At 58.8% G+C, this 55925-nt stretch carries 62 protein-coding genes and 1 tRNA gene (1 of these 63 running past the window's edge); 34 read left to right on the top strand and 29 right to left on the bottom strand.

Going from position 1 to position 55925, the window contains the following annotated elements; translation table 11 throughout:
- Positions 1–1454 carry the 3' end of an SdrD B-like domain-containing protein gene (locus tag ABD815_RS08085; RefSeq protein WP_344846142.1) on the top strand. The gene continues 2650 nt to the left of window position 1, outside the view, so only the last 1454 of its 4104 coding nucleotides appear in the window; its start codon lies off the left edge, out of view; the stop codon is at positions 1452–1454.
- Positions 1455–1563: 109 nt separating this feature from the next.
- On the top strand, positions 1564–1743 hold the full coding sequence (locus ABD815_RS08080; RefSeq protein ID WP_344846139.1) for a VPEID-CTERM sorting domain-containing protein: 180 nt from the start codon (positions 1564–1566) through the stop codon (positions 1741–1743).
- Positions 1744–1816: 73 nt separating this feature from the next.
- On the opposite strand, the gene ABD815_RS08075 is transcribed toward ABD815_RS08080, so the two are convergent.
- From ABD815_RS08075 to ABD815_RS08060, 4 genes are read right to left on the bottom strand one after another with little or no spacing between them, the layout of a single operon-like run.
- On the bottom strand, positions 1817–3886 hold the full coding sequence (locus ABD815_RS08075) for a hypothetical protein (RefSeq protein WP_344846136.1): 2070 nt from the start codon (positions 3884–3886) through the stop codon (positions 1817–1819).
- Positions 3883–6645: a DUF4159 domain-containing protein gene (locus ABD815_RS08070; RefSeq protein WP_344846132.1), complete on the bottom strand. Its 2763-nt coding sequence runs from the start codon at positions 6643–6645 to the stop codon at positions 3883–3885. The genes ABD815_RS08075 and ABD815_RS08070 overlap by 4 nt, the downstream gene beginning before the upstream one ends.
- Positions 6645–7544, bottom strand: coding sequence for a DUF58 domain-containing protein (locus ABD815_RS08065; protein WP_344846130.1), 900 nt, complete (start codon positions 7542–7544; stop codon positions 6645–6647). The genes ABD815_RS08070 and ABD815_RS08065 overlap by 1 nt, the downstream gene beginning before the upstream one ends.
- On the bottom strand, positions 7541–8569 hold the full coding sequence (locus ABD815_RS08060; RefSeq protein WP_344846126.1) for an AAA family ATPase: 1029 nt from the start codon (positions 8567–8569) through the stop codon (positions 7541–7543). Before ABD815_RS08060 ends, ABD815_RS08065 begins: the two co-directional genes overlap by 4 nt.
- 92 nt (positions 8570–8661) lie before the next feature.
- Between ABD815_RS08060 and ABD815_RS08055 the strand changes: the two genes are divergently transcribed.
- Positions 8662–9225, top strand: coding sequence for a DUF1285 domain-containing protein (locus tag ABD815_RS08055; protein ID WP_344846123.1), 564 nt, complete (start codon positions 8662–8664; stop codon positions 9223–9225).
- The gene (locus ABD815_RS08050; RefSeq protein ID WP_344846121.1) at positions 9225–9986 is read left to right on the top strand and encodes a hydroxypyruvate isomerase family protein; all 762 of its coding nucleotides are present in this window, start codon (positions 9225–9227) and stop codon (positions 9984–9986) included. The genes ABD815_RS08055 and ABD815_RS08050 overlap by 1 nt, the downstream gene beginning before the upstream one ends.
- Before the next feature lie 3 nt (positions 9987–9989).
- On the opposite strand, the gene ABD815_RS08045 is transcribed toward ABD815_RS08050, so the two are convergent.
- The gene (locus tag ABD815_RS08045; protein WP_344846119.1) at positions 9990–10928 is read right to left on the bottom strand and encodes a cation diffusion facilitator family transporter; all 939 of its coding nucleotides are present in this window, start codon (positions 10926–10928) and stop codon (positions 9990–9992) included.
- A 35-nt stretch (positions 10929–10963) separates the two neighbouring features.
- Entirely contained in the window at positions 10964–11722 is a 759-nt protein-coding gene (locus ABD815_RS08040; RefSeq protein ID WP_344846117.1) for an SDR family oxidoreductase, read from the bottom strand.
- Between the two features lie 66 nt (positions 11723–11788).
- Between ABD815_RS08040 and ABD815_RS08035 the strand changes: the two genes are divergently transcribed.
- Entirely contained in the window at positions 11789–12412 is a 624-nt protein-coding gene (locus ABD815_RS08035; protein WP_344846115.1) for a TetR/AcrR family transcriptional regulator, read from the top strand.
- Here the strand turns inward: ABD815_RS08035 and ABD815_RS08030 are convergent.
- Complete coding sequence (locus tag ABD815_RS08030; protein ID WP_344846112.1) at positions 12401–13219, bottom strand: sulfotransferase family protein; 819 nt, start codon at positions 13217–13219, stop codon at positions 12401–12403. The genes ABD815_RS08035 and ABD815_RS08030 overlap by 12 nt on opposite strands.
- Before the next feature lie 142 nt (positions 13220–13361).
- Here ABD815_RS08030 and ABD815_RS08025 point away from each other — a divergent pair, with 142 nt between their 5' ends.
- Together ABD815_RS08025 and ABD815_RS08020 are read left to right on the top strand one after the other, a co-directional pair.
- Positions 13362–14939 (top strand): DUF5928 domain-containing protein, encoded by a 1578-nt coding sequence (locus ABD815_RS08025; RefSeq protein WP_344846109.1) that lies wholly within the window; start codon positions 13362–13364, stop codon positions 14937–14939.
- A 12-nt stretch (positions 14940–14951) separates the two neighbouring features.
- The gene (locus ABD815_RS08020) at positions 14952–15329 is read left to right on the top strand and encodes an HIT domain-containing protein (RefSeq protein WP_344846107.1); all 378 of its coding nucleotides are present in this window, start codon (positions 14952–14954) and stop codon (positions 15327–15329) included.
- Between the two features lie 31 nt (positions 15330–15360).
- Here the strand turns inward: ABD815_RS08020 and ABD815_RS08015 are convergent, their stop codons facing one another.
- The gene (locus tag ABD815_RS08015) at positions 15361–16296 is read right to left on the bottom strand and encodes an ABC transporter ATP-binding protein (protein WP_344846104.1); all 936 of its coding nucleotides are present in this window, start codon (positions 16294–16296) and stop codon (positions 15361–15363) included.
- 180 nt (positions 16297–16476) lie between these two features.
- On the opposite strand from ABD815_RS08015, the gene ABD815_RS08010 reads away from it, so the two are divergent.
- The 3 genes from ABD815_RS08010 to polA all read left to right on the top strand — a co-directional run bounded on the left by ABD815_RS08010 (position 16477) and on the right by polA (position 20065).
- Positions 16477–16662 (top strand): zinc-finger domain-containing protein, encoded by a 186-nt coding sequence (locus ABD815_RS08010; RefSeq protein WP_344846101.1) that lies wholly within the window; start codon positions 16477–16479, stop codon positions 16660–16662.
- Positions 16663–16731: 69 nt separating this feature from the next.
- On the top strand, positions 16732–17175 hold the full coding sequence (locus tag ABD815_RS08005; protein WP_344846098.1) for a globin domain-containing protein: 444 nt from the start codon (positions 16732–16734) through the stop codon (positions 17173–17175).
- Positions 17176–17266: 91 nt separating this feature from the next.
- Entirely contained in the window at positions 17267–20065 is a 2799-nt protein-coding gene (gene polA, locus ABD815_RS08000; RefSeq protein WP_344846095.1) for a DNA polymerase I, read from the top strand.
- 34 nt (positions 20066–20099) lie between these two features.
- On the opposite strand, the gene ABD815_RS07995 is transcribed toward polA, so the two are convergent.
- From ABD815_RS07995 to nth, 3 genes are read right to left on the bottom strand one after another with little or no spacing between them, the layout of a single operon-like run.
- Complete coding sequence (locus ABD815_RS07995) at positions 20100–20612, bottom strand: acyloxyacyl hydrolase (RefSeq protein ID WP_344846092.1); 513 nt, start codon at positions 20610–20612, stop codon at positions 20100–20102.
- Between the two features lie 9 nt (positions 20613–20621).
- Positions 20622–21608 carry an adenosine kinase gene (locus ABD815_RS07990; RefSeq protein WP_344846090.1) on the bottom strand — a complete coding sequence of 329 codons (987 nt, stop codon included), beginning with the start codon at positions 21606–21608 and terminating at the stop codon, positions 20622–20624.
- Entirely contained in the window at positions 21601–22248 is a 648-nt protein-coding gene (gene nth / locus ABD815_RS07985; protein ID WP_344846088.1) for an endonuclease III, read from the bottom strand. Before nth ends, ABD815_RS07990 begins: the two co-directional genes overlap by 8 nt.
- 139 nt (positions 22249–22387) lie before the next feature.
- Here nth and ABD815_RS07980 point away from each other — a divergent pair, with 139 nt between their 5' ends.
- From ABD815_RS07980 to ABD815_RS07965, 4 genes are all read left to right on the top strand, one after another.
- Positions 22388–23065 (top strand): Hint domain-containing protein, encoded by a 678-nt coding sequence (locus tag ABD815_RS07980; RefSeq protein ID WP_344846086.1) that lies wholly within the window; start codon positions 22388–22390, stop codon positions 23063–23065.
- Between the two features lie 72 nt (positions 23066–23137).
- On the top strand, positions 23138–23998 hold the full coding sequence (locus ABD815_RS07975; RefSeq protein WP_344846084.1) for a methylated-DNA--[protein]-cysteine S-methyltransferase: 861 nt from the start codon (positions 23138–23140) through the stop codon (positions 23996–23998).
- A gap of 112 nt (positions 23999–24110) precedes the next feature.
- Entirely contained in the window at positions 24111–24746 is a 636-nt protein-coding gene (locus ABD815_RS07970) for a YiaD family glycine zipper/OmpA-like lipoprotein (protein ID WP_344846082.1), read from the top strand.
- Positions 24747–24851: 105 nt separating this feature from the next.
- Positions 24852–25622 carry a FadR/GntR family transcriptional regulator gene (locus ABD815_RS07965; protein ID WP_344846079.1) on the top strand — a complete coding sequence of 257 codons (771 nt, stop codon included), beginning with the start codon at positions 24852–24854 and terminating at the stop codon, positions 25620–25622.
- Between the two features lie 125 nt (positions 25623–25747).
- Here ABD815_RS07965 and ABD815_RS07960 read toward each other — a convergent pair whose 3' ends face one another.
- The 5 genes from ABD815_RS07960 to ABD815_RS07940 all read right to left on the bottom strand — a co-directional run bounded on the left by ABD815_RS07960 (position 25748) and on the right by ABD815_RS07940 (position 28399).
- Entirely contained in the window at positions 25748–26320 is a 573-nt protein-coding gene (locus tag ABD815_RS07960) for a F0F1 ATP synthase subunit B (RefSeq protein ID WP_344846076.1), read from the bottom strand.
- A 4-nt stretch (positions 26321–26324) separates the two neighbouring features.
- Positions 26325–26879, bottom strand: a complete 555-nt coding sequence (locus ABD815_RS07955; RefSeq protein ID WP_344846073.1) for a F0F1 ATP synthase subunit B' — start codon at positions 26877–26879, stop codon at positions 26325–26327.
- Positions 26880–26992: 113 nt separating this feature from the next.
- On the bottom strand, positions 26993–27229 hold the full coding sequence (locus ABD815_RS07950; RefSeq protein ID WP_344846070.1) for a F0F1 ATP synthase subunit C: 237 nt from the start codon (positions 27227–27229) through the stop codon (positions 26993–26995).
- A gap of 56 nt (positions 27230–27285) precedes the next feature.
- Complete coding sequence (locus ABD815_RS07945) at positions 27286–28041, bottom strand: F0F1 ATP synthase subunit A (protein WP_344846068.1); 756 nt, start codon at positions 28039–28041, stop codon at positions 27286–27288.
- Positions 28034–28399, bottom strand: coding sequence for an AtpZ/AtpI family protein (locus ABD815_RS07940; protein WP_344846065.1), 366 nt, complete (start codon positions 28397–28399; stop codon positions 28034–28036). The genes ABD815_RS07945 and ABD815_RS07940 overlap by 8 nt, the downstream gene beginning before the upstream one ends.
- 210 nt (positions 28400–28609) lie before the next feature.
- Between ABD815_RS07940 and ABD815_RS07935 the strand changes: the two genes are divergently transcribed.
- Positions 28610–28939, top strand: a complete 330-nt coding sequence (locus ABD815_RS07935) for an ArsR/SmtB family transcription factor (protein WP_344846062.1) — start codon at positions 28610–28612, stop codon at positions 28937–28939.
- A gap of 179 nt (positions 28940–29118) precedes the next feature.
- On the opposite strand, the gene ABD815_RS07930 is transcribed toward ABD815_RS07935, so the two are convergent.
- The gene (locus ABD815_RS07930; protein ID WP_486303639.1) at positions 29119–29970 is read right to left on the bottom strand and encodes a DMT family transporter; all 852 of its coding nucleotides are present in this window, start codon (positions 29968–29970) and stop codon (positions 29119–29121) included.
- Positions 29971–30007: 37 nt separating this feature from the next.
- A complete protein-coding gene (locus ABD815_RS07925) occupies positions 30008–30898 on the bottom strand; it encodes a LysR family transcriptional regulator (RefSeq protein ID WP_344846057.1) in 891 nt (296 codons plus the stop codon).
- Between the two features lie 341 nt (positions 30899–31239).
- Here ABD815_RS07925 and ffh point away from each other — a divergent pair, with 341 nt between their 5' ends.
- From ffh to rpmE, 11 genes are all read left to right on the top strand, one after another.
- Positions 31240–32748 (top strand): signal recognition particle protein, encoded by a 1509-nt coding sequence (ffh, locus tag ABD815_RS07920; RefSeq protein WP_344846053.1) that lies wholly within the window; start codon positions 31240–31242, stop codon positions 32746–32748.
- Positions 32745–33080: an NIPSNAP family protein gene (locus tag ABD815_RS07915; protein WP_344846050.1), complete on the top strand. Its 336-nt coding sequence runs from the start codon at positions 32745–32747 to the stop codon at positions 33078–33080. The genes ffh and ABD815_RS07915 overlap by 4 nt, the downstream gene beginning before the upstream one ends.
- A gap of 2 nt (positions 33081–33082) precedes the next feature.
- The gene (locus tag ABD815_RS07910; RefSeq protein ID WP_344846047.1) at positions 33083–33628 is read left to right on the top strand and encodes a GNAT family N-acetyltransferase; all 546 of its coding nucleotides are present in this window, start codon (positions 33083–33085) and stop codon (positions 33626–33628) included.
- Between the two features lie 73 nt (positions 33629–33701).
- Positions 33702–34001 carry a chorismate mutase gene (locus ABD815_RS07905; protein ID WP_344846044.1) on the top strand — a complete coding sequence of 100 codons (300 nt, stop codon included), beginning with the start codon at positions 33702–33704 and terminating at the stop codon, positions 33999–34001.
- 53 nt (positions 34002–34054) lie between these two features.
- Positions 34055–34471: a 30S ribosomal protein S16 gene (gene rpsP, locus ABD815_RS07900; protein WP_344846041.1), complete on the top strand. Its 417-nt coding sequence runs from the start codon at positions 34055–34057 to the stop codon at positions 34469–34471.
- 195 nt (positions 34472–34666) lie between these two features.
- Positions 34667–35176: a ribosome maturation factor RimM gene (gene rimM, locus ABD815_RS07895; RefSeq protein ID WP_344846038.1), complete on the top strand. Its 510-nt coding sequence runs from the start codon at positions 34667–34669 to the stop codon at positions 35174–35176.
- 5 nt (positions 35177–35181) lie between these two features.
- Positions 35182–35976: a hypothetical protein gene (locus tag ABD815_RS07890; protein ID WP_344846035.1), complete on the top strand. Its 795-nt coding sequence runs from the start codon at positions 35182–35184 to the stop codon at positions 35974–35976.
- 44 nt (positions 35977–36020) lie between these two features.
- A complete protein-coding gene (gene trmD, locus ABD815_RS07885) occupies positions 36021–36833 on the top strand; it encodes a tRNA (guanosine(37)-N1)-methyltransferase TrmD (protein WP_344846032.1) in 813 nt (270 codons plus the stop codon).
- 121 nt (positions 36834–36954) lie between these two features.
- Positions 36955–38145, top strand: coding sequence for a DUF2254 domain-containing protein (locus ABD815_RS07880; RefSeq protein WP_344846029.1), 1191 nt, complete (start codon positions 36955–36957; stop codon positions 38143–38145).
- Between the two features lie 253 nt (positions 38146–38398).
- Positions 38399–38782, top strand: coding sequence for a 50S ribosomal protein L19 (rplS, locus tag ABD815_RS07875; RefSeq protein WP_344846027.1), 384 nt, complete (start codon positions 38399–38401; stop codon positions 38780–38782).
- Positions 38783–38793: 11 nt separating this feature from the next.
- Positions 38794–39015, top strand: a complete 222-nt coding sequence (gene rpmE, locus ABD815_RS07870) for a 50S ribosomal protein L31 (RefSeq protein ID WP_344846025.1) — start codon at positions 38794–38796, stop codon at positions 39013–39015.
- A 72-nt stretch (positions 39016–39087) separates the two neighbouring features.
- On the opposite strand, the gene ABD815_RS07865 is transcribed toward rpmE, so the two are convergent.
- On the bottom strand, positions 39088–40893 hold the full coding sequence (locus ABD815_RS07865; RefSeq protein ID WP_344846022.1) for an OmpA family protein: 1806 nt from the start codon (positions 40891–40893) through the stop codon (positions 39088–39090).
- 226 nt (positions 40894–41119) lie between these two features.
- On the opposite strand from ABD815_RS07865, the gene ABD815_RS07860 reads away from it, so the two are divergent.
- A complete protein-coding gene (locus ABD815_RS07860; RefSeq protein ID WP_344846019.1) occupies positions 41120–41932 on the top strand; it encodes a division plane positioning ATPase MipZ in 813 nt (270 codons plus the stop codon).
- Between the two features lie 7 nt (positions 41933–41939).
- Here the strand turns inward: ABD815_RS07860 and ABD815_RS07855 are convergent, their stop codons facing one another.
- The 3 genes from ABD815_RS07855 to ABD815_RS07845 all read right to left on the bottom strand — a co-directional run bounded on the left by ABD815_RS07855 (position 41940) and on the right by ABD815_RS07845 (position 43224).
- Positions 41940–42332: a hypothetical protein gene (locus tag ABD815_RS07855; protein ID WP_344846016.1), complete on the bottom strand. Its 393-nt coding sequence runs from the start codon at positions 42330–42332 to the stop codon at positions 41940–41942.
- A 23-nt stretch (positions 42333–42355) separates the two neighbouring features.
- Positions 42356–42610, bottom strand: coding sequence for a hypothetical protein (locus tag ABD815_RS07850; protein WP_344846014.1), 255 nt, complete (start codon positions 42608–42610; stop codon positions 42356–42358).
- Positions 42611–42720: 110 nt separating this feature from the next.
- A complete protein-coding gene (locus ABD815_RS07845) occupies positions 42721–43224 on the bottom strand; it encodes a DUF2478 domain-containing protein (RefSeq protein WP_344846012.1) in 504 nt (167 codons plus the stop codon).
- A gap of 77 nt (positions 43225–43301) precedes the next feature.
- On the opposite strand from ABD815_RS07845, the gene mobA reads away from it, so the two are divergent.
- Positions 43302–43919: a molybdenum cofactor guanylyltransferase MobA gene (gene mobA / locus ABD815_RS07840; RefSeq protein ID WP_344846009.1), complete on the top strand. Its 618-nt coding sequence runs from the start codon at positions 43302–43304 to the stop codon at positions 43917–43919.
- Here mobA and ABD815_RS07835 read toward each other — a convergent pair.
- The 7 genes from ABD815_RS07835 to ABD815_RS07805 all read right to left on the bottom strand — a co-directional run bounded on the left by ABD815_RS07835 (position 43903) and on the right by ABD815_RS07805 (position 50396).
- Positions 43903–44088, bottom strand: a complete 186-nt coding sequence (locus tag ABD815_RS07835; protein ID WP_344846007.1) for a sulfurtransferase TusA family protein — start codon at positions 44086–44088, stop codon at positions 43903–43905. The genes mobA and ABD815_RS07835 overlap by 17 nt on opposite strands.
- A gap of 89 nt (positions 44089–44177) precedes the next feature.
- Positions 44178–45080, bottom strand: a complete 903-nt coding sequence (locus ABD815_RS07830; RefSeq protein ID WP_344846004.1) for a 2-oxoglutarate and iron-dependent oxygenase domain-containing protein — start codon at positions 45078–45080, stop codon at positions 44178–44180.
- A 203-nt stretch (positions 45081–45283) separates the two neighbouring features.
- Positions 45284–46537, bottom strand: coding sequence for an AGE family epimerase/isomerase (locus ABD815_RS07825; protein WP_344846002.1), 1254 nt, complete (start codon positions 46535–46537; stop codon positions 45284–45286).
- A 151-nt stretch (positions 46538–46688) separates the two neighbouring features.
- Positions 46689–46765 (bottom strand) — tRNA-Arg (locus ABD815_RS07820).
- Positions 46766–46854: 89 nt separating this feature from the next.
- Positions 46855–48249 (bottom strand): sensor histidine kinase, encoded by a 1395-nt coding sequence (locus ABD815_RS07815; RefSeq protein WP_344845999.1) that lies wholly within the window; start codon positions 48247–48249, stop codon positions 46855–46857.
- 53 nt (positions 48250–48302) lie between these two features.
- The gene (locus tag ABD815_RS07810; RefSeq protein ID WP_344845997.1) at positions 48303–49673 is read right to left on the bottom strand and encodes a dihydrolipoyl dehydrogenase family protein; all 1371 of its coding nucleotides are present in this window, start codon (positions 49671–49673) and stop codon (positions 48303–48305) included.
- Positions 49674–49676: 3 nt separating this feature from the next.
- On the bottom strand, positions 49677–50396 hold the full coding sequence (locus ABD815_RS07805) for a TVP38/TMEM64 family protein (protein WP_344845994.1): 720 nt from the start codon (positions 50394–50396) through the stop codon (positions 49677–49679).
- 271 nt (positions 50397–50667) lie between these two features.
- On the opposite strand from ABD815_RS07805, the gene rpmH reads away from it, so the two are divergent.
- The 6 genes from rpmH to yidC all read left to right on the top strand — a co-directional run bounded on the left by rpmH (position 50668) and on the right by yidC (position 55904).
- Positions 50668–50802 carry a 50S ribosomal protein L34 gene (gene rpmH, locus ABD815_RS07800; protein WP_012177012.1) on the top strand — a complete coding sequence of 45 codons (135 nt, stop codon included), beginning with the start codon at positions 50668–50670 and terminating at the stop codon, positions 50800–50802.
- 28 nt (positions 50803–50830) lie between these two features.
- The gene (gene rnpA, locus ABD815_RS07795) at positions 50831–51262 is read left to right on the top strand and encodes a ribonuclease P protein component (RefSeq protein ID WP_344845990.1); all 432 of its coding nucleotides are present in this window, start codon (positions 50831–50833) and stop codon (positions 51260–51262) included.
- The gene (gene yidD / locus ABD815_RS07790) at positions 51259–51492 is read left to right on the top strand and encodes a membrane protein insertion efficiency factor YidD (RefSeq protein WP_344845988.1); all 234 of its coding nucleotides are present in this window, start codon (positions 51259–51261) and stop codon (positions 51490–51492) included. The genes rnpA and yidD overlap by 4 nt, the downstream gene beginning before the upstream one ends.
- Entirely contained in the window at positions 51492–52373 is an 882-nt protein-coding gene (gene ttcA, locus ABD815_RS07785; RefSeq protein WP_344845985.1) for a tRNA 2-thiocytidine(32) synthetase TtcA, read from the top strand. Before yidD ends, ttcA begins: the two co-directional genes overlap by 1 nt.
- Before the next feature lie 63 nt (positions 52374–52436).
- Positions 52437–53969 (top strand): putative bifunctional diguanylate cyclase/phosphodiesterase, encoded by a 1533-nt coding sequence (locus ABD815_RS07780; RefSeq protein ID WP_344845982.1) that lies wholly within the window; start codon positions 52437–52439, stop codon positions 53967–53969.
- A 105-nt stretch (positions 53970–54074) separates the two neighbouring features.
- Positions 54075–55904, top strand: coding sequence for a membrane protein insertase YidC (gene yidC, locus ABD815_RS07775; protein WP_344845979.1), 1830 nt, complete (start codon positions 54075–54077; stop codon positions 55902–55904).
- The last annotated feature ends 21 nt before the right edge of the window (positions 55905–55925 follow it).

Genomic DNA, 55925 nt, shown 5'->3' with positions numbered 1-55925 from the left:
GCCTCGACTTTACCACCGCCGGTGCGGATGCGGATGACGCGACCAACAACGACTCCGACGCGGGCGTGGGCGGCATGACCGACGTGTTCACGTTGGATATCGGTGAAGCGGAACGCGACATCGACGCGGGTCTCGTTGATCCGGGTACAGCGTCTCTGGGTGATACCGTTTGGTTTGACGCCGACGGTGACGGCCAGCAGGACGCTGACGAAGACGGCGTCGAGGGCGTGACAGTTTCGCTCTACGAAGACGGTGTATTCGTGACGGATACAACAACGGACGCCGATGGTAAGTACCTCTTCGAGAACCTCGATGCGGGCAACTACTCCGTTGGGTTCTCGGAAATTGACGGTTTCGATTTCACTTCGCAGGACGTCGGTGACGACGCCTCCGACAGCGATGCCGACACCACAACGGGCCTTACAGGCACCTACACTCTGGCCATTGGTGAAGCGAACCTCACCGTGGATGCGGGCCTCATCGACGAAAACGATGCGCCTACTCCAGAGCCGGACGCAGCCATGACCTGCGCGGACGAAGCTAAGACCGTCGATGTGCTGGCCAATGACAGCGACCCGGAAGGCACACCGCTGACCATCACGATGGTCGACGGTCAAGCGATCACCGAAGGCAACTCGGTCACGACAAGCGCGGGCACGATTGTCACGTTGGTCGCAGGCGAATTGGTCATCGATGGCGAAGCAGCCTACGCCGCTCTCGACATTGGCGAAGAAGCTGTGGAGGTCATTTCCTACACTGTCTCCGATGGCGAACTCGAAGCTGCGACAGAGCTGACAATGACCTTCTGTGGCGATGCCAACTCGGTTGAGAGCCTTTGCGACACCCTGCCCACAGGCTCTGTCACGTATAAGGTTGCAGAAAGCGATCTCGTCGCGCCGGTTGAAAACTTCACCTTCGACGTTCAAATCGTGGACGCTGCTGGCGAGCTCTTCGACGGATACGTGTTCGAAGAAGCTTATTGTCTCGCATACCGCGAGAATGTTGCCTCTACTGAAGACCTCGCGACGTCGCCCACTCTTGAAGGTACGCTTCTTTGCCTTGACGACTGGCTCGGAACGACAGGCCTCGGCTTCAACGCCAACCAAGTATCCGCCTACAACGGTCTGGCAGCCACCGAGAACGTCGACCTCATCACCTGGATCGTCAACCAGGACTTTGAGGAAAACGGTTTCACCGGTTGGGAAGTTCAGCGCGCGATCTGGGAGCTCACCGATAGCGAAGACCTTGGCTACCTTGACGGAATCGATCCGGGCTTCGGCCTTGATGCAAACGTTCAATCGATCCTTGCGGATGCGACTGCAAATGGCGAAGGTTTTGTCGCCGGTGTTGGTGACGAAGTCGCATTGGTCATCGATCCAGGCAGTGCTACCGCAAGCAACCGCCAACCGTTCATCGTGACGATCGAGTTCGAAGATTACGATTGCCTGTGCTAAAAGGCTTAAGGAATTGTCAGTGGCCGGGCATCACCGGCCGCTGTCGATAGGCGGGAAATCCGCCGTTCGGACATTGGTCCGATTTGCTCAAACTCTGCTGGAGTAACAAATGAAGAAACTTGTTGTTGGAACGATGCTGGCACTCTCCGCTTCGCCTGCATTTGCCGCGCTTTCGGGTAAAGGCACAACCTCCGTGCCGGAAATCTCCGCGCTCGAAGGTACCGCAGCACTCGCAGCTCTTGCTGCCGTTGTTCTGCTTGCTTGGGAGCGTCGTCGCCGTTCGGTGTAACGACCTCTAGAAAATCGATCAGGCCCGTCCTTCGTCGAAGGGCGGGCCTGTTCTATTTGCGGGTCTGTTTTGTTCAGACGGCTCTGCGTCCTTCGCGCAGCCATGCCATGACCGACAGCCCCGTAAGGATCAGCAGCCATGCCCATGCTGGCAAAAGCGGCGTGAGCGACGTGGACTGCGTCAGGTAGGCTTCGCGCGGCGTGATCGCGATCCAACTGTTCCCCGCTGCGGGGCGCCCTTCGCGCACACGGCGCACATCGGGGATACCGTCTGACAGGCGCAATACGCCGCCGCCCGTCCCCGACACCAAACCGGCGAGCTTTTCGCCCGTGGCGATGGTTTCCTCGAACTCGCGCGGGGCAGCGGGGCCCAGAACCGCGACCGCCTCCTTATCGCCCTCTGCGAGGCGATAGAGGCCCATCTGCGCCCCGTCATACTCTGCCAGAAAGCGACCGGGGCTGATCTCTTCCATCGGCACCGTGACCTCGGTCCCGTCCGGCGCGGTTATCGTTACCTGACGGGCACCTTCGCCGAGGGTGCGACGTGTCACCGTCATGCGCGACCCTTCTGCACTGGCAGTCAGCGCCTCTTCTTCCAGGTCTGGCTCTTTCATCATCCAATGGGCCAGACGGCGCAGCAGTTCGAGTTGCGGCCCCCCGCCCTCCACGCCGCGTGACCAGAGCCACGCGTGGTCTGATCCGAGCACCGCGACCCGGCCCTCCCCGACGCGATCGAGCACCATGAGCGGGCGATCTTCCACCCCCGACATCACAACATCGCCGCGTTCGGGCGCCAGTTCGATCTGGCGGAACCACCGCCCCCATGTCGGCTCATCCTCGGCCGATACGAGGCCACCCAATCCTTCGGTCACGGGATGGCGCGCACCCGCATCTGTGAGGCGCGCACGATACCCTTCTTCGATCACACGACCGGTGGGCGCTGCGGGAATGACCCGCGCGAGGGGCGAGCGAAAAATGGAATCAGCCGTCGCGAAATCGGGTCCGGCGGCGAACAGGACCGCTCCACCGTCCTCCACATAACGTGCGATGTTTTCGAGGTAATCGGCGGGCAAAATCCCCCGCAGTTTATAGCGATCAAAAATGATCAGATCGAAGTCGTCGACCTTCTCCATAAAGAGTTCGCGTGTCGGAAAGGCGATCAGCGACAGCTCGGTCACCGGCACGCCGTCCTGTTTTTGCGGCGGGCGCAGAATGGTAAAGTGGACGAGATCGACGGAGGCATCAGATTTCAACAGGTTGCGCCACGTCCGCTCCCCGTTGTGGGGTTCGCCCGACACCAACAAAACCCGCAGGCGGTCACGCACACCGTTGATCTGCACCACGGCGGCGTTGTTACGTGTCGTCAACTCGCCTTCGGCCTCGGGAACGGTGAACTGGATGACGTTGATCCCGCCATGGGGGAGCGTCACCGGCACATCAATCATGCGGCCAACGGGGATGGTAAAGGTCATCGGTTCGCCACCATCAATGGCGACAACGATTTCGGTGGACGCCGCTTGGGTGCTTGGCACGCGACCTTGATCTTCGACCATCAGGCCCAGTGTCACTTCCTCACCCAGAATGGCAAAGGTCGGCGCGTTTTCGATGACCAGACGGCGGTCCCAATCGGTGGGCTCACCGGTGAGAAGCAGGTGCACAGGCGCGGGAAAACCCGGCGCGATGTCGATGTCATGCACCTGCCCGTCAGAGAGCAGGACCGCCCCCGCGAGACGCCCACGCGGCTCCTCGGCCATCGCTTCTGCCAAAGCGGTCATGAGGAGTGTCCCGCGATTATCGGTCGCATCGCGCAGGGTGATCACCCGCACTTCTGTGTTTGCCAAAGCACCAAGGCGCGCCTCGATACCCGCCTTCGCCTGTTCCACCTGCGCGGCGCGTTGGGACAGACTTTGGGATGCAGAGGTATCGACAACCAAAATCACGATGTCGGTTAGGGGATCGCGCTGTTCCTCGCGCAGGGCCGGACCAGCGAGGGCGGCGAGAATTGCGGTCGCGGCAAGCGCGCGTAAACCCCAACCCGACAACCCGCGCCATGCGGCAAAGGCGATCAGGGCCACAGCAATCGCGGCAATAACAGCCAATACCTGCCACGGCAAATACGGCGAAAATGCAATATCGCGGATCATTGGCTGAGCCTATCTAGGAGGGCAGGCACATGGACCTGATCGGACTTATAATTGCCGGTCAGTACATACATCACGAGGTTGACGCCGAACCGCGCCGCGATTTCGCGCTGCCGTTCGCCATTGAAACCGCGCCCGACCGGCAGGAGCGGCCAGCCGCTGTCATCCACGGCCCATGCGGCGGCCCAATCGTTCCCGCCAACGATCACGGGCGTGACGTTATCGTTGAGGTTTCGAAACGGCATACCGTCGACCTGCTCGGCATCGGCAGGCGCCGCTTCGACCCATATCGTGCCGCCGGTGTGGCGCCCCGGAAACTCTTGAAGCAGATAAAAGGCACGGGTCAGCACGTGATCCTGCGGGATCGGCTCCAGTTGCGGGACATCCAGTGGACGGGCGAGTTGTTCGAGGCGCGTCGCGGTTGGCGTTGTCGTCGCACCAAAGCCCGCGATATCAGCGTCGCGTGTGTCAAAGATGATCATGCCACCGGTGCGCAGATAGGCGTTGAGCTTGGCATAGGCCTGCGCCGACGGGATGCGTTGATCCGCCGTCACCGGCCAGTAGAGAAGCGGGAAAAAACCCAACGGATCGGCGTCGAGATTGATGCCCATCGGCGGCGAAGGTTCGACCGAGGTGCGCGCCGCGAGCGTTTGACTAAGTCCGACCAAACCCGCCTGAGCGATCCGGTCGACATCCGCGTCCCCCGTCAAGACATGGGCCAAAACAACGTCGGCCGCCGCAACTACGGCGAGGTCATCGCCACTCTGCGCCTGCGCCGGAGGTGGCATCGCCATGAGCGCAAAGCCGGTGACCAGAATTGCCAAACGCGGACCGCTTAAACGGCCCGACAGAAACAACGATGCGACAAGGTCGAGTGCAAGCAATCCCAAGGCAATAATCAAAAGATGGGGCAAAAGGGGTCTCTCAGCCCGCGATTGGACACCTTGGACCACGACATCTGCCGGCCAATCAGTCGCAATCAGCTCACGATCCGGCGCAATCACGTTGAGCGCGATTGCGGCATCAACGCCACGGTACAATCCTGGTGGCGTCTGAGCGGAGGCAATGGCCATTGCAAAATCTTCGCCCGCGATTGGCGCCTGCGACGTTGCATCACTAAGCCTTCCAAACCCGTCGAGTTGGCGCACCGGTTGCAACATCTGACCTGCGAGATCGCCCAAATCCGGCACCGCCGCCCGTGAGGTCACCGCAAGGCGGTCGAGCATTTCCACAAACAGGCCAGAGAGTGGCAATGTCGACCATTCGGCGTTTGCGGTGATGTGGAACAATACAATCTGGCCCGTTCCCGCCGCCTTGCGCGTGACCAGCGGCGTGCCATCGGCCAGCGTCGCAATGACGCGCTCTGCGAGATCGGGGTCGGGCTGGGCGAGAACCTGTGCGCCAACGGTCACATCGTCAGGAATTGCCAATCCGTAAAACGGCGAGGTTTCCGAAAACGGGCGCAGCGTTTTGGGTTCGCCCCACGACATGGCCCCCCCGATCGTGCGCCCGCCGGCGCGCAGACGAACCGGCAACAACGGATCATCCCCGTCGCGTGCCACATCTGACGCGGCCAATCGTGGGCCGGAAAACCGCAACAGGAGGCCGCCATCGCTCAGCCAATCAATCAACGGCCCCGTTTCGCCCTCGGAAAGCTGGGCAATATCGGCAAGAACGATGACGTCGGGATTGGCCTGAATGATATCCGTCAGATTGCCCTCTACCACATCCGCATTTCCGGCCAGAGCCGCGCGAATGTAATGTAGCTGGGACAATAGCTCCAATCCTTCGCGGCTCTCGCGGGCGGTCACCAGACCGACCTCGCGGCGCTTTATGCTGTCGTCGGCCAATCGAACGCTGGCTGCGTTCCGGCGCGCTTCGACTTCAAATCGGGTGACGCGATTGCGCAGTTCCGGCGGCAGGTCGAAATGGACAACACTGCGCTTTTCACCGCTTTGAAAGGTGACTGGAACACTGGCCAACACGCGCTCGATACCCGCCGGATCGGGGCCATGCGCGGTTGTTGTAACCTCCGCCTCCCCCGTTGCATCGCGGCGCATGACATCCACGGAAACGCCATCTTCGGTCAGGGCGGTGGGCCCGAGCGCATAGAGCGCGCGCGGGTTTTCGAACACCGAAACCGGCCCCTTACCCTGTAACGTCGACAGGACCGCGTCGCGGCCGTCACGCGCCACGCCATCGGAGAGCCACAGCGTCGCGACACCGCCCGACAGCGATTCAGCGAAGTTTTGTAACGCCCTTTCATCGGCCTCATAGGGCGCGGGTTTGAGGCCCGCCAATCTGGCACGCCAATCAGCGGGCGACAGGAATTCGGCCCCGCCGTCGGGCAGATCGGTGGCCAATGCTATGGCCACGACGCGATCATCGCTCTGAGCTTCGTCCAGTGCCTGTTCGACGCGCCCCATGCGCAGGGACCAATCCTGCGCCGAGGCCCATGAGGCGTCCAGTAACACCAACAGAGGGCCACTGCCGCGCTCTTCGAGGCGCGGGTTCAACACAGGACCAGCCAGCGCAAAAATCATCGCCGCGACGGCCAACATTCGCAGGACCAAAAGCCACCAAGGCGTGCGGTCCGTTTCAACCTCTTCATCCGTCAGGCCCAAAAGCAGCGCAACACCGGGGAAACGGCGCCGGATCGGTGCAGGTGGCACGGCGCGCAGCACAAACCACAAGATCGGCAGCGCGAGTAGCGCGAGCAGAATATAAGGGGCGGTAAAGCCAACGGGCCCAAGCACAAACATCAGCGCGGGCCCTCCACCGCCTGAAACAGCCACATCAGCGCGGATTGCGCCGCTTTGTCGGTGTGATGCGTGGCGAAACGCCAACCGGTTTGACGTGCGAGCATATCCAGTCGGTTTTTGCGCTCGGCGAGGCGGTCAAGGTATCGGTCCCGCAGGTCGCCTGCGCGTTGGGTTTCGTGTTGTATCGCCCCGCTCATAGAGGTGAACACGGTGCGACCCTGATAGGGGAATGCTTCTTCTGCAGGGTCCAGAATTTGGTAGAGCGTGCCTTTGATCCCACGTTCGGCGGCCATGGTCACGGCTGCCTCTACCGGTTCGACAGGGCCCAGAAAGTCGGACAGGAAAACCGCCCGTGCGCGCGGCAGGAATTGCGATGTGTCCGGCATGCCGAAATCCGCTTCGGCCGGTTCCCGCGTCAGCCCCTCTGCAATGCGTGTGACCTGCAATGCGCCGATCCGCGGCGGTGTTCCCAGCGAGGCCAGAGCGACCCTTTCGCCGCCCTTCATCAAGAGAAGCGAAAGCGCCATCGCCAAAAGACTCGCGCGATCGGATTTCGCGGGAACGGATTTGTCCGACGAGAATGTCATGGACGCCGCGCGATCGACCCAAAGGTGAACCGACTGCGCCGCCTGCCATTCCTTTTCCCGCACAAAATGCCCGTCCGAGCGTGCCGAACGCCGCCAGTCAATGCTGCGCCCTGAGTCACCCGCTTGGGCTGGCCGATATTGCCAGAATTCGTCACCCATCCCCGCCTGCCGCCGCCCGTGCCCACCCATAAGGAGGGTGCGAGCCAGCTGATCCGCCTGCGCCAGAAGCGGCGGTAGTGGCGCCGATAGAGCCTCTGCCCGCGCGCGCAGGCCAGATCGCGAACCGGATCGAGAGGCGGGGGTTTGGTTCACGCCGCGGACCTCTCCGCGAGCATTGCCTGCGCAACCCCGTCAATAATGGTCGCCAAATCGTCGCCACGTGCGCGCGCCGCAAAGGTCAGCGCCATACGATGGATCAGAACCGGCTTTGCCAGTGCGATCACATCATCCGTGGATGGGGCAAGCCGCCCGTCAAGGAGCGCGCGTGCCCGCGTGGTCAGCATCAGCGCCTGCGCGGCACGCGGACCGGGGCCCCAGGCGACAGAGGCATTGATCGACTCCCGGGCTTCGGGTTCGTTCGGACGACAGGCGCGCACGAGGTCGAGGATCATGTCGACCACCTTTTCTCCCACCGGCATCTGTCGCACGAGGTTCTGCGCGGCGATGAGTTCGCCGGCCGTGAATACCCCATGGGCTTCATCTTCATGTGCGCCCGTTGTCGCCAGCAGGATGTCGCGCTCCGTGTCGCGATCGGGGTAGTCGACGTCGATCTGGACAAGGAAGCGGTCGAGCTGCGCCTCGGGGAGAGGATAGGTGCCCTCCTGTTCCAGCGGATTTTGCGTGGCGAGGACGTGAAACGGTGCCTCCAATTCATGCGGTTGACCTGCGATAGTCACGGATTTCTCCTGCATCGCCTGCAACAGAGCTGACTGTGTGCGCGGCGAAGCACGGTTGATTTCGTCTGCGAGCAAGAGCTGACAGAAAACCGGACCTTCGATGAACCGGAAGGCCCGCGTGCCGTCGGTCGCGGTTTCCAACACTTCCGAGCCCAGAATATCGGCAGGCATCAGGTCAGGCGTGAATTGGACGCGCGCACCTTTGAGCCCCATCACCGTCGACAGCGTATCGACCAGCCGCGTTTTACCCAAGCCCGGCAATCCCAACAGCAATGCGTGCCCACCACATAGCATCGACGACATCACCAGATCGACCACAGTTTCCTGACCGATGAAGCGGCGGGTGATGGACGATTTGGCCGCCGAGAGTTTCGCGCCCAACTCTTCGATTGCTTCCACCAGTTGTGCGTCCGACTCTGCGTCCGCGTGCGATTGCGCCATGGCTTCACCTCTTGTCTCGTTCCATGCCACTATTAGGGACAACTATCGAGCAAAGCACAAATGACAATGAGTTCAAATCGGGAGTATTTCGTGTGAGCGCATCCGCTGACAGCATTGCCGCCGCAATCCGTGCCGCGCAGACACGGGGGCTACCGCCGGTGGAAAAATGGAATCCGCCATTCTGCGGCGATCTCGACATGCGAATTGCGCGCGATGGCACGTGGTTCTACCTCGGCACGCCAATTGGGCGACACAGCCTCGTGCGGCTCTTCTCGACGGTCCTGAAACGCGAAGGGGATGCCTATTTTCTGGTCACACCGGTCGAGAAAGTCGGGATTACCGTGGATGACGCCCCTTTTCTCGCCGTTGATTTTTCGGTTCAGGGCGCGGGGCGCAATCAGGTGCTGACATTTGTCACCTCGGTCGGTGACGAAGCAATCGCCGGCCCGGACCATCCATTGCGTTTCGCCGACAACAATGGCGAACCGGCGCCCTATGTCGACATCCGCCGCGGGCTGGAGGCGCTCATCGATCGCAAAAGCTTTTTCCGGCTCGTGGATCTGGGCGTGAGTGAAAACATCGGCGGCGTGGATCATTTCGGGATCTGGTCGAGCGGTGAATTCTACCCGATAGCCCCAAAGGGCGACATCGAGTGATGCCAAAGTTTGCCGCAAATATCTCTTTCCTCTTTACCGAGGTGCCGTTTCTGGAGCGGTTTGGCGAGGCGCGCGCAGCAGGGTTTGAGGCCGTCGAAATCCTGTTCCCCTACGATGATCCCGCCTCACAGATTGCCGATCGTCTGGCTGGCGCGGGACTGGATCTTGTGCTGATCAATGCACCGCCGCCCAATTACACCGGCGGCGCGCGCGGGTTTGCCGCAGTGCCCGGCGGGGAGGCGCGGTTCGAAAAGGATTTCAAACGTGCGGTCCGCTACGCTCAGCATCTGGGCGCACAGCATTTGCATTTGATGGCAGGCACTGCGGAAGGACCGGAGGCACACGATACCTTCGTGCGCAATCTCGCATGGGCGACTGCGCAGGAGCCCGAAATGAGCCTGACGATCGAGCCGATCAATGGCCATGACATGCCGGGATACTTTCTCAACGATTTTGATCTAGCCGCGCAGATCATCGCAGAGGTGGGTGCGCCAAATCTCGGGCTGCAATTTGATGCCTATCACGCCCAACGCATCACCGGCGACGCAATGCGTGTTTGGGACGCCCATCACGCCCTCGTTCGCCATATCCAGATCGCATCCGCCCCCGACCGGCACGAACCGGCGAAGGGCGAGATTGATTATCCGACTTTTTTTGAGGCCGTCGACGCGCGCGGCTACACGGGTTGGATTTCGGCGGAATACCATCCGTCAGGGCGCACCACGGACGGTCTGGATTGGTTCTACGCGGCGCGCGGCTAGACCCTATTCACCCGCACAATCCTGACCTGGCACCTCGACTTCAAAGGTGGAATGGTTGATTGCGAACCGTTCCTTCAGCATCGCCTTGATCCCGCCCAGCGCTGCGGCGGGCGCAATGGCCGTGACGACATGGGCCTCCACCGAGGTGCGATGTTCGTCGATTTGCCACAGGTGCAGGTGATGTACGCCTTCAATGCCGTCGAGGCCTTCGATTGCCTCGGTGACGGTCTCTGCATCGACGCCGACAGGGGCGCCGAGCATCAGAATACGGATCACAGGGCGTATTTCCACCAGCGCATGCCACAGGATGTAGAGTGAAATCGCGATGGTGATGATCGGATCGGCCAAGCGCCAATCGTAGAGCAATATCAACGCACCAGCGACGATCACGGCGACAGATGTGAAGGCATCAGCGAGGTTGTGCAGGAAGGCTGCGCGGATGTTGAGGCTCTCCTTTGAGAGCGCATAGGTCAGCGCGGCAGTCACGAGATCGATGACCAAGGCGACGCCGGCCACCCAAACAACGATCCACCCCTGCACATCGGGCGGCGCGAAGAACCGCGAAACCCCTTCGGACAACAGGTAGAGCGAAATCACGATGAGAGTGATGTAGTTCACCATTGCGGCCACGATTTCGGCACGCCCGTAGCCGAATGTCATCTCACCATCACGGGGACGACGCGCGAGTTTGCGGGCACCGAATGCGATCACCAGAGAAATTGCATCCGACAGGTTGTGGATCGCGTCCGCGATCAGAGCCATGGACCCCGAAATCACCCCGCCAACGATCTGCGCGAGCGTCAGCAACAGGTTCACCCCGATCGCCGCCGCTATGCGTGCGTCACCCGCGTTCGGATCAACATGGTGATGTCCGTGATTGTGGCCCTGACTTTGGACCTGGCTGTGGCCATGCACGTGGTCGTGTTTATGTTCGTTTGCCATATTGAGCCCAATACTCGATTCTCGTAACCACGTCGCTAGGCCGTCGCACCGCTGTGTGAACCCATAATCCTGTCCGCAATCGCAGGTGAGATGCGCCAGATGCGGTGCAGCAACTTCACCTTTTCGATATAGATCACTTTCTTCCCCTTTTCGACGCCGCGCAAAACATCTCTTGCCGCCGCAGCAGGCGCGTATTTGCGCAAAGGGTCACCCTCGGACAGGGAGGTGTCAACCAGGGTCATCATCGCTTCGCTCAATTGAATGTTCCACCCTTCGGCGACCACCTGATAGCGCAGCGCCTTTGTGAAAATGGAGAGGCCAGCCTTCGTCGCGCAATAGGTCGCGGCGTTCGGGATCGGGCTGAGTGCCAGTCCCGAGGTGATGTTGACGATGACCGCCTCGGGCTGGGCTGACAGGACGGGCAAGAGCGCTGCTGTCAACTGTATGGGCGCGATTAGATTGATCGTCACTTCACGCTCGATACGATCCAGTTTCGTAAGTGGGCTACGGGTCAGAAACGTATGATCCATGATAGCCGCGTTGTTGATAAGGCCCGCACAGTCGGAATGTTCGTCGGCGACCCAGCGGGCAATGATGCGTGGCGTATCCGGCTCTGCGAGGTCGGCAGCCAAGGTCGACACACCTTCCCGTTCGGCCAGCTTTGCCAATGCCGCCTCATCGCGCGCGACAACCAAGACCTCGCACCCCTTTTCCAAGAGACCGTCAACGAGTGCCGCGCCAATTCCGCGTGTTCCGCCGGTCACGAGGATCTTTTTGCCGTCGAGCTTCATCATGCTTGCCTTTTCATTCGTTTAGGCAAAATATGAGCAAATTCTCACATTGATGAAACTCGCATTCCGATGACCCGTCTCGACCACGCCCCACTGCCCAAGAAATCACCGCGTCAAGCGCGCGCGCAGGCGACCTATGACGCGATCCTTCAGGCCGCGGCTCACATTTTGACGGAAGGTGGACCCACGGCTCTGACCACAAATCTCGTGGCAGAGCATGCGGGGGTCTCGATCGGTTCGCTCTACCAATACTTTCCGTCCAAAGAGGCCATCGTTGCCGAATTAATCCGCGACCTGCGCCGACAGATGCTCGACGATATCAGAGGGATGGCCGCATTTGTCGAAGGTCAGCCGTTGCGGTTTGCAGTGGCGCGCATGATCCGCGCCTCCATCCACCACCACGTACACACGCAGGGCCGCGCAGAGGTCCTCGAACAATTGGAACACCACCTGCCCTTCGATACCGAGACCGAAGCGATCAAGACGCAGATCATCGACCTCGTTGCCGCCCTATTGGACAGCCATGGCATCGAACAGCCCCGCCACGCCGCCTTTGATATGATCAACCTTGTGGTGGGAATGGCCCACCCTGCGCTGCACGTGGGTGAAACCGACTACGAAGCGCTCGCCCTGCGGATCGAACGCGCGGCACTCGGCTATCTGGGCCTCAACACTTCCGGCTCAGTCGCCTAGCTTGGCGTGAACCTCATCGAGGTCCACGTCGCCGAGCGGCAGTTTGTTCGCGGGGTTTTCGAAGTCGTATTTGAACAGCTTGAAATCGCGCGAGAAGATTTCCCACATCAGATGCATCGACAGATCGTCGAAGTAATCTTCGATCGGATGTGCCCGTTTGGGACCGTGGCCCTCGCTCTCGTTGAACCGCGGAATCTGTGTGAGGTCGACGGCGTGAGGCGTCTCTATGTTGTCGAGGACCGACTGCATGCCTTCGTTGAATTTCTCGGTGAAGAAGATGTTATCGTACTTCCCGCCATTGGTAATGAAGGTGGACACATGACCCGACATCGCCGACCAGTGGATATCGGGGTCCATCGGGCGGCGGAAACGGATGGTGTCGCGCACGAAGAGCAGGAAGCGCCGGAAGCTGGCGATCTGGTCGAACTCCTGCTTTCCATCATCCCCACCCACTTCAATTCCGTACTGTTGAACAAGCTTGGGGACGAGATTGCCTCTGTAGCGGTTCCCGTTACGTTGAATGCCGCAAATCTTGTCAAAGAACGACGATAGCACGCGGGAGTATGGGTTTCTCACGCAGGTGAATGCGTAGGATTTATGGGACAGCACATTTGCCTCGATGATTGGCTGGCTGTCTTCCTGTGCCCATTTATGGAGGCGCTCTTTGCTGTCGTGTATGTCGCCATCATAGAACTCGCCGTGGTCAGAGAAGTACATGATCTGACCAATCGTGGAGCACGCGCATTTGGGAACGACGCGATAAACGACGCTTTCACTTTCGGTCATCCATGTTCCCGGAAAGCCCATCAGCCGCCCCTTTCAATACACGTAATGGCGCAACATGAGCGCACCGACACGCCCAAATTGCAAATTTTCCTTGTTTATTCAATCACTGGTTACGTTTATATGCACTCAGTCAAGGGCAAAGAGAGAGGCGGAGCGTTCATCCATGGCGAGAATTGCCTTCATCCTTCTGTGCCATAAGGACCCCCAATCCATTATCGCTCAGGCCAATCGCCTGACCGCTGCCGGGGACTATATTTCGATCCATTTCGACGCGCGCAGCGGCGATGCGCCCTATCAGACCATCCGCGCGGCCCTGCGAGAAAACCCCAACGTCACCTTCGCGACAAAGCGGCTCAAATGCGGGTGGGGTGAATGGAGCCTCGTGCAGGCCACGTTGAATGCGATTGAGGCCGCAGAAGACGCGTTCCCGCAGGCGACCCATTTCTACATGGTTTCCGGCGATTGCATGTCGACAAAAACCGCCGAGTACATGCATGACTTTCTGGACCGGCAAGAAGCGGATTACATCGAGAGTTTCGACTTTTTCGACAGTGACTGGATCAAGACCGGCATCAAAAGTGAACGGCTGGTCTATCGCCATTACTTCAACGAGCGCACACATAAAAAGCTGTTCTACGCCTCGATGGATCTGCAGCGAAAACTCGGATTAGAGCGCGAAATCCCGTCCGATATCAGGGTGATGATTGGGTCGCAGTGGTGGTGTCTGCGGCGCGAAACCATCGAAGCAATCCTCAGGTTCACCCGCGAGCGGCGCGACGTTATGCGCTTTTTCTCAACCACATGGATTCCCGACGAAACATTTTTCCAAACCCTCGTGCGCCATCTCGTCCCCGAGGCGCAAATCCACAACCGCACCCTCACGTTTCTGATGTTCACCGACTACGGAATGCCGGTGGTTTTCTACAACGATCACTACGATCTCTTGCTTTCACAGGACTATCTGTTCGCACGCAAGATTTCGCCGGATGCGCATGAGTTGAAAGCACGTTTGGGCGACCTCTACGCGCAGACCGGCGTGGAGTTCCAGCTGTCAAACGAAGGGCGTTCGCTGTTTTCGTTTCTTACCGAACGTGGCCGCATCGGGCGTCGTTTCGCGCAACGGTTCTGGGAGACCGAGAATTCGCTCGGCCGGGATCGTGAACTCCTCATGGTCGTGTGTAAAAAGTGGCACATCGCCAAACGGATCGTATCCCTTATCGAAGAACGCACTGATATTCCCTGTTTCCAGTATCTCTTCAACGAACAGGATACGCCCCTGCCCGATCTCGGGGGGATCGAGAAGAGCCTCGAAAAACGATCCCGTCACCGGCGTGCATGGGTGCGCATGCTGTTCGAATACCATGGCGCGAAACGGATGGTGATCTGCCTCGATAATTCAGGGTTCGACCTTATCGAGGATTTTACCAATGACCGTGCCGCGACCCGCATTCTCGAAATCGATTGCAGCTTCACGGACGACTACCTCATGGGACACGCCAAGCGCACCGGTCTGGCAGGCGACCAAACCCCGCCGGAAGCGTTGGAGCGGCTGCTGCCCACAATCCGCTCTGACATCGAACATGAAACCGACCGCATCCATGACGCAGGTTTCGAGAACCACGAACGCATCTCTGAAACGGCCACGCCGGCCGAAAATGCCGCCGCCGTCGCGCGTTTCCTTGGCGTTGATGAAGCGACCGCGTTAGAGATCGTCCAAACCCCCGATCTGTTTTCTGACTGAGGATTTCCGGACATGCCCTATGAATACGACGACCAGAACATTTTCGCCAAAATCCTGCGCGGTGAAATCCCGTCGACGCCGCTCTTCGAGAGCGAGCACGCCATCGCCTTTGAGGATATCCGCCCGCAACGCAAATCGCATCTTCTGGTGATCCCCAAAGGGCCCTACCGCTGCTACGATCACTTCGTGCAGGCGGCCTCCGCGTCAGAACAACTCGACTTTTTCGCGGCTGTGGCAAAGGTCGCCGCTCAGGCGGGCATCGCCGAAAGCGCGGGCGGCAACGGGTATCGATTGATCACCAATTCCGGACCCGACAGCCTACAGGAAGTGCCCCATTTCCACGTGCACATCCTCGGCGGCGAACCCGTGGGTCCGCTCACCGCATCCTGATACAAATGGCCGCACGGGTTTTACGCGCGGCCTATTTTCCTGAGGTCAGGTCCACGAACACGTCTTCGAGGTCTGGTTCTACCGTCTGCACATCGCCGATGATGACACCTTGATCCTTTACGGCATCGAGAACCTCGTTCGCCGAGGTTTGGCCTTTGGAATAGGAAAATGCCAATCGGCCGTCTTTGCGCCGCTCGAAGACCACGCCCTTTGGCAGGTTGAATGCGTCCGGGGCATCGCCTTCGGGTTCGATCACCAGCGTTTTTGCATCCATGCGCGATATCAGGTTCGCGGTGGTGTCGCGCGCGATCACCTCGCCATGGTTGATGATCGCGATCTCGTCGCACATTTCCTGCGCCTCTTCGAGGTAGTGCGTGGTCAGAATGATCGTCATCCCGCGCTCTTCATTCAGGCGGCGCACGTTCTGCCAAAGCATCTGGCGCAAACCGATATCCACACCCGCAGTTGGTTCGTCGAGCACGAGGATCTGCGGATTGTGGACCAATGCCTTGCCCAAAAGGAGCCTGCGCCGCATCCCGCCCGAAAGTGTGCGCGCATAGGCTTCGGCCTGGTCGCTCAACCCGATCATTTCGAGAATTTCGGCGGTGCGCCGTTGCGCTTTCGGGACACCGTAGAGGCCGGCCTGCACTTCGAGGGCGCCGCGGGGTGTGAAGAACGGATCTAGGTTCAATTCCTGTGGCATGACGCCAATCGCGGCGCGGCTCTGGCGCGGATTTACATCCTGATCAAAGCCCCAAATTTTCACCTTGCCGGAGGTCTTGATCGCCAGTCCGGCCAGAATGTTGATGAGGGTCGATTTGCCCGCCCCGTTCGGGCCGAGAAGGCCAAAAATTGACCCTTGGGGAATGGTCAGATCGACGCCTTTGAGCGCCTCTTTTGGTCCACTGTTGCCCTGAGCGGCGTAGATTTTGCGCAGCCCTTCGATCTCGATAGCACTCGATGTCATGTTCCGGCCCCCTCACCTGACTGCGCGTTCTTGAACCAAACGGGTTTTGACGCGCATCGCCCCTTGCCCGCGCCGCCCGCGCCGTTATCATGCGTCCCTGACTTAGGCCGAGCGGACGGGTTCGGCAACAGTGTAACCCTTTTGCACCTTTGCATCTGACTACAAGCGAGCGAGCAATCCATGACGATCAAAGCCCCCGAATCCGAAGTTGTGTCCAGCTGGAAAGTTGCCTGCGATGGCAGCGAAGGCGCGCTTGGCCACCCGCGTGTCTGGCTCGTCATTCCCCATGACACCGGCTTTGTCGAATGCGGGTACTGTGACAAAAAGTTCATCCACGAATCCATGAAAGACCAAGTGGGCGAATAATCCCGGTCGCCTTGGGAGATTCTTAACGCGTTGAGCCCAGATTGAGGACAACGCGCGAAAGGACCCTCCATGCCGACACCTGAACAGATCGCCCTCGTTCGCGACAGCTACAAAGCCGTCATGGCCACGCGCCCCGAACTGGTCGAAGATTTCTACACGCGGCTATTCGTGACCCAGCCGAGCCTGAAACCCATGTTTCCACAGGACATCACCGGACAGGCGATGAAAACCGAGGCTACGTTGCAATTGGCGATTCTATCGCTCAGCGCACCTGATGCTCTCATTGGCCCTCTTCGCGACCTTGGCCGGTATCATGCAGGTGTCGGCGTGCGGGACGGGATGTATCACACAATGTGCGAGGTCCTCATGGACACGCTTGCCGCCCAGGCAGGCCCGATCTGGACCCCCGAAGTGTCTCAGGCATGGGGAAAAGTCCTCGCCTTTGTGACCAACACGATGATCGAGGGCGCCCATGGCGATCATAGTGACGAGGCCGCGCCGCTGATTGCGTAACCCGAAAGCCGCGCAAAAGATGTATGAACGCTTGAAGCCCCGACAGCCCCCTTTATGATCGCGCGAACTTAGCGATTGTGAAGGGGCGGACATGACATTCGGCAAGGGGCATCATCTCCACCTGATCGACGGATCGGCGTTTATTTTTCGCGCCTATCACGCTCTGCCCCCTTTGACGCGCAAATCCGATGGTCTGCCTGTTGGGGCGGTCTCGGGCTTTGTGAACATGCTTTACCGCTATATCGAGGCCAACACAGGCAGTGACGCGCCAACCCATGCCGCGGTGATTTTCGATTACTCTGGCAAATCGTTCCGAAACGACATTTTCCCCGCTTACAAGGCCAACCGCCCCCCCGCGCCAGAGGACCTCGTCCCGCAATTTCCGCTGACCCGTGATGCAACGCGCGCGTTCAACGTGTCCTGCATTGAGGTGGAAGGTTTCGAGGCGGACGACATCATCGCCACCTTGTCGTGTCAGGCCCGCGATGCCGGTGGCAGCGTCACGATCATCTCGTCGGACAAAGACCTGATGCAACTCGTCGGAGACGGCGTCGAGATGCTGGACCCGATGAAGAACAAACGCATCGATCGTGAAGGCGTCGAGGAGAAATTCGGCGTCGGTCCCGAACGGGTGGTCGATGTGCAGGCGCTGGCAGGTGATTCTGTCGACAACGTGCCCGGCGCGCCCGGAATCGGGATCAAAACCGCGGCGCTTCTGATCAACGAATACGGTGATCTGGAAACCCTGTTGTCGCGCGCTGAAGAGATCAAACAACCCAAACGACGCGAAGCACTGATCAACAACGCCGAGTTGATCCGGATTTCACGCGATTTGGTCAAACTCGACTGCGACATGGATCTCGACTTCACGCTCGATAGCCTTGAGGTTCGCGAACCCGATCTCGACACGTTGTTGGCGTTCCTTGCCGAGATGGAATTCCGCACCGTCGTCAAACGCGTCTCTGAACGGTTCGGCGTCGAAGCGCCAGCCATCGACGATACGCCGCAGGCGGGCGCGGACACGCCCGCCGCGCCCGAAGAAAAACCGTTCGACGTGAGTGCTTATGAAAAGGTCTCGACCATGGGCGCGTTGGAGCGGTGGATCGCCGCCGCCTATGAGCGCGGCTATGTCGCTGTCGACACGGAGACCACCGGTCTCGATACGATGACGGCTGATCTGGTCGGGATTTCGCTTTGCGTAGAGGCAGGTCAGGCCTGTTACATCCCCGTCGGTCATACGCTGGGTGACGACGATCTGTTTGGCGGATCGGCATTGGTTGACGGCCAACTCGACAAACAAATGGTGCTCGACGCCCTGCGCCCGATGCTTGAGGACGAAAGCATCCTCAAAATCGGCCAGAACATGAAATACGACGCCAAGATTTTCGCGCGTCACGGCGTGAACGTCGCCCCCACAGATGACACTATGTTGCTCTCCTACGTTCTGCATGGCGGTCTACACGGCCACGGCATGGACGCGCTTTCGGAGCGCTATCTGAACCACGTGCCGATCCCGACAAAGGATCTGTTGGGCTCTGGAAAGTCGATGATTACCTTTGACAAGGTCGACCTCCAAAAGGCCGTCGAATACGCCGCCGAAGACGCCGATATCACCCTGCGGCTCTGGCAAGCGTTCAAGCCTCAGTTGCACGTTGAAAAAGTGACGACGGTCTATGAAACGCTGGAGCGCCCGCTTTCGCCGGTGCTCGCGCAGATGGAAATGAACGGCATCAAAGTGGACCGCGATGTTCTCTCGCGGATGTCCAACACCTTCGCGCAGAAAATGGGCGGGCTTGAGGCCGAAATCCACGAACTCGCGGGCGAGAATTTCAACGTTGCCAGCCCCAAACAACTTGGCGAAATCCTGTTTGACAGAATGTCCCTTCCCGGCGGCAAAAAGGGAAAAACCGGCGCCTATGCGACCGGTGCGGATATCCTCGAAGACCTCGCCAGTGAAGGTCACGACCTCCCCGCCCGCGTGCTTGATTGGCGGCAACTCGCAAAGCTGAAATCAACCTACACGGACGCGTTGCAGACCTTTATCAACGCCGAAACAGGGCGCGTGCACACGTCTTACCTGCAGACCGGTGCGGTCACGGGACGCCTCGCCTCCTCCGATCCGAACCTGCAAAACATCCCCGTGCGTTCCGACGAAGGCCGCCGCATCCGCGAAGCCTTCATCGCTGAACCGGGAAAAAAACTTGTCTCGCTCGACTATAGTCAGATCGAATTGCGTATTCTGGCCCATGTTGCAGGTATCGACAGTTTGAAACAGGCGTTCCGCGACGGCCTCGACATTCACGCCATGACCGCCTCCGAGATGTTCAACGTCCCCATCGAGGGTATGGACCCCATGGTGCGCCGCCAAGCCAAGGCGATCAACTTTGGCGTCATCTACGGCATTTCCGGTTTCGGCCTTGCGCGCAATCTGCGCATCCCGCGCGCCGAGGCGCAGGGGTTTATCGACCGATATTTCGAACGTTTCCCGGGGATCAAGGAATACATGGATGAAACGGTCGCCTTCGCGAAGGAACACCTACGGGTCGAAACCCTGTTCGGTCGCCGCATCCGTACACCTGAAATCAACGCAAAGGGCCCGCATGCCGGATTTGCCAAGCGCGCCGCCATCAACGCACCGATCCAGGGAAGTGCCGCCGATATTATCCGCCGCGCCATGATCCGCATGCCCGATGCGATCGCTGGAATGCCCGCGAAAATGCTTTTGCAGGTCCACGACGAATTGATTTTTGAAGTTGATGAGGACGCCACCGATCGTGTCATCGCGCGCGTCAAGGAAGTGATGGAGGGCGCAGCCGCACCCGCGGTCCACTTGGATGTGCCAATCGAGGTGGATGCGGGGATCGGCGACAATTGGGCCGAGGCGCATTGATGGAACCAGTGCTTAGACCTTTACGTATCTCGGCCTAATTGATTGGCACCGAAACCCGCAGTTGCAGCGTTTCCAATCCGGGGTTCACAGGCTCGATATCGGCGTTGGAGCGGTGATCAAAATATGCGCCAACGCGCCACCCATTATCGAACTCATAACCGACTTCGACGCCCGAGCGGAATTCCAACGGCGATCCCAAATTGACACCATTGCCATTGGCGTAGAGCCCCGCCATGAGGTGCAATTCGACATAGCCGTTCCCGAATTGCTCGTCCCATGCCGCGCCCGCGCCGACCCATGCAGACGCATCATCGGTCAAAGATACGCCAAAAACCGGCTGAAACGGCCCGAAGGTGCCCGGAGCATCGTAACGAAGGTAAATTTCGGAGCCGATTCCGTTCCCGTCGAAAATCACATTGCCGAAGGCCACGCCAAAGCGTGCGGGAGCGTCGCCTTGTGCAAAGCAACCCTCAGGCTCGCCACAGTAATTAACACCCATATCCAATAGGCCAGCGACGAGAAAAGCCGCTGCGAGTCCGCCATCCATTCTGAGCTCCTAGATCAAACCTTTTTCACGGAATAGCACCTTTAAATCCGTCTCCGGACGCGGGCCGATGTGCGAGATTACCTCTGCCGCTGCCGTGATCCCCATGCGTCCGCAGGTCGCAAGGTCCTGCCCCGTCGCGTAGCCGTATATGAAACCGGTCGCGAACTGATCACCTGCGCCGGTGGTGTCGACAGGGACCACGCGTTCGACGGGCACCACAACTTCTTCGTCGCCGCGCACCAACACAACATCCGATCCAGACCGCGTGCAAACCACAAGCCCGCATTCGCCCGCCGCAGTTTCCAAGGCCGTAGAGAGATCGGCCTGATACAGGCTTTCCCATTCGTGTTGGTTGCCGATGACGAAATCCATTTCCTTTACGAACTTGCGGAAGTCATTGCGATGGCGGTCGACACAAAACGGGTCCGAGAGCGAAATCCCGACCTTTCCTCCAGACCCCTTTGTAAGGCGCGCGGCCTCGTCAAAGGCGCGTTTTCCTTTGTCCTTGTCGTAGAGGTAGCCCTCTAGAAACATGATCTCCGTGCCTTCTGCCACCGATGCGTTCACATCCTGCGAAGAAATTTCCGATGAGATTCCCAGATAGGTATTCATTGAACGTTCGCCATCGGTTGAGACGAAAATCATCGACCTGGATGTCGGCAGATCGCCCCCTTCGATGGGTGCATTGACGAAATCGGTGCCGTCACGCTCCATCTCGGCCGCGTAGAACCGGCCCAGAGCGTCGTCATGCACGCGACCAATAAAGCCCGTCGTCAGACCCAACATTCCAAGCCCCGCGAGCGTGTTGGCCACCGAGCCACCGGGCGCCTGCACGCGGTTCGTCATCGCCCCGTAGAGCATTTCACCACGGTTGCGTTCGACCAGTTGCATGATGCCTTTCTCGATCCCCATGAGGTCGAGGAAGCTGTCGTCGGCTTGTGAAATTACGTCCACAATGGCGTTGCCAATACCGACAACCTGAAAACTCTTAGTCAAAATTCTTCTCCTCGAAGGCACATAAGTCGCGGATCAGGCAGGTGGCGCAAAGCGGCTTTCGCGCCTTGCACACATAGCGCCCGTGCAAAATCATCCAATGGTGCGCGTGTTTTTGGAACTCGGCGGGAATGTGGTCTTCAATCGCGCGTTCGACGGCGACGACATCCTTGCCGACCGCTACGCCGGAGCGATTGCCGAACCGGAAAATATGGGTGTCCACCGCCTGCGCGGGGAGGTGAAACCACATGTTGAGAACCACGTTCGCCGTCTTGCGGCCCACACCCGGCAGGCTTTCAAGAGCGGCGCGCGAAGACGGCACTTCACCGCCGTAATCCTCAACGAGGATTTTCGACATCTTGATGACGTTCTTCGCCTTGTTGCGGTACAGGCCGATGGTCTTGATGTGATCGATCAGGCCCTCTTCGCCCAGGTCGAGCATCTTCTGGGGGGTGTCTGCGATGGTGAACAACTCTTTGGTCGCCTTGTTCACGCCGACATCTGTCGCCTGTGCCGACAGCGCGACGGCCACCACCAAAGTGTAGGCGTTCACATGATCCAACTCGCCCTTCGGCTCGGCTTCGGCCGCGCGAAATCGCGTGAAAATCTGGTGAATCGTATGATAATCGAGCTGTGCGGCCATGGCGTCTCTATGCCTTCTCACCGCCCGCGCGGCAAGGCAGCGATTTTCATAAAAGTCGAAACACCTAGGGCGGCGCGATTAACTCCCCCTTTAGCAGCCTCGTCCACATTCGTGAGAAAGCCGATGTGGAGTGACCCAAATGACCCCCTTTCCGAACATGGGCCTAGCCCAACCCGAACAGGACGAAGACCCAAACCCTTCGCGCGCCAAAGGCAATTGTGTCGGCATCGGCTCCGGTGTCATGGTCGCGACGACGGACGGGCCTCAGCCGGTCGAATGGCTGCGTGCGGGCGACCTTTTGATGACCCGCGATCACGGCTACCAACCGTTGCGACGGGTTTGGAAGACGGAGATACCGGACGATCAGCGATTGCAGATCATTCACGCCGGTTCTCTCAGCCATGACATGCCGAGCATGAATTTGGCTGTCGGACCCGATCATGGCCTACTCATGTCGGGCGCAGAAATCGAAATCCACTTCGGCGAAGAAGAGGCGCTCGCCCCTGCTGCCTGCCTCGGCACCCCTGACACGCGGGAAAACGATCGCCGCTCGGTTTGGCCCGCCCCGAATACGTCTCTTTACCAACTCTTGCTCGACGATCATGAAATCATCCTCGCCGAGGGCGTGTGGATCGAAAGCTTCCGCATCGACGACGCCAACTTTGCAGACCATGACGAGGAAACGCGCGGCGCGTTAGAGGTACTCCTCGGTGATCGCATCGGTGCAATGGAGGCGGCGCGGCTGTGCCTGACACGTGACGAGGCGCGCCTTTTCAAACCAATGGAAACCACCACCAAAAGCCAACGCATTGCATAAACTGCAAAGCACCAAGTTTCGGGTCGGCTTGGATCACTGTGCGCGATAGATTACGGGCAAAGGAGATATCCAATGTCCGCACCTGCGCTCTCCGTAGAGGATCGATACCACTACAATGTCATTCGCCGCGCGATCGATCTAATCGATGACGCGGAAGCTCCCCTGTCGTTGGACGAACTCTCATCCGCGCTCGGGATGAGTCCGTACCATTTCCAGAAAACCTTTTCTCAATGGGCGGGCGTCTCACCCAAACGGTATCAGCAATATCTCACGCTCGGCCATGCCAAGACCCTTTTGGCCCAGAGCCACACGATGCTCGACGTGGCTGGCGCGACGGGACTTTCGGGAACCGGCCGGCTCCACGACCTGTTCGTGCGATGGGAGGCGATGACACCCGGTGAGTTCGCTCGTCGGGGCGCGGGCGTGACAATTGCCTACGGCTATGTGGACACACCATTTGGCGACGCTTTGGCGATGGCGACGCAGGTGGGGTTATGCGCGCTCGCCTTTACTTCCGAGACAACGCGCGATGCGACCTACGCCGAACTTACGGATCGCTGGCCGCAGGCGCAGTTTGTCGAAGACGCCGTTCGATGCCGCGCTCTTGTCGAAAGCGCTCTGGGTGGGGGCCGCACGCCGCTCCATGTCATCGGCGCTCCGTTTCAGATCAAGGTATGGGAAGCTCTCCTCTCCATACCGGATGGCACTGTGACGACCTACGGCGATGTCGCCGCCGCCATCGGATCACCGGGTGCCGTGCGTGCGGTGGGAACGGCCGTAGGGCGCAATCCGATCGGTTTGCTCATTCCCTGCCATCGCGTTTTGCGCAAATCCGGCGCGCTTGGCGGATATCACTGGGGCCTACCTGTCAAACGCGCCATTTTGGCCTATGAAAGCGCGCGCCACGATACAGGCCATGCCGGTTCGCGTTAGGCAGGAAGCTGCCACATTCACGTGATCGAAATGAATCTCCCGTGCGCATGCAACTAATCGGGCGTAAAAGCGTTAATAGAGAGCAGAATTTATCAAATATGAGGCCTGACTAATGTCGCGCACCTTCCTATCCCTTTCGCTGGCAGCCACCGTCGCACTTGCGGGCTGCACGACCTATGACCCCGATAGCAAAGCCACTCAGGGCGCTGTCATCGGCGGCGTGACCGGTGCTATCGCTGGCCTCGCATCCAATGACCGCAGCACCGGCAAAACAGTCGTGCTGGCCGGCATCGGCGCGGCCGTGGGCGGCGCGATTGGACAATCGCTCGACCGTCAGGCCGCCGATCTGCGTCAGGACCTCGGCAATGATAACGTGAAAATCGTGAACACCGGCTCCGAACTCATTGTCACCATGCCCCAAGACATCCTGTTTGCGACCGACAGTGCCGTTGTTGTCGCCTCGCTGCAGCAGGATCTGCGCGCGCTTGCCTATAACCTGCGCGACTACCCCAACACCACGGTTGAGGTTGTTGGGCATACCGACAACACCGGTTCCGCGACGTATAACCAAGAGCTTTCGACCCGCCGTGCGTCGGCTGTGGCGACCGTGCTGACCGCAAACGGCGTTGCGCCAAACCGCGTTCGGGCATTTGGCCGTGGCGAAGATGCGCCGGTTGCGACCAATCTTACCGTCGACGGTCGTGCCCAAAACCGTCGCGTTGAAATCGTGATCACGCCGATCACCTGATTTTACCAAACGCTGAATAATGGAAACGGGCCGGGCGACCGGCCCTTTTTTCATGGCATGTCGCAATCTGCGGTAATATGATTTTACCAATTCGCGCGAGGGCCCATGCCGTTTCAAAAAGTGCATTCCGAAAAACTAAGTGCTGCCGTTGTGCGCCAGATCGAGCTTTTGATCCTGCGCGGCATCCTGCGACCCGGTGAACGTCTCCCAGCCGAACGGGACTTGGCGGAACGTCTCGGCGTGTCGCGACCCTCACTGCGGGACGCCATCGCGCAGCTGACCCAATCCGGTCTTCTGGACACCCGCGCCAATGCCGGAATATTTGTGGCAGATGTGTTGGGCTCTGCCTTTTCACCTGCCCTCACCCGTCTCTTTGGTAGCCACAATGAGGCCGTTTTCGACTACATCGACTTTCGTCGAGACATGGAGGGATTGGCCGCCGAACGTGCCGCGCGCGCCGCGTCCGATACCGACCTGAAAGTCATTGCGCAGATTTTCCAGAAAATGGAGGCCGTCCATCCCAAACGTGACCCCTCCGACGAGGCGCGGCTGGATGCCGAATTCCACCTATCCATCATCGAGGCGAGCCATAACGTCGTCATGCTCCACATGATGCGTTCGATGTTCGACTTGCTGCGGGAGGGTGTTTTTTACAACCGCTCGGTGATGTTCAAACAGCGCACCAACCGCGCAGACCTTCTCGGGCAGCACCGCGCCATTAACGACGCCCTGCAGGCTCGTGACGCCGCTGCAGCCCGCTCTGCGGTCATCGACCATCTAACCTATGTCGAGGATGCCCTGCGCGCGCAGTTTGCCTCCGACGAACACGAAGAAATCGCCAAGCTCCGTCTCGCGCATGAGGCCGAACGCGACTGACGCACAGCACTTCAAATGGCCCTGATCCAAAGAACTAAGATCACTCCGGTAGACTGGCGCACAAAAAAACCTGCCGAGGTTTCCCGCGGCAGGTTTTGTGATTTCGTTCGCATCAATGATCGCGCTTAGTGGAGTTTGGCCCCGACTTCGGCGATGGAAGCATCGATCAGATCGTTGCCATTTGCAGCAGTCATCTTTTTCGAGATGACGTCGGCAGCGGCGGCAACGGCAACCGAAACGGCTGTGTCACGGACTTCCTTGATCGCGCTGGCCTGAGCAGATTCAATCTGATCCTGCGCGGAGGCGAGGCGGCGTGTGATGGACACTTCAATGTCAGCCTTGGCCTTTTCGGCGGCAGCTTCGGCGTCAATCTTGGCCTGACGCACGATGGCGTCTGCTTGATCCTGCACTTCGAGGCTCTTGCGTTCGTAGGATGCGAGGATCGACTGGGCTTCTTCGCGCAATGCACGGGCTTCGTCGAGTTCGCTACGGATACCTTCAGCGCGCTTGTCGAGCATGCCGGCGAGCATGCCGGGAATGCCGAAATAGATCAGCACGGCGATGAACAGCAGGAAACCCAACAGCACGACGAGGTTTGTGTTGTGCAGCGACCAGAACGCGCCGGAAAGCGGGTTCGTGGACGCGGCCAACGCAGGCGTTGCAGCGGTGAGGGCGATAAGGGCTACGAGTTTTTTCATGTCCTTATCCTTTCAGGCGCGCATTGATAGCTGCGGTGATCGTGCGTGCATCGGCAGAGCTGCCGAGAGCCGCAATGATTTCCTTCGCAGTATCGTTGGCGACTTCTTTGACGCTTTCGATGGCACCGTCGCGGATCTCTGCGATCGCTTTCTCGGACTCGGCGGCTTTGGCGGCGATCTGTGCATCGGCTTTCGCCGTTGCGACGTCCAGTTCGGCCTGAATACCCGCGCGGGTTTCGAGCGAAATACGGTGAGCTTCCGCTTTGGCTTCGGCCAGGGCAGCGTCATATGCCTTTTCGGCATCGGCGGCCTTGAGCTTGAGCTCTTCAGCGGCAGCAATATCATTCATGATTGTGCCGGAACGCTCTGCAAGCACCGAAGAGATGCGCGGCAGGGCGATTTTCGACAGCAAGAAGTAGATCACGACGAGCGTGACCAAAAGCCAGAAAATCTGGTTCGGGAAGGTGGCGATGTCCAGCTGCGGCATGCCAACCGACTCGGCGGCGCCGTGGGCAACGTCTGCAACTTGGGTGTCGGCCCCGTGGGTTTCTGTGGCCATCTTGTCCTCCTGGATCTGACTCGTGTCTTCCGGATGAACCGGAAGAACTCCTGATTACGCGTGGGTGGAACGCGATGTGCGTTCCACCCAGCCGTAAGGATGGAGTGTTCGGATCAGACGGCGAACATCAGCAGAAGTGCAACGAGGAACGAAAAGATCCCTAGAGCTTCTGCGAAGGCCATGCCGATGAAGAGGGTCGCGGTCTGGCCGGAAGCAGCAGACGGGTTGCGAAGGGCGCCGGAGAGGTAGTTACCGGCAACGGTGCCCACGCCGATAGCGGCTGCACCAGAACCGATGCCAGCCAGACCGGCACCGATGAATTGACCCATGTTTGCGATATCGCCTTCCATTGTATTTTCTCCTTACGTTGGATTTGGCAGTAGATTTGGTATTCGGTTCCTGCGCCTCAATGAGACGGATGCAGTGCATCCTTGAGGTAAACACAGGTCAGAATGGTGAACACGTAGGCCTGGATGAACGACACAAGCAGTTCGAGACCATACATGGCAGTGATCGCGACCACAGAAACAGGCGAGATCACGGCAATTGCAGCGAAGCCAGCGAACACTTTGATCACGGCGTGGCCGGCCATCATGTTGCCGGCAAGTCGGATCGAGTGGCTCACAGGCCGCACGAAATAGGAAATCAGTTCGATAATCGCGAGCACGGGACGCAGCGCCAGTGGCGCGGATTTGACCCAGAAAAGCTCGAGAAACTTGGTGCCGTTTTTCACGAAACCCAGAACCGTCACGAATACGAACACCAGCATGGCGAGAACGGCCGTTACGGCGATGTGTGTCGTGGTGGTAAAGGACATCGGCAGAAGGCCGAGCGTGTTGGCGAAGACGATGAAAGAGAACAGCGTCATGATGTAGGGGAAGTAGCGGATGGCGTCTTTACCAGCCACATCTTCAACCATCTTATAGACGAAACCGTACATCAGCTCTGCAACGGACTGGATGCGGCTTGGCACGATTGCGCGACCGCGGGTGCCGATGACCAGAAGAGCGATGACGCAAAGAACGGAAATTGCCATCCACAGCGTCACGTTGGTGGGCGTGTACCAATGAACCGCGCCATCACCAAAGAGCGGTTTGACCTGAAACTGGTCCATCGGGTGGAATACAAGACCGCCTTCCGAGCCGTGCGCTTCTTCAGCCATTTTCGTCCCTCATTTCGTTTGCGGGCGTTCCCGCGTTTTTCTCTGCTGCGACCTCGGCCGCGTGCTGCTTTTGGACTTCGTTCGCTGTGCGCATCATCGTTTTGATGCCAGCTGTAAACCCCAAGCCCACAAATATGATCATCAGGAACGGGGTTGTGCCCAACAGGCCATCCAACCCGAACCCGACGCCAAAACCGATCCCGAGACCGGCCACTAATTCAATCACCATCCGCCAGGCCATATTCGCCTGAGAAAAGTGTTCTTCGCCCCGCGTGGTTTTCGGCTCCTGCGCCTTTTTCGCCTTTGACAGTCGCTCTTCCAATTCACGCAAGCGCGCCGGATCATGCGGTTCTGTCATGGGCGAAAACCCCCTCGGATCGTTCCGGCGCAAACTATGCGCGGGCCCGATCCGAGTCAACTGACCTGACGAATACTTAACTAGCTGATTTAATTGTGTTTAGCGCAAAACCCGTTGGCGCGCGATCTTCGCCGCAGGCCCGAAAAGTGCCCTGCGCTATATTCAACCAAATGGTTGACCAACGCAGGGAACCATCCTAACGCTCCGTGGATGGCCCACGATCTCGATCATGTCTTTTCAGCGCTCGCCGATCCCACGCGCCGCGCGATCCTCGAAATGCTCCTCGAGGACGATATGGCCGTGACCGATGTGGCCGAGCCGTTCGAGATGTCGCTGGCCGCCGTTTCCAAACATCTCGCGATCTTGACCCGTGCAGGTTTGATCCATCAGGAAAAGCGCGGGCGGCTGAAATGGTGCAAACTGGACCCCGACGCGATGCGCGCGGCGTCGGTGTGGATGCAGGGCTTTGGCCAATTCGAGGCGCTCGATCTCGACGGGCTGGAACGATTTCTGGCGCAGGAACTTGGCGACACGGCATAAAAATGGCGCGCAATCACGGGTGATCGCGCGCCTATTCGCCAACCCTGTGCGGGTTCAGAAAACAAAGGCGATAATAGCGCCTACAACGACCACTAGGCCGACGAGATAAATGATGTTGTGCATGACAACCTCCTGTCTGTTGGTTGCTGTATCAACGCACACACCTGCGGTTTTGTTCCCTAGCCTTCGTGTTTGAGCAACATGTAGAGGGCGAGAATGGTGAGAGCGATTCCACCGAATATCATTGCCGGTGGCACCCCGTGGCCCAGCGCGATCTCCCAAACGATAACCCAGGACGGCGTTAAATAGGTGTAGGCCATGACCTTTGCCGAGGCCAATCGAACAGACGCAAAGGCCAAAAGCGACGCAGTGATAGTGGTTGCCACAAACGCCAGATAGCCCAGCGTGATCCATACAATCGGAGGCAAAGCGGCCCAATCCGTCGCGATCACATCGCGCCAGCCAAAGAGGCCAATGACCACTGTTGCTGAGGACAGCACGAAAAAGGTGAATACAAAGGTACGCTCACCCCGACTGAGGCGCGGCACCAGTGGCGTGTAAATCGCGTGGGCAATCACCCCAATAAAGTAGATCCGCTCACCACGCCCGATCTCAAAAGCAAGCAATGCGGACAGGTCGGCGCGAAAAATCACCCAGAGTGCCCCCACCGCCCCGATCGCCAGCGCCACCGCAATCCGGCGCGTCGTGATCTGACGCATGATAAGATACCCGAATCCCGCAGCGAGCAGCGGGGTGAGCGTGAAAACCGCAGCGGTGGACACCGGCGTCGCGGTTTTCAGCCCCTCGAACATCATCACGAAATAGAGCGCGAAGAGACCGCCCAGCACCACATAGCGCCACGGTGCGCGCCACGCCTCACGCGGGATTCCCCCCGTCGCCATCGCGAGCGCGCCAACGAGGGCCGACGCCATGACAAACCTGACCGCATTAATGGCCAGCGGTGAAATATGCCCCGCGGCCATGGAACCGAGCGAAAATGATCCCGCGACGAGACCGGAGAAAGCAAACATCGCGATATGGCCCCTGCGACGCTGTTCGCGTGCCACGTCAGTCTTCACTGAACAGATCTTTCGTCGCGGCTTTTAGATAGGTCAGAAAGGCCTGCACTTTCGGAGTTCGGTGGAGGTCCACATGTGTCACCAGCCAGTTTTGGCTTTCCCATTCGGGTCGTGGCGCAACAACCTGGACGAGGCCGCTGCACTTTGCCGCCTGCCATGTGGGCATGAACCCCATGCCGATTCCGGCGAGCACCGCCTCTTTGAGTGCGTTGGCATCCGTGGTCTGGAACACAATCCGATTTGGCGTCACATTCTCGCGCAGCCACAGCATAAAGGGCGCGCGGCTTTGAACATCGTCATGGGCGATAAAGCGCGCCTCCTCCCAGACCCGATCCGGCGCCGGCAGCCCATGGCGTTCGACATATTTGTCGGATGCATAGAGGCCGATCTGATGGGTGTGAAACGGCTGGACGACATTGTCGGGTTCTTGGGGTGGCTTACCGGCCCGGAGCGCGACATGCGCCTCGCCGTATTCGAGACGGAACACCCGCTCATCGGCCAAGTAGCGCACGAGAACGTCGGGATGTTCGGCCTGAAACTCTGCGATTACCGGCGCAAAGGCTTCGGCGATACCCGACAAGGCGGTAATCACCAGCTCACCACTGATCGCCGTCCCGCGTCCTTTGATACGTGAGACGAGTTGGGAAAACTGTTCGTCCGTGGTTTGCGCAACCAGGAGCAAATCGGATCCCGCTTCTGTCGGCGTATAGCCGCGTGCGTGACGCTGAAACAATTTAACACCCAGATTGGATTCCAGCGCGTCGATGTGCCGGATTACCGTGGCATGATGTACGCCCAACACCTGCGCAGCGCCCGACACAGTGCCCAGTCGGGCGACTTGATAGGCGGTACGGATTTCGTCCCAGTTTTCGACTGACATATGTGCACCTGCGAACAATTTTGCGCATCTAACTCCACGTCTGCGGATTGGTGCAAGTGCCTAGTCGCGCAAATTTGCCCATTCGCGCATCTGGCGGCGTTACGGCGCAGCCCCATTGTAGATCGCGCCGCATGCCTGCACCACTTGACTCCAAACGTAGGCGCGCGTATTTCGCCCTCAAATCTCCGGAATGCATCTGCTTTCCGGTCCTCAGGCCAGAGTGCCAGGATCGCCCCCCGTCAGCGCGTTGCGCCCACGGGGGCTACTGTGCATTTGGGCTTTGTAATTCCGCCGCCCCATCCCCAGATGGAGCAGACCGTTAACAGGCAGGGAGACCGCCAATGTTTGAAAATCTGTCAGATCGCCTATCCGGCGTGTTCGACCGGCTCACCAAACAGGGTGCCCTGTCCGAAGACGATGTCAAAACCGCGTTGCGCGAAGTCCGCGTGGCGCTTCTTGAGGCCGACGTGTCGCTCTCTGTCGCGCGCGACTTTGTTAAGGCGATTCAGGACAAAGCCACCGGCCAATCGGTCACCAAATCCGTCACACCCGGCCAGCAGGTCGTCAAGATCGTCCATGACGAACTCGTTCATGTCCTCGCGGGTGACGAAGCCGACATCGGCGTGCTCAAAGTCGACAACGCGCCCGCGCCGATCCTGATGGTCGGCCTGCAGGGTGGCGGTAAAACGACCACGACCGCAAAACTCGCCAAGCGCCTGAAGGAAAAGCAGGGCAAGCGCGTGCTCATGGCATCGCTCGACGTCTACCGTCCTGCCGCTATGGAACAGCTCAAGGTGCTCGGCGAACAGATCGGCGTCGACACGCTGCCCATCGTGGCAGGTCAATCGCCCGCTGACATTGCCAAACGCGCCAAACAGCAGGCGACCATGGGCGGCTATGACGTCTACATGCTTGACACCGCTGGCCGTCTGTCGATCGATGACACCCTGATGACCGAGGTCGAAGCGGTGCGCGACATCACCAAACCGCGCGAGACATTGTTGGTCGTTGACGGCCTGACCGGTCAGGACGCGGTGACGACCGCTGAAAACTTTGACGGTCGTATCGGCATTTCCGGTGTCGTGCTCACACGTATGGATGGCGATGGCCGCGGTGGTGCAGCCCTTTCGATGCGCGCCGTCACCGGCAAGCCGATCAAATTCGTCGGCCTTGGCGAGAAAATGGACGCGCTGGAGGAATTCCACCCAGAGCGGATCGCGGGCCGTATCCTCGGCATGGGCGATATCGTGTCGCTGGTCGAGAAGGCACAGGAAACCATCGAGGCCGAGCAGGCCGAAAAGATGATGAAGCGGTTCCAAAAGGGCCGCTTCAACATGAACGACATGCGCATGCAGCTCGAGCAGATGCAGAAAATGGGCGGCATGGAATCGATAATGGGCATGATGCCCGGCATGAAAAAAGCCGCCTCCCAGATCAAAGAGTCCGGTTTTGATGACTCGGTTTTCAAACGTCAGGTCGCGCTGATCAATTCGATGACCAAAATCGAACGCGCCAACCCGCAAATCCTGCAGGCGAGCCGTAAAAAGCGCATCGCCAAAGGTGCAGGCCTCGAAGTGCCTGAACTGAACCAGCTTCTCAAAATGCACCGCCAGATGGCCGACATGATGAAGAAGATGGGCAAAATGGGTAAAGGCGGGATGCTCAAACAGGCTGTCAAAGGCATGTTCGGCAAAGGCGGCCCGGAGATGCCCGATATGAACGATCCCAAAGCGATGGAAGAGGCCGCAAAGGCGCTCGGCGGCAAGGGCGGATTGCCCGGCGGCCTGCCCGGTCTGGGCGGCGGCGCGGGCCTGCCCCCCGGCCTGTCCGGTTTCGGGAAAAAGAAATGATTACCTGTTTCCTGAAATACGAAATCGATCCCGCAAAGGTGGCTGATTTTGAAATCTATGCGAAGGCATGGATTCACAACATCAATCGCATGGGCGGCACGCATCACGGCTATTGGCTGCCCTCCGAGGGGCCGTCCGATCTCGCATGGTGTGCCTTCAGCTTTCCGTCACTGGCCGCGTATGAGTCCTACCGCGTCGAGATGGAAACCGATCCCGCCTGTATCGCCACCTACCAACATTCGGCGCGCACCAAGTGCATTCGCCGCTGGGATCGCCACTTCACGCGTCCCGTCTTGGAAGGCGAAAGCCCTGCCGATCTGGGTCTGATGTAGTGATGACGCAAGCGCCCATCATAAACACGCCCCGGCTGACGCTGCGCGGCCCTCGGTTCGAGGATTTTGAGGCCTATGCCTCTTTCCTCGCCGGTCCGCGCGCGACCTTCATGAGCGGCCCTTTGAACCGCACACAGGCGTGGGCATGGTTCTGCAATGATACCGCGCATTGGGCGCTGTTCGGCTATGGTGCGCTGATGATCGAGGTGGACGGTGATCTGGCCGGTCAGGTTGCAGTGACATCGGGTATACAGTTTCCGGAACCCGAATTGGGCTGGATGCTGTTTGACGGCTATGAGGGTCACGGTTTTGCGTATGAGGCCGCATTCGCACTGCGCGATTGGGTCTATACCAATACGGATCTGACCACGCTGGTGTCCAATGTGGACCCAAAAAACGCAGCCTCCATTTCGCTGGCGACGCGCCTCGGTGCGACGGTCGACGCGGGCGCGCAGCGCCCCGAGGGCGAAACCAGCGACGACACCACCGTGTTCCGTCACCCCGGCCCCCAAGAAATCGCCGGTGGCGGGATGGAGGCCTACGCATGAACCCTATTTGCCTGTGCCCCCTGCAAGAGACCGACAGGACTCAAACCCGAATCCGACAGGGAGAATTGCCCCGATGACCGACGCTGCAAGCCGCGCTGCAGAGGTGCTCAGAGAGCACCGCGAAAGCATTGACCGCCTCGACGCGATCCTTGTCTACACGCTGGGCGAGCGGTTCAAACACACGCAGGCCGTGGGCCGCCTCAAGGCAGAACACGACCTCCCGCCGTCCGACCCCTCACGGGAAGCACACCAGATTGCCCGGCTCGAAGATTTGGCGCAACGCGCCGACCTAGATCCGGAATTCGCAAAGGCTTTTCTGAAATTCATCATTCAGGAAGTCATCCACCACCACGAAAAACACCAGGATTGCTGAGGCTTTTCCAAGAAAGACCCAGCTCAATAGCTATCAAATAGGAGATTACACCCATGGCTATGAAAATTCGTCTCGCCCGCGGCGGTTCCAAAAAGCGCCCGTTCTACCGCATCGTCGCAACCGACTCGCGCATGCCGCGTGACGGCCGTTTCATCGAGAAACTCGGCACCTACAACCCGCTCCTGCCCAAAGACAGCGAAGAGCGCGTAAAAATGGATGTCGACGCGATCAAAGCGTGGCTCGAAAAAGGCGCCCAGCCGACCGACCGCGTTGCTCGTATGCTCGAAGCAGCTGGCGTTATTGAAAAAGCCACGCGCAGCAACCCCAACAAAGCCAAGCCTGGTAAAAAGGCCGTTGAGCGCGCCGAAGAAAAAGCCAGCAAAGCTGCCGCCGCTGCTGAAGCAGCTGCCGCACCTGCTGAAGAGGCACCTGCCGAAGAAGCACCCGCTGAGGCTGCTGCAGAGGAGTAATCCTCTGCCGCTTTTGGCACATTGAAACTAGATTGCACCCGGGCGCGCGCGTCCGGGTGTTTTCTTTTTTGCCAGGCGCAAATCTATAATTACGTCGAAGATCGACGGATGCATTGTGCCCACCCTTCCCTTGAAATGGGTCGACAGGAATTCAACGTCATTGCAGGCGCGATGCGTGCAAAGTAAGACGGTTCCATGAGTGATAAACGGATTATTGTCGGAGCGATTGCAGGCTCCTATGGCGTGCATGGCGAAGTGCGGGTCAAAAGCTTTTGTGCGCAGGCCGAAGCGTTGTTTGAATACTCCCCCCTGACTGACGAGGCGGGTACGCGGGAGTTTGTTCTGGGCATGTCCCGCCCGATCAAGAACGGCTACAGCGCGCGGATCGATGGCATCAACACCAAAGAAGAGGCGGATGCTCTCAAAGGGCTCGCGCTCTATGCAGATCGCGACATGCTGCCGTCGCTTCCCGATGACGAATTTTACCACACCGATCTCATTGGTCTCACTGTGTTTGACAGCGGCGGCGTGGAACTCGGGGCTGTTCGTAACGTGGTAAACCACGGTGCGGGTGATCTATTGGAAATCATCGGATCGACCTTGAAGGGCCCGCTTCTCTTGCCGTTTACACGCGCGGCCGTCCCTACCGTCGATCTCGCCGCCGGACGCATTATTGCGGATCCGCCGGAGGGCTCGCTGGAGTGAGCGGGATGCCCAACAGGCGCCTCCTTATCCATCCCGGTTTTCATAAGACGGGCACAACCACGCTGCAGGAAACACTGCGGGTCAACCGGCCCCTGCTGGAGCCGCATGTCGAGGTCCTCGTCGCTGGCGACATGGACCTGGTTCAGCTGTCAGCCGCGACCAAGGCATTTTCCGAAGCGCGCAGCCGCGACACCAAAGACGCGGTGCGCGAGGAGGCCGAGCTACTGTTTGCGACACTGGCCAATGACGATCCCCGACCGGTGCTAATTTCACATGAAAATCTATCGGGCCATTTCATCGGGCATAAAACCGTTTTCCGCTATGCCGCCGCGCCAATTGCATTGGGTCTGATGGTGGACGCGTGGGAGGCAGTCACAGGAGCGCGCGACGGGCTGGAGGTCTACTTTTCCACCCGACGTGAAGGGTGGCTCGCCTCGTGCTATTGGCAGCGGTTGAAAGGCGACCGTTTCCGTATGCCCTATGATGTTTTCTGTTCGCGCTACGCCGACGCGGCCGACCATGCAGCGATTGTTGCGGCGACGCGCGCACGGCTGACGGATGTCCCCGTGAGCAATTGCGACAAAGAGGATTTTGACCATCCCATCACGCCAGTGCTCGATCTGCTGGGACTTGGCGACCTGCGCCGCGACATGACCATTCCCGAGGACCGCAACACCTATCCCGGCGGAGATGCGCGCGCGCGGCTATGGGCGCTGAACCGGTCGGATTTGCGGGGCAAAGCCTATTGGGAGGCCCGCCGTGCGATTGTTCATGGCCCTGATGGCGACGAGCGGACGTAACAGACGCCATTTTCATGGTCGACAAATTCCACTAAGAGGCGGTCATGACCGATGACACCGCCAAGCCAACTTCACCCGCACCGAAATCCCACGGCCGCCTCGCGGCGCGCCCGACGGTACGCCCGCGCGAGTTGATGACCGATACGCCCGACCTTGTGAGCGCGTGGAAAGCGAAGATCATCACGCTCTTCCCCACCGCCTTTCCGGGCGTTTTGGGCGAAAGCCTGACCGGCAAAGGGTTACAGGACGGGTTGTGGCAGATCGAGCCGATTGATTTGCGCATCTTTGGGGACGGGAAACACCGCAATGTAGACGACACCCCCGCGGGCGGCGGCGCGGGTATGGTTCTGCGTCCCGATGTCATGGGCAAAGCGGTGGACTTTGCGTTGAACGGTGCGCCTGTGGACCGCGATGAATGGCCGCTGGTCTATCTGAGCCCACGTGGAAAGCGGTTCGATCAGGCTATGGCACGCAAATGGTCGAAAGCGCGCGGCATGACCATGATTTGCGGACGCTTCGAAGGCCTCGACGAGCGCGTGATCGAACACTACGGGATCGAAGAAGTCTCTCTCGGCGACTTCGTGATGACCGGCGGAGAAATCGCCGCGCAGGCCATGATCGATGCGACCGTGCGGCTCCTGCCCGGTCTGGTTGGCAATGCCGAGAGCCTTGACGAGGAAAGCCATTCTCACGGCCTGCTCGAACACCCACAATACACCCGCCCTGCCGAATGGCGCGGGCACAGCATTCCGGACGTTTTGATGTCGGGTCACCATGGCAAGATTGCCGAGTGGCGGCGCGAGATGGCCGAAAAGATCACCGCAGAACGTCGTCCCGACCTTTTGAACGATGACTGATGGACCCGTTCCCGGGTCGCGATTGGCAGTAAATGATGGTGGAAATCGACGCCTTGGCTCGAACGTCGCCGCAGTCGTGCTAGGTTGAGCGCAACGATGATCCAACCCGGTGGAGCGCCCTTTGGCTGTCTTTGAGTATTTCCGCATCCCGTATCTGATTGCCTTGCGCTACTACCGCAAACTCTGGGTGCGGGTTGTGTTCTTTGCGGTGCTGGCCGTTTTTGTGGCCGGATTGGCCCCTTTTGCCGCGACGCTCCTGGGTTCGGAGGTTTCGGTCAAGGTTGGGCGTGAGGCCGTTTTGCCGGTGCTCAACATCCTCGCGACCTCAATGCTCGCGGTTTCTACGTTTTCCCTGAATGTGATGGTTTCCGCGCATCGTGCTGCCGCGGAAAATGCGACGCCCCGCTCCCACAGGGTTCTGTTGGAGAACACGACCACCCATTCCGTGCTCTCGGTTTTCATCGGGGCCTTTGTCTATTCCCTGTCCTCGATCATCCTCTATCAACTCGGATTTTATCCGGATCGCGCCGGCCTTATCGTTATGGGTGTGACGATTTTTGTCGCGATTATCGTGGTTGGCGCCATGTTGCGATGGATCGACCATCTGAGCCACTTGGGGAGCATGGATTATATCCTCAAAACCGTTTCACAACGCGCGCGTGACAGTTTGATCGACGCGCGGCGGGACCCGAATTTCGGGGCCGTGGCTCTGGATGATCGCGTCGTTTTGCCCGAAGCGACCTACCCGATCGCGTCGCCCAAGTCGGGCTACATACAGCTTTTGAATGTGGAATCCATGTCGCGCGAATTACCCGAAGGTGCGGTTCTCTATGTCCACCACATACCCGGAGAACACATTCTGGAGGGGCAGCCGATTGCCTCCCTGTCCATGCGCCCCACCGAGGCGCTGAGCCTCAAGATCGTTGACACATTTACCATGGGCTCCGAGCGCAGTTTCGAACAGGACCCCGAATTCGGTCTTCAGGTTCTTACGGAAATCGCCTCCCGTGCGCTGTCACCCGGCGTGAATGATCCGGGAACTGCGATTCAGGTGATCGACCGTCTGGCCGAACTGGTTTGGCAGGCCGCCGGCGTTGCGCCCGATGAGGAAGAGCCACAGCATACCAACATCTTCGTGCCGCTCCGAGACCCTGCTCGGCTAGTCGAAATTGCCTTTGATCCGATTGCGCGTGACGGGAGCGGCATTGGCGAAGTGACCACGGCTTTGGACCGTGCGCTGGGCGCCCTGTCCCAGACACCGGACGCCAGAATTTCACACGCATCACAGGCCCTGAAACGCCGTAAAACCTAGGTCATTCACAATGCTTGCTTTGGGGGAGGCGCGCGACTATACAGCACGCGTCTGGGGCCGGAATCGGTTTGCGGACTATTTGGCTATTTGTCCGGCGTCTTCTTCGGCGTCACCGTGGGCAGGGCCGGATGCAAAAAAGATAATTCGACCGAATTCTCCGGCGGGCGCATATCGCGGACCCGATGAAGGCACGGAGCTCTGGGACGTAGATACACCTTTACGGAATAAACCGTGAGCACATTAGGAGATTGCGATGAATCTTATCGCGCAACTGGAAGCCGAGCAGATTGCTCAGCTCGACAAGTCCATTCCGGACTTCAAAGCAGGCGACACCATCCGTGTCGGCTACAAAGTGACCGAAGGCACCCGTACCCGCGTTCAGAACTACGAAGGCGTGTGCATTTCCCGCAAGAACGGCAAAGGTATCGCCGGTTCTTTCACGGTCCGCAAAATTTCGTTCGGTGAAGGCGTTGAACGTGTGTTCCCGCTCTACTCGACCAACATCGACAGCATCGAAGTTGTTCGTCGTGGTCGCGTCCGCCGCGCCAAACTGTACTACCTCCGTGCACGCCGTGGTAAATCCGCGCGTATTGCGGAAGTGTCCAACTACAAGCCGCTCGACGGCGCCAAAGCGTAAGGAGACGACCGATGAAAGCCGATATCCATCCCGACTACCACTTCATCGACGTCAAGATGACCGACGGTACGATCTTGAAAATGCGCTCCACTTGGGGCGGCGAGGGCGAAACTCTGTCCCTCGACATCGATCCAACCGTGCACCCTGCATGGACCGGCGGTTCGTCCCGCCTGCTCGACCAGGGTGGTCGCGTTTCGAAGTTCAAAAACAAATACTCCGGCCTCGGCTTCTAAGCCAAGTTCGCGCAGAGATGACAAAGGCCCGCCAATCGGCGGGCCTTTTTCGTTGTGTCGTCGCGTCTGCGTTTAGTTCGCGGCAGCCATTGTCAGCAATGGTGTGATGATGCGTACAGCGGCGCGACGGTTTGCGCGTTCGGCATCCAGTGTGCGCACTTTCAGATACCGTTCGCCATAGCCCTGCACGATCATGTTTTCGGGCGGCACATCGAAATATTCGGTCAGCGCGAGGGCGAGACTTTCTGCGCGTCGATCAGACAGCGCGAGGTTGTAGCCCGCATTCCCGACCGCATCTGTGTGACCTTCGACCAAGAACATTTCGCGCGGGTTTTCCTCAATCGCGTTGCGCATCGCACGGCCAAGCGCGGCGAGCTCTTCTGCCTCCAGAGCCGTAATGGCGGAGGATCCGGTGGCGAAATTAACAGACGTCAGTTCGATTTCAGGAGCAAGTTCACGCACCGCGCGGATGTTGCGAACCTGATTGAGCGAATAGCGCCGCTCGACATCCTGCGCGGCATTCGCCGCAAGAGCTGCGCGAAGGGCGTCTTCGTCGTTGAGGTCATCGACCCGTTGCGTTTTCGCCGCCGTTGGTCGCGCGTCAAGTGTCGTTACATCGACTGCTTCGATGGCTTGCGTGTCGTCAAACAGGACAACCCGCGTGCCATCGACCAGAATCCGGTCACGGCGCAAGGCGCGACCATCAGGGGCGCGATACGTAATCACCTGAGACCCATCCTCCCGCGTCAACGTCGTTCGCGTCGAGCCGTCGTCAAAGGTAGCGGTCGACACAGCCGTTCCCGGACGCCGGAGCAATTCGTCGTCGTCCTTCAACACGCGCAGTTGCCCGTCACGTTCGATCACCACACGGTCGCCCGTGTTGGCCACGATCTCTTCATCCTGCCCGAGGATTTCGTTCAATGCGACGGCACCAGCCGCCCCGAGGAGGAACTTTTCGAAATTGGACAATCCACCGGATTTTTTGGCGGCCTGCGCTTCGGGAGTGGCTTTTCCACTGGCCGTGGTCTCAAACTCTTCACCCGAGGACCGTGCGGTTTCTTCGGTGATTTGCTCTTCTACGACGTTCACGGCTTCGGTTTCCTCGGCAATCGACAATGGCGCGTTGTCACCCGTCAACTCGTCTGACGCGGCGGCTTCGGCCTCTGCAGTTGCTTCTGCCTCGGGGTCCAGTTCGGGGAGCTCTTCGACCAGATCGGCCTGCGTTGGCGCAGGTTCACTCACAGCCTCAGTCATCGCCTCATCCACGGCTGGCTCTTCGGCGACTTCGTCGCTTGCCTCGCCTTCCATCACTTCGGCGTTTCCGGCAGGAACCTGTTCGACCGGCTCTGCCTCTGTTGGCATTTCCTCGGCCGGCATTTCCTCTGCAGGCACTTCCTCTGCGGGCACTTCCGCGGCTGGCACCTCCTCAACGGGCACCTCTTCGACGACCTCCGCGGGCATCTCCTCAACCGCAACGGCGTCCGCGGCACCCTCTGCTGGGGCCGGTTCATCCACGGGCTGCTCGGCTGTATCCGCAGGCATGTCTTCAACGGTTGCAGGCTCGGCTTCAAGAGGGGCTTCTTGGGGAGCCGCAACCACTGGCGCGACTTCAGGCTCAACGACGGCGTCATCAGCAACGGTGTCCGCAGCCTCAGGCACACCTAGGATGGTGAGCGCCTCCTGCACAGACACCGGATCGCCCTCGTCAAGGCGCACCAGATTATCTTCGGTCAGGCATGGCGGAGCGACGAGCGCACAGGACTCAAACTCCGGCGCGGCGGCCTCTTGTGACAAAAGCGGTCCGGAGAATGTCACCAGACCCAGCGTCAAAGCAGTTGCAGATACGGATACGGAAAGACCACGAAAACCACGATTCATTCTTTAATTCCTTATTTCGCGCCCTCGTCAGACGTTCGGGCATTGGAGTATTAACACCTTCCATCGGCAAAGGTTGCATAGTGGGCGCTACAATTGTTTGTGTACGCACAACCGCAACAGGCGCTTTGCGAACTGATGCGTGAGGACAATCCACACTTGCGCGCAGGCGGATTTCGGCGGCATACACGTGGCAAGAAGATCAAAGATAACAACGGGACCAGAGCACGTGGCGCATATCATTATCGTTGGCAATGAGAAGGGTGGCGCAGGTAAGTCCACCATGTCCATGCATGTTGCAACCGCCCTTTCACGCATGGGGTATCGGGTCGGCGCGCTGGATTTGGACCTGCGGCAAAAAACTTTTGCCCGCTACCTCGAAAACCGTCTTTCATTCTGTGTACGCGAAGGGATCGAACTCCCGACGCCGGACTACCGCGACCTGCCAACGGTTGAGACAGAAGACCTCGCCGAAGGCGAAAACATCTACGATCGCCGCCTGTCGATGGCTGTGACCGGACTAGAAGAAGAATGTGATTTCATCCTCATCGATTGCCCCGGTTCGCACACCCGCCTGAGCCAGATTGCGCATACGCTCGCCGATACGCTGATCACACCGATGAACGACAGCTTCATCGACTTTGATCTGCTCGCCCGTGTGGATCCGGACACCAACAAAATCCTCGGACCATCGGTTTATTCGGAAATGGTGTGGAACGCGCGCCAACTTCGGGCACAGGCCGGACTGCGTCCGATCGACTGGGTCGTCTTGCGCAACCGTTTGGGCGCGCAAAACATGCACAACAAAAAGAAGATCGGCGATGCGACGGCGGAATTGTCCAAACGCATCGGTTTCCGCGTCGCACCGGGCTTCTCGGAACGCGTGATTTTCCGCGAACTGTTTCCGCGTGGCCTCACGCTACTGGATTTGAAAGATGTCGGCGTAAAATCTGCTTTGAACATCTCTAACGTTGCGGCCCGTCAGGAACTTCGCGACCTGATGAAGGAACTGCGCCTTCCCGGTGTCGAGGTCGACATCTAGTCGTCACCTACTCCAGTTTCCGAACCACCACGCCACTGGCGCTCAAACCCTTTGCAAGGAGTTGAGCCTCGATGTCGTGCTGCGACAGGTCCCTGTCCTCTTGCGATACAGACATGGTCGTTGGTGTGACCTTGATCGTTTTGCTGCCACCGCGCCAAAGTTTACGCGGGTCAAGTTTGCGATACCATGGTTCGGGAGCATAGGGGTCCCATCCCCGATCCGGGATCGCGTAATCGCCTGTGCCCGTCGCATTGGCCAAGGCAGAGCCGAAGCTTTCGGTTTGTTGGAGGTGGGACGCATCGCCAGTCTGTGCGGCATGGCGAAGCCCGTCTGACTTGGTCACGATAAAGAAGATCGCAAGGCCCGACAGAAACACGGCGGAAACGGCTGTTTTGAGCATACTGCGCCCTCCCGACACTTGGTTCAGGTCATTTTGTCGAGGCGACTGAGGAATGGATCGGCGCGACGAACCGCGGAAATCCGCGAGGGTCGTGATTTTTTGGGCAGGGCCGCGTGATCGACGGACTTCTCCGCCCCGAAAATACGCTGCACCAACAGGGCGACAACGGAGAAGATGATCAACGCCAGACCGACGGCCAACATCGACATATGCACTTCAAACCCGAGGCTCATGAGCCACGCGTTAAATGTTTCGAAGAGTTGCGAGATCGTATTCATCCGACCATTCCCTGTTTTGCGTTTCACTCAGCCTGAGCGCGAAAAGGGGCGAAAATCGGGAAAGCTTTGGGTGAATGCACGCCCAAGTTAGGCTTTCTTGTGCGGCTGCTTTATTTGTGAGTGGCGCTTTGTGCCCATTCCAAAACCGCCGCAGCGTTGGCAGGCACAGGATCTGCCAGACCGCTTGCGAAGTCTTCGAACGCCGCCAGAGCATCGCCACCTATGCCACACAGAACAGGAATGCCTGCGGCAATCGCTTCGCCAATTATGCTGCGAAACCCATGTCCCGATGCTTCCTGTTTGCCGAATTTATTGACGATCAGGATGTCTGCGCCTTCGGCCAACAGGGCCTCGACACGAGCAACTGCGTGCTCAAGCCCGTCGGGGTCCAGTCGGCACCCTGTGGCCTGCGAGCCGAGGTCCTGTGATATCCGCACATGCTCTCCTGTCGGGTATAGGTGCAAATCCATGTGGCTTTTGACGCCGCCTGAACGTTGTTCATTGATCTGGACCGCGCCACAAACAGCAACGCCAGACGCGCTTAGTTGCGATGCAACGCCGGAAAGTAAGGCATCGAGAGCACCACGTGCATCGGACTTAACATATGCCAACATGTGGGAGCCTAATTCCTTGATCCCGTTTCCTTGGGCATACAAAATGAATGCAACGGACGAAAGCGAAAGGCACGGCCATGGCGAAACTACCTGCAATCATACTCGCAGGCGGGTCCGGAGAACGTCTGGGCGGGGCCGACAAGGCGCTCGTGACTCTCGCAGGCAAACCGTTGATCGAATACGTGATCGACCGTCTCGAACCGCACTGCATCACCATTGCGATCAACGCCAATGGCGATCCGAAACGATTTTCGCACTATGGCCTCCCTGTCGTGCCGGATGGACAGGTTGATGCGCTCGGACCGCTTGCGGGCGTGCTGGCGGGACTCGATTGGGCGGGAAGGAAGGGATTTGACGCCGTGATCACGGCGGCTGCGGATACGCCGTTCTTTCCCGATACGCTCGTCGAACATCTTTCGAGGCAGGCCGCTCAGAACGGTTTCGCCATTGCGGCAACAGAAACAGATGGGGATGGACCTAATTTGCACCCCACGTTTGGCCTTTGGCCTGTTCGGTTTCGCGACGACCTTCGCGCAGCCTTGGTGCGCCATCAACGGCGAATGATGCAATTTGCAGAAAGCAAGGACGCCGCCATTGCGGCATTTGCCATGGATCAGGGGCGCGATCCGTTTTTCAATATCAACACACCCGACGACCTCGCCATGGCGGAGGAGATCATCAGCCGCGGCGGATGAAGTAGGCCGTGACCCCACCTTCGAGGTCATTTGCACCAAGGTATTCGTGGCCTGCCTCTGCGCAAAAATGGCGAACATCAATAAGCGCCGCGGGATCGCTCGCCGTCAGGCGGAGGATCGCACCCGGGGCCATGCCCAAAAGGCATTTGCGCGCCTTGAGCACCGGCATAGGGCAAATTAGCCCAACTGCGTCATATTCTCGGTCCCATTCCATCGTGATCAGAGGGTTAGTGGCGCAAATCACACCTGTCCAGTCACTCACTCGGCTGCAGAGGCCCCGGCTGCAAATTCTCCTGCCGTTTGCAGCAAATAGTCGGCCGCTGTGATGGGGGCATATTTGGGTGAACCGGTCCTTGGAAGGGGCGCGACAATACTGTCAGTGTTCGGAGCCAATGCGAAAACCACCGCGTGATGGCGCATGTTTTGCTGCGGAACACGCATCGGGGACGAAACATAGGCATCGTTTGACCACCGTGCGAGGCAATCACCGGCTTTGACCAATATGCCCGAGGGAACATGCGGTGCGGGAACCCAGTCACCGGAAAGCGTCTGAACCTCAACGCCGGTGTCGCCCTCGCTCACAATCAATGAAAGTGCGCCATTTTGACGATGGACCTTTGCGCCCTGTTCGCCACCTCTTTGACCCACGGGGTATCTGAGCAGCGACAGGATCGACATCGGGCGGGTGAAATGAGATGCGAAAAAGCTGTTGGGGAGTGCGAGATCAGGTTCAAAGGCCCGCATGACCACCCGAGAAAGCGCGGACATTTCTTTGTACATATCGAGGACGGCTTCATGAAACCCGTCAATTTCCGGCCATCCTGTGTCGCCCGCGCCAGGGGAAGCGGGGGCAGTGTCGCTGCCGCCCAGCGCCCTCCCAATGGTGAATGACTCGCCGGAGTCACCCCCCGCCGTTTTGGAGCCCGCACACCATCCGCGCGTCAGGAAGCCGCTGTCGATCACGGCCGGGCCCTTACTATCCTCGCCAAGGTCGAAAAAGACCTGCGTCAGTTCGAGAACATCGCGCAACACCCCGCGCGGAATGCCGTGGTTTGTCAAAACAAAGGCCCCGGATGTGCGTGCGGCCCCTCCGATGCACGCGGTGATGTCTTCAGGCGACTTTCCCGATGAAAAGTCCTGCCAATCTATAATCGGTATCATGATGTCCTCGCCAACATGTGGCACCGCGCCTCACTCCTCCGCGACGGTGTCTGTTTAGCGTAGTCCGACTCATCCACGCGCAGCGCCTCCATTGGTTCCCTTACGGAAACAACGGGCCGTTTTGGTGAAATGCACAGCGCTTTTTCACGCCTCTGGTCAATTGAGGAGCGATCTTTGGTCGGTCAAAATTCAACTTGAGGCTGTTAGGTCGGGTTTCGCAGGTCACCCTTGACCGCTTTGATACCGGACAGGAGCCCCCTGTCGGCGGGCAGAAGCGGAATCAGACAGGCCTGAAGCGCGTGGTAGATATCGGGTTTGCCACGGAACACGGTTTCAACCGGTTTACCGTCAGCGCCCGCCTCGGCCCACCAGCCGCCGCTGTCGTGGTCGATAAAGTCCCGCTCCAGAACGGTCCAGATCCGACGATACCAGGTCTCGTAAAATGGATCGCCCGTCGCGGCGCGCAAGACCGCCGCTGCACCCGCCGCCTCGCAGAGCGGCCACCAGAACCGGTTCTTCATCGCGGGTGCACCCTGCCAATCGAGGGTATAATGGAACCCACCGCGGTCTTCGTCCCACGACATGGCTACCGCGTTGCGAAACAGTGCCTGTGCGGCCTCTGGCATCCAATCGTGGCGTTTGCCGCCGAGGTGCCACAGCTGGATCAGCAAACGCGCCCATTCGAGCGCATGACCGGGCGTCGTCCCGGCGGGCCGGAACATCGGATCCCCGTCATACTCGCGATCCGCGACCCAAGCTTCGTCAAAGTGCTCCGGCACGACCCATCCGGCGTCACGCGCGTGACGATTGATGATCATATCCGAAATTCGTTCAGCCATTTCGAGCGCACGGGGTTCGTCCCACGCCTCATAGGCGGCCATGAGGGCCTCGGTAGTATGCATATTTGAGTTCTGGCCGCGGTAATCGGACAGCGGAGACCAGTCAGCCGTGAACTCTTCCTTCATTGCGCCGGCATCATCATCCCAGAATCGCGTCAGGATCACGTCGAACGCCTTATCATGCAGGGCACGTGCGTGTGGATGACCAGCTTCGCCTGCAGAAGCAGCAGCCAAGAGGACGAAGGCGTGCCCATAGGCGAGCTTTTCATCCCGTGTCACACCTGCGTCGTCGCGCCCCCAGAACCAGCCGCCGTTTTCAGGGTCCGCATGGCCCTCGCTCAGATAGCGTATCCCATGATCCACGATCTCCGCTGCGCCGGGATGACCCAAGAGATCGGCGGCTGCATAGCAATGGATCATACGGCAGGTGGCGAACAGCTCCCGTTCCGGTCCAGTTCCGCGCGACGTTTGATCCAAAGGCGTGCCATCGCCGGACAGAAAATTGAACCCGCCTGCGGGATTCGAGGAGTGTCGGGCGAAGAAGGAGAACAAATCACCTGCCTGCTCAAGGAGCCAGTCACGGTGATAGGGGCGATTGCAAAACGGCGTTTCGATCATGGCGTGTCTCCCACTACTGCGCGACCGTTTTGTCAGGTTGCAGTTTAAGGGGCAACAAGGCGCGATGTGCCATGCACCGAAATTTCCGAACCACACAGCATCACATCCGGCGTATTGGCCGGTCATGTGAATGTCTTATGAGGTTGGAAAGTGGCGCGCTGGGGAGGATTCGAACCCCCGACCCCTTGATTCGTAGTCAAGTACTCTATCCAACTGAGCTACCAGCGCGCGGGGTAGGCGCGATTTACCTACAGGCGACGGGCAATGCAAGGGCCATCGGAGAATTCTTTCAAATAATGATCCGCGAAGACCGGTGACTACGCGGCAGCCGCGTCTTGGCCACGCCCGACATCTGGGGAAATGGTGGAAAAGCCCTTTGGCAAATGGATCGAAAAGTCCGTTCCGCCCTCGTCGCTTTGATCCAACATCAAACGCCCGCCATGCCCGCGCACCAGTTCGGCGGCAATCGCGAGGCCCAAACCGAATCCGCCCTTTCGGGTGCCGCCCTGAAACGGTTGGAACAGGTGTTCGCGGGCCTTTAGCGGCAGACCGGGTCCGGTGTCCGAGACGTGGAAAACCCATTCCGCCTCGTCTTCACGGCCGCTCACCGATATTTCGCCGGGCTTTCCGGTCGCGATAATGGCCTGACACGCATTGCGCACGAGGTTCGACAGAACGCGGTGCATTTGTTCGGGGTCGGCCCGCACAACCATCGTCGCTGGCACTTCGACAGAAAACGACAGATCAAAGTCGCCAACACCGATGCGTTCGGCGGCAATGACCTCTTCGACCAGTTCGCTGACACGAACCCCCGTCAAACGCGGCGCGGGTTCTTCGGCCTTGCCAAAGGCCAGCGTGCTTTCGCACAGGTTCACAGCGCGCTGGATTGAATTCATCAGCTTGGGCGCCGAGCGCATGACAGCGGGATCCTCCGACATTTCGAGCCGGTCCGAAAACAGCTGTGCCGTGGTCAGTATATTGCGCAGGTCATGCGATATCTTGGCGACAGCTTCGCCAAGCTGGGCGAGACGTTCTTTCTGTCGCAGGGCGGCGGTGAGTTCGGTCTGCATCGATCGCAGCGCATATTCCGCTTCGCTCAGCTCGGCGACCTTTGCTGTGGGCTGAATGATGCGGCGCGCGTCTTCTGGCGCCTCCTGATAGGATGTCATGGCCCCCACCACCCGTTTTATCGGACGGACGAGCAATTCGCGAACGGCAAGGAACAAAAGCGCTGCCGTGAACAGCGAAATGACGGCCGAGAGCAAGAGGATGCGATACCCGTAGTCGATCATCGCCATGCGCAACGGCTCTGTGTTCAGTGTCACCTCGATCAAAAGTCCCGCCTCTTTGACGGGGTCACCGATAACGCGGATCACACGATCTTCGGGATCAAAAAGCGTGCTCATCGCATCGCGCATCAATTGGAACCCACTCGCGTCGCGCAGATCATACGTGGCGTATATCTGCTGGGGAATCGGAGAGGACAGGACCAGTTGGCGGATTTCGTTGCGCCTGAGCACGACGTTATAGACACCCGCATTGGCCAAAAGTTCGTCTTCGAGGTCCATGTCGAGCGTTTCGTTGGCCAGCAGGGCCAGCGACGCGATCTGGGCACGTTCAAGTCGGGACAATAGGAAGTCTTCGCGAAACCGCGCCACGGAGGGGACAAAGATCATGATTTCGGCGGCCATCACGAAGATGACCGTTAACATCAGGAATCGTCCTGTGAGTGTGTTGAGAAAGCGCGGGAGCGTCATGTTTCGGATTAGGGCAATAGCCTTTGGATCAATTTGACGGCGATCTTTACCTTACGGCTTTCGAACAGCCTTGGGGTAAAATAAGCACCCGCAGCACGTTTGTTAACCTCCATCAATGTCGGATAGGGCGCAACCATGCCTGCGATCTGGCTCAACTTCATCTTACCCGCGATCGCGAGGGCCCAAAAGGAGATCAGTTCACCCGCATCAGGGCCGACAATCGTGACGCCCACCGGACGCCCTTTGACGACCATGACCTTCACAAATCCTTGACCGTCGCGGTTGGAGGTGATTGCGCGATCATTGCCGGCGATTTCCGCGCGGGCGATTTCGACCTTGGGCCCGTGTTCCTCGCGCGCCTCCTCTTCGGTCAGTCCGATTTGGGCCAATTCCGGATCGGTATATGTGGCGCGGGGGATATGGTGCGTTGCGGCTTTGGCAGGCAGGCCAAAGAGCAGCGAGCGAATTACAACGCCGCCATGGTAGCCTGCGACATGGGTGAATTGCAGCCCGCCTGCCGCGTCGCCGATTGCGTAGACGCGTTTGTTGGAACTGCGAAGCTTTGCGTCGACCTTTACGCCTTTACGGTCGCGATCGACCTCCGCTTTTTCAAGGCCGAGCGAGTCCGTGTTGGCCACGCGGCCCGTCGCGACAAACAGATGGCTGCCGGTAATGGTGCCCCCGTCCTCAAGATGAAGGGTGATGTTCCCTGCCCCGCCCGAAACACGCGCCACTTTCGATCCCTCGCGCACCGTCACACCCTCCGCGCGAAGGGCATCGGTAACAACCGCCACTGCTTCGGGGTCTTCGTTGCCCAGCGCATGAACCCCCTCAATCACGGTGACGTCGCAGCCTAGCCGGCGATGCGCCTGCGCCATTTCCAACCCGATAGGCCCGCCACCGAGGACCAGCAGGTGGTCGGGCTTTTCGCGCCCCTCCCACAGGGTCTCATTCGTCAAAAACGGCACTTCCGACAGGCCATCGATCGGCGGAATGAACGGACGCGACCCGGTGGCAATGACAAATCGGCGTGCGGTCACGACAAAGGAATCAGTCTCCACGGTGCGCGGGGAGGTGAAAACCGCCGCCTCGCGAATGACGCGGCAGCCGAGGTTTTCAAATCTTTCCTGACTATCATGTGGGGCGATTTTGGCGATTGAGGCCTGAACATGTTCCATCGCGGAAACATAAGCGAGGCCCTTCTTTGCAGCATGAAGCAACGCTTTTGACGGGACGCACCCATAGTTGAGGCAATCGCCGCCCATTTCGCCTTTTTCAATGAGAACGACACGCGCGCCCATTTGAACAGCGCCGGCGGCCACGGATAGTCCACCGGACCCGGCACCAATCACACAGATGTCTGTTTTGATTTTTTCCATGTCTCAGGCTTCCTTTTTGCGTTTGCGCATCAACGCCGGAATGAGGGCCAGCACGGAAAGTGCCAGCAAGGGGAATAGAATGTACGGCTCGAAGATGATTCCGAGATCCGGTCGACCGCCTGATTCTAGAATCGATCCCAAACCGGAGCCGAGGGAGGTGTAAACCAATGCACCAGGCATGATTCCCAGAAAAGTCGACACGACGAACCGATGAAACGGGACGCCCAACAGGGCGGGGATCAAATTCGCTACAAAGAATGGCACAATCGGCACGAACCGGATGAAAAACAGCATCGACCACTGGTTCTCGTCGATGCCCTTTTTGAGCTGATGGATACGTCCCTCGCTCGTATCGATGCGGGCCGACAGCCAATCACCGAGACCCCAACGTGCCGCGAGAAATAGCAGGGAAGCACCGACGGTCGCCGCCACCACATTAAAGATCACGCCGGGAAACAGGCCAAAGAGAAACCCGCCGGTCAACGTCGCCACCGTGGCGCCGGGAAGCGAGAATGTCACAATTCCTGCGTAGAGAGCCACAAACACAACCGCCACCTGCGCGAAATGGGCATCTCTATACTGAACGAGTGCCGCATGATTTTCCGCGAGGGTATCAAAGCTGAGTTTGTCGCGAAATATGATGCCAAGAACGATCCCCGCACTCACGAGCCCGAGTAGAGGTAGTAGCCGCGACAAGGGCACTCCGGCGGTTCTCTGATCCATGCGTCACCTATACCATTCTATTTCGCGCCAACATGGCGCTTGCGGATCAGGGCTGCTAGGTTGTTACATCAGTTCTCACGCGCGATTGATGGTGGCGGCATATAAAGGGCCATCTTTGTGAGGTTGGAGCGGAAATGTTGCAACATTCCGCCCAGCTTTGATTGACAAGCAACCCGCAGGCCCCTAAAGGCAGGGCTTCGAATAACTTATTGCCTTCGAATCCCCCATTCTGGGCGGATTTGGGCCTTCTAAACCCGATGGAGATGGCGCGATGAAACGCACCTTTCAACCGAGCAACCTCGTCCGCAAACGCCGTCACGGTTTCCGTGCCCGTATGGCAACCAAAGCTGGACGCAAAATCCTGAACGCGCGCCGTGCACGCGGCCGCAAGTCCCTTTCTGCATAAGGGACCGCCTGTTACAGGCGAGAGCGACATGACACCGCCGGACGCACCCGAGGTTATGGCAAACGCCGCAGCTGAGGACCCGCGATCGGCGGTTTTGTCATGTTTGCCCTCCGGGTTGACCGTCCTTTCCAAACGGGCGGATTTCCTAAAGGCGGCACGCGCCCGTCGACAGTCCACGCCCTCCTTCCTCCTTCAGGCACGCAAGCGTATCGATGGCGAGGCCGCGACCGGCATTCGCGTCGGCTATACCTGTTCGAAAAAAGTCGGCAACGCAGTCGCTCGCAACCACGCTAAACGCAGACTGCGCGAAGCGGCGCGTCTCATCCTGCCAGAGGCGGGTCACGATGGTTGGGACTACGTGCTCATCGGCAAGCGCGGCGATACAAGCACGCGAAAATTCGACCTTCTTCTCGGCGATCTGAAACAAGCCCTCGCGCGAATTCACGGAGCCCGATCGTGACTCCGCTGGCCTATATCGTTTCTCTTCCCGTGCGGGCCTATCGCCTGACATTCAGCCCATGGGTCGGCCACAACTGTCGCTATCAGCCTACGTGCAGTGCCTATGCTATGGAGGCGCTTGAAAAACACGGTGCCTTCAAGGGATCTATTCTGGCGGCCAAGCGTATCGGGCGATGCCATCCGATGGGTGGCACAGGTTACGACCCGGTCCCGCCACGCGAGGAATCCTGATGTTAGACGAACTCGATGATATCCATCCGCTGTTCCACGGCGCTCCTTCGACCACGGAGTTCAAGAAACTGCGTAAACGCATCATTCGCAATGTCCGCGAAGCCGTTGAACAGTATGGCATGGTGGAACGTGGTGCGAAGTGGCTGGTGTGTCTGTCGGGCGGCAAAGACAGCTACACCCTGCTCGCCGCTCTCTACGAACTCAAATGGCGTGGCCTGTTGCCCGTCGACCTGCTTGCCTGCAATCTGGATCAAGGACAGCCGGGTTTTCCCGCGACGGTTTTGCCGGAGTTTTTGGAGCGCATGCAGGTCCCGCACCGGATCGAGTACCAAGACACCTATTCCATCGTGAAAGATAAGGTCCCCGCCGGTCGCACATATTGCGCGCTGTGTTCGCGGCTTCGGCGTGGAAATTTGTATCGGATCGCGCGCGAGGAAGGCTGCACGGCCGTGGTTCTGGGCCATCACCGTGATGACATCCTCGAAACCTTTTTCATGAACCTGTTTCACGGTGGGCGGTTGGCGACAATGCCGCCCAAGCTTGTGAATGAGGAAGGGGATCTTTTCCTCTACCGTCCGATGGCGCATGTGGCAGAGGAAGATTGCGAAAAATTTGCCAATGCCATGAACTATCCGATTATCCCCTGTGATCTCTGCGGCTCTCAGGACGGGTTGCAGCGCCAACAGGTAAAGAAAATCCTCGACAGTTGGGAAAAGAATGCCCCCGGTCGACGTCAGGTCATGTTCAAGGCGCTTACCAATGTACGTCCGTCGCACATGCTGGACCCAAAGCTGTTCGACTTTTTGGGCCTTGCCACCCAAACCGGCGAGTCCACGGGAACAAATAGCGAAGATTCTCCGGAAATTCCTATCCTGCGTTAACCTGCCCTCCATTTTACTCCCATTATTTTGTCCTGTGAGTGGAAATTGACGCGTGTGGGGCACATGGGCCAGAAGACATCAAATCAGGTTGAACGTATCAGGGAGGCGCTGTCCGGCCCTCAACTTCTCGCCTTTCTTCCGGCGGTTTGCCTCGGCACGTTTTGGTTCGGTGGCGAAAGTGCTCTCGTGGCTGTTGCGCTTCTCTTACCTGTGATCATTGGATTTATCGGCATTCCCGAACGCCCGACCAGCGCACCTGTCGCCAAGGATGGTCTCACCGGCCTCCCTCTCAAAGCTGACTTGGTCGAAATGTTGGACCAGATCATCTGCACACAGGACATCACGGGTCGCACGACCGCATGCCTTTCGGTGGAGGTTGAAGAGTACCGTGCGATTTGCGCCGGATACGGGCAACGCGCGGGTGAGCAAATTGTCCAAATGGCCGCAGCGCGGATTGTAGACGTCCTTCGCGATCACGATTTGGTCGCGCGCAGTGACGTCGCGCGCTTCACTCTCGCACTCGCCCCGGTCAGGCATGCAGACCTGGAAACGTTGATCCAACTCTCCTCACGGATTCAGTCCGTTATGGTCGAACCTTTTTCGGTCGACGGTATGAAGGTTTTCGCAGGATGTTCGATCGGATTTTGCCTGCCGTCGCGGGCTCCAGCACCTGATGGAGCCGCCTTCGTGGAGGCCGCCGAGCGCGCGCTCGAAGAAGCACGCCGCAACGGCGCTGGATCTATCCGCGCGTTCTCGCCGACGACCCTGGCCCGCAGTCCACAGCTAGAAGACGTCGAAGCTACCGTTGGCGCTGCTCTGGAAAACGGGCAAATCGTCCCGTGGTTTCAACCGCAGATCTCTACAGATACGGGCCGCATCAGCGGAGTTGAGGCACTTGCGCGATGGGAGCACCCCGAAATGGGTGTGATTGCGCCTGCCGAGTTCCTGCCTGCTATTGAAGATCTCGGACTGATCGATCGTCTTGGGCAAGTCATTCTCTACCACGCGCTTTTGTCGCTCAGCACCTGGGATGCCGCCGGAATTGACGTCCCAAGTGTCTCGGTCAACTTTTCCGCAACTGAACTTGCCGATCCAAAACTTGTTGATCGTATCCGCTGGGAGCTCGATCGTTTCGACCTTCCCGCCTCACGACTGACCATTGAGGTCCTCGAAAGCGTCATTTCCGTCTACGACAACGACGCGATCACGCGTAACATACTGACGTTGAAAGAAATGGGTTGTAGGATTGATCTGGACGACTATGGCACCGGACATGCTTCAATCGCGAATATTCGCCGCTTTGCCGTGAACCGCATCAAGATCGACCGATCCTATGTCACACGGTGCGATAAAGACCGTGACCAGCAGTCCATGCTGTCGGCAATTCTGTCGATGGCCGAACGTATCGACCTCGATACGCTTGCTGAGGGTGTGGAAACACTCGGCGAGCACTCAATGCTTGCCCAACTGGGATGCCGCCACGTTCAAGGTTACACGATTTCGCATCCACTCCCCTTCGATAAACTCGTCGAATGGATAGCCGCCCACGAAGAAAGACTGGCCCAGGCGCCTCACGTTGGCCGCCGTACGGGATGATCACATTGCCGCATTTTACGCGGGAATTAGCCAAAACAGCTTGACGTTCTGCCCGCCGACAGGTTGAACCTGCCCAGACTTTCAGACAACAATCGGGCGGCCTTCATGGACGAACAGAACCGGAACTTGATCCTTGCTGTAGTGCTTAGCGGAATTGTCCTGCTAGCTTGGCAATTCCTATTTCCTGCACCTGAAGTGATAGTGGACCCGAACGCTCCCGGCGTCGCGCAGACCACGGGTCCAGATGGAACCCTTTCAGAGGACATCGCGCTGGTGCCGCCGGCTGCGGACGCGGGAACAGAAACCACAGGTTTGGATAGCCAGACCGCCGAAATGGTTTCAGACGCACCGCGCATAGAAATCGATACTGACAGAGTTGTTGGCTCCGTTTCACTTGTTGGCGGCCGCATCGACGACCTTTCGTTGAAAGATTACAAAACCGAGCTCGATAGCGATGAAATCGTTACCCTGCTCACGCCCGTCGGAAGTGATGCGCCCTATTACGCCGTTTACGGCTGGGCGCCGGGCGGCACATTGGAACTCGCCGACGTGCCCGGCCCGACGACGCAGTGGCAGATCGAAAGCGGTGATGTCCTCTCCCTAGAGAAGCCGGTCACGCTCCGTTGGGAAAACGGCAAAGGCCTGATTTTCCACCGCACGATCTCGATTGATCGCGACTACCTTTTCACTATTGAGCAGTCCGTTGAAAACACTTCCACAGAGGCCGCGCGCATGGCGGCTTATGGAATCGTTGCCCGTCACGGCACTCCTGAAGTGAGCCGTTATTTCGTACTTCACGAAGGGCTCGTGCGCCAAAGCGACAAATCGCTCGAAGAAGCCGACTACAAAGACATGGCCGACTTTGCGTATGTCGCTCGCGAAGCCGGAAATGCCGAAGTGATCGAGATTACCGAAAACGGGTGGATCGGGTTCACAGGCAAGAACTGGATGACCACACTAGCGCCTGCGCCCGGTCAGCCATTCACATCTGTCGCAAAGCACGTTCCGACATCGAACATCTACCAAGTGGAAGCGCGCCTCCCCACTCAGACCGTGGGTGCGGGGCAGACGATTTCCAACACAACATACCTCTTTGCCGGCGCAAAAGAGTGGGAAACCATCAAACGTTATCAGGACGAGACCGGCTTTTTCCGTTTCGTGGATTCCATCGACTGGGGTTGGTTCTTCTTTTTCACCAAACCGATTTTCTGGCTGCTTCACAGCCTGAACAATCTGATCGGCAACATGGGTTGGTCGATTGTGGCGCTCACCGTGCTGCTCAAAGCGATCATGTTCCCGCTCGCCTATCGTTCCTATGTTTCCATGGCACGGATGAAAGAACTCCAGCCGGAAATGGAAAAACTGAAAGAAGCGGCGGGTGACGATAAAGAGAAACTCCAGCGCGGCATGATGGAGCTATACAAGACGAACAAGGTGAACCCGGCCTCTGGCTGTCTGCCGTTGCTTCTGCAGATCCCTGTGTTCTTCTCGCTCTACAAGGTGATTTTTGTGACCATCGAATTGCGTCACGCACCGTGGCTTGGCTGGATCCGCGACCTTTCCGCGCCCGATCCGTCATCGATTTTGAACCTCTTCGGACTGCTTCCGTTCGCGGCCCCCGAAGCCGGTTCGATGCTTGCCTTCATCTCGCTCGGCATCCTGCCCATACTTCTGGGTATCTCGATGTGGCTGCAACAGAAACTGAACCCGGCACCGACTGATCCTGCACAGCAAATGATCTTTGCCTGGATGCCATGGGTGTTCATGTTCATGCTGGGCAGCTTTGCATCGGGCCTCGTGCTATACTGGATCACCAACAACGTGATTACATTCACGCAGCAGTATCTGATCATGCGCAGCCACGGCCACAAACCGGACGTGTTGGGCAATATCCTGCGATCGCTGCGACTAAGACGAAAGGAAGATGCGGCCTAATGGAACTCGCATTTCCCATCT

This window comes from Celeribacter arenosi (assembly GCF_039539485.1).
Classification (GTDB): domain Bacteria; phylum Pseudomonadota; class Alphaproteobacteria; order Rhodobacterales; family Rhodobacteraceae; genus Celeribacter; species Celeribacter arenosi.
The sequence above is the reverse complement of the archived record's forward strand: the minus strand, read 5'-3'. Positions and strand labels throughout refer to the sequence as shown.

Bases quoted from the DNA above. Each gene is read 5' to 3' on its own strand.
- ABD815_RS08080 (WP_344846139.1), top strand. From the start codon at position 1,564: ATGAAGAAACTTGTTGTTGGAACGATGCTGGCACTCTCCGCTTCGCCT.
- ABD815_RS08075 (WP_344846136.1), bottom strand. From the start codon at position 3,886: ATGATCCGCGATATTGCATTTTCGCCGTATTTGCCGTGGCAGGTATTG.
- ABD815_RS08070 (WP_344846132.1), bottom strand. From the start codon at position 6,645: ATGTTTGTGCTTGGGCCCGTTGGCTTTACCGCCCCTTATATTCTGCTC.
- ABD815_RS08060 (WP_344846126.1), bottom strand. From the start codon at position 8,569: ATGGCGCAATCGCACGCGGACGCAGAGTCGGACGCACAACTGGTGGAA.
- ABD815_RS08050 (WP_344846121.1), top strand. From the start codon at position 9,225: ATGCCAAAGTTTGCCGCAAATATCTCTTTCCTCTTTACCGAGGTGCCG.
- ABD815_RS08045 (WP_344846119.1), bottom strand. From the start codon at position 10,928: ATGGCAAACGAACATAAACACGACCACGTGCATGGCCACAGCCAGGTC.
- ABD815_RS08040 (WP_344846117.1), bottom strand. From the start codon at position 11,722: ATGATGAAGCTCGACGGCAAAAAGATCCTCGTGACCGGCGGAACACGC.
- ABD815_RS08035 (WP_344846115.1), top strand. From the start codon at position 11,789: ATGACCCGTCTCGACCACGCCCCACTGCCCAAGAAATCACCGCGTCAA.
- ABD815_RS08030 (WP_344846112.1), bottom strand. From the start codon at position 13,219: ATGGGCTTTCCGGGAACATGGATGACCGAAAGTGAAAGCGTCGTTTAT.
- ABD815_RS08025 (WP_344846109.1), top strand. From the start codon at position 13,362: ATGGCGAGAATTGCCTTCATCCTTCTGTGCCATAAGGACCCCCAATCC.
- ABD815_RS08020 (WP_344846107.1), top strand. From the start codon at position 14,952: ATGCCCTATGAATACGACGACCAGAACATTTTCGCCAAAATCCTGCGC.
- ABD815_RS08015 (WP_344846104.1), bottom strand. From the start codon at position 16,296: ATGACATCGAGTGCTATCGAGATCGAAGGGCTGCGCAAAATCTACGCC.
- ABD815_RS08010 (WP_344846101.1), top strand. From the start codon at position 16,477: ATGACGATCAAAGCCCCCGAATCCGAAGTTGTGTCCAGCTGGAAAGTT.
- ABD815_RS08005 (WP_344846098.1), top strand. From the start codon at position 16,732: ATGCCGACACCTGAACAGATCGCCCTCGTTCGCGACAGCTACAAAGCC.
- polA (WP_344846095.1), top strand. From the start codon at position 17,267: ATGACATTCGGCAAGGGGCATCATCTCCACCTGATCGACGGATCGGCG.
- ABD815_RS07995 (WP_344846092.1), bottom strand. From the start codon at position 20,612: ATGGATGGCGGACTCGCAGCGGCTTTTCTCGTCGCTGGCCTATTGGAT.
- nth (WP_344846088.1), bottom strand. From the start codon at position 22,248: ATGGCCGCACAGCTCGATTATCATACGATTCACCAGATTTTCACGCGA.
- ABD815_RS07980 (WP_344846086.1), top strand. From the start codon at position 22,388: ATGACCCCCTTTCCGAACATGGGCCTAGCCCAACCCGAACAGGACGAA.
- ABD815_RS07975 (WP_344846084.1), top strand. From the start codon at position 23,138: ATGTCCGCACCTGCGCTCTCCGTAGAGGATCGATACCACTACAATGTC.
- ABD815_RS07970 (WP_344846082.1), top strand. From the start codon at position 24,111: ATGTCGCGCACCTTCCTATCCCTTTCGCTGGCAGCCACCGTCGCACTT.
- ABD815_RS07965 (WP_344846079.1), top strand. From the start codon at position 24,852: ATGCCGTTTCAAAAAGTGCATTCCGAAAAACTAAGTGCTGCCGTTGTG.
- ABD815_RS07960 (WP_344846076.1), bottom strand. From the start codon at position 26,320: ATGAAAAAACTCGTAGCCCTTATCGCCCTCACCGCTGCAACGCCTGCG.
- ABD815_RS07955 (WP_344846073.1), bottom strand. From the start codon at position 26,879: ATGGCCACAGAAACCCACGGGGCCGACACCCAAGTTGCAGACGTTGCC.
- ABD815_RS07950 (WP_344846070.1), bottom strand. From the start codon at position 27,229: ATGGAAGGCGATATCGCAAACATGGGTCAATTCATCGGTGCCGGTCTG.
- ABD815_RS07945 (WP_344846068.1), bottom strand. From the start codon at position 28,041: ATGGCTGAAGAAGCGCACGGCTCGGAAGGCGGTCTTGTATTCCACCCG.
- ABD815_RS07940 (WP_344846065.1), bottom strand. From the start codon at position 28,399: ATGACAGAACCGCATGATCCGGCGCGCTTGCGTGAATTGGAAGAGCGA.
- ABD815_RS07935 (WP_344846062.1), top strand. From the start codon at position 28,610: ATGGCCCACGATCTCGATCATGTCTTTTCAGCGCTCGCCGATCCCACG.
- ABD815_RS07930 (WP_486303639.1), bottom strand. From the start codon at position 29,970: ATGTTTGCTTTCTCCGGTCTCGTCGCGGGATCATTTTCGCTCGGTTCC.
- ABD815_RS07925 (WP_344846057.1), bottom strand. From the start codon at position 30,898: ATGTCAGTCGAAAACTGGGACGAAATCCGTACCGCCTATCAAGTCGCC.
- ffh (WP_344846053.1), top strand. From the start codon at position 31,240: ATGTTTGAAAATCTGTCAGATCGCCTATCCGGCGTGTTCGACCGGCTC.
- ABD815_RS07915 (WP_344846050.1), top strand. From the start codon at position 32,745: ATGATTACCTGTTTCCTGAAATACGAAATCGATCCCGCAAAGGTGGCT.
- ABD815_RS07910 (WP_344846047.1), top strand. From the start codon at position 33,083: ATGACGCAAGCGCCCATCATAAACACGCCCCGGCTGACGCTGCGCGGC.
- ABD815_RS07905 (WP_344846044.1), top strand. From the start codon at position 33,702: ATGACCGACGCTGCAAGCCGCGCTGCAGAGGTGCTCAGAGAGCACCGC.
- rpsP (WP_344846041.1), top strand. From the start codon at position 34,055: ATGGCTATGAAAATTCGTCTCGCCCGCGGCGGTTCCAAAAAGCGCCCG.
- rimM (WP_344846038.1), top strand. From the start codon at position 34,667: ATGAGTGATAAACGGATTATTGTCGGAGCGATTGCAGGCTCCTATGGC.
- ABD815_RS07890 (WP_344846035.1), top strand. From the start codon at position 35,182: ATGCCCAACAGGCGCCTCCTTATCCATCCCGGTTTTCATAAGACGGGC.
- trmD (WP_344846032.1), top strand. From the start codon at position 36,021: ATGACCGATGACACCGCCAAGCCAACTTCACCCGCACCGAAATCCCAC.
- rplS (WP_344846027.1), top strand. From the start codon at position 38,399: ATGAATCTTATCGCGCAACTGGAAGCCGAGCAGATTGCTCAGCTCGAC.
- rpmE (WP_344846025.1), top strand. From the start codon at position 38,794: ATGAAAGCCGATATCCATCCCGACTACCACTTCATCGACGTCAAGATG.
- ABD815_RS07865 (WP_344846022.1), bottom strand. From the start codon at position 40,893: ATGAATCGTGGTTTTCGTGGTCTTTCCGTATCCGTATCTGCAACTGCT.
- ABD815_RS07855 (WP_344846016.1), bottom strand. From the start codon at position 42,332: ATGCTCAAAACAGCCGTTTCCGCCGTGTTTCTGTCGGGCCTTGCGATC.
- ABD815_RS07850 (WP_344846014.1), bottom strand. From the start codon at position 42,610: ATGAATACGATCTCGCAACTCTTCGAAACATTTAACGCGTGGCTCATG.
- ABD815_RS07845 (WP_344846012.1), bottom strand. From the start codon at position 43,224: ATGTTGGCATATGTTAAGTCCGATGCACGTGGTGCTCTCGATGCCTTA.
- mobA (WP_344846009.1), top strand. From the start codon at position 43,302: ATGGCGAAACTACCTGCAATCATACTCGCAGGCGGGTCCGGAGAACGT.
- ABD815_RS07835 (WP_344846007.1), bottom strand. From the start codon at position 44,088: ATGCCGGTGCTCAAGGCGCGCAAATGCCTTTTGGGCATGGCCCCGGGT.
- ABD815_RS07830 (WP_344846004.1), bottom strand. From the start codon at position 45,080: ATGATACCGATTATAGATTGGCAGGACTTTTCATCGGGAAAGTCGCCT.
- ABD815_RS07825 (WP_344846002.1), bottom strand. From the start codon at position 46,537: ATGATCGAAACGCCGTTTTGCAATCGCCCCTATCACCGTGACTGGCTC.
- ABD815_RS07815 (WP_344845999.1), bottom strand. From the start codon at position 48,249: ATGTTAACGGTCATCTTCGTGATGGCCGCCGAAATCATGATCTTTGTC.
- ABD815_RS07810 (WP_344845997.1), bottom strand. From the start codon at position 49,673: ATGGAAAAAATCAAAACAGACATCTGTGTGATTGGTGCCGGGTCCGGT.
- ABD815_RS07805 (WP_344845994.1), bottom strand. From the start codon at position 50,396: ATGGATCAGAGAACCGCCGGAGTGCCCTTGTCGCGGCTACTACCTCTA.
- rpmH (WP_012177012.1), top strand. From the start codon at position 50,668: ATGAAACGCACCTTTCAACCGAGCAACCTCGTCCGCAAACGCCGTCAC.
- rnpA (WP_344845990.1), top strand. From the start codon at position 50,831: ATGACACCGCCGGACGCACCCGAGGTTATGGCAAACGCCGCAGCTGAG.
- ttcA (WP_344845985.1), top strand. From the start codon at position 51,492: ATGTTAGACGAACTCGATGATATCCATCCGCTGTTCCACGGCGCTCCT.
- ABD815_RS07780 (WP_344845982.1), top strand. From the start codon at position 52,437: ATGGGCCAGAAGACATCAAATCAGGTTGAACGTATCAGGGAGGCGCTG.
- yidC (WP_344845979.1), top strand. From the start codon at position 54,075: ATGGACGAACAGAACCGGAACTTGATCCTTGCTGTAGTGCTTAGCGGA.